The 55,072-nt window shown below is 39.4% G+C and carries 53 protein-coding genes; 15 read left to right on the forward strand and 38 right to left on the reverse strand.

The features are described 5' to 3' along the window. Positions 1 to 682 precede the first annotated feature (682 nt). The 12 genes from lysS to pth all read right to left on the reverse strand — a co-directional run bounded on the left by lysS (position 683) and on the right by pth (position 16,042). Complete coding sequence (lysS, locus tag AC1Z3K_RS17205) at positions 683 to 2,179, reverse strand: lysine--tRNA ligase (RefSeq protein ID WP_461733423.1); 1,497 nt, start codon at positions 2,177 to 2,179, stop codon at positions 683 to 685. 96 nt (positions 2,180 to 2,275) lie between these two features. After that, positions 2,276 to 3,271, reverse strand: coding sequence for a tRNA dihydrouridine synthase DusB (gene dusB, locus AC1Z3K_RS17210; RefSeq protein WP_426081814.1), 996 nt, complete (start codon positions 3,269 to 3,271; stop codon positions 2,276 to 2,278). 2 nt (positions 3,272 to 3,273) lie between these two features. Further along, positions 3,274 to 4,179, reverse strand: coding sequence for an Hsp33 family molecular chaperone HslO (gene hslO / locus AC1Z3K_RS17215; RefSeq protein ID WP_426081815.1), 906 nt, complete (start codon positions 4,177 to 4,179; stop codon positions 3,274 to 3,276). A 418-nt stretch (positions 4,180 to 4,597) separates the two neighbouring features. Next, on the reverse strand, positions 4,598 to 6,733 hold the full coding sequence (ftsH, locus tag AC1Z3K_RS17220) for an ATP-dependent zinc metalloprotease FtsH (RefSeq protein WP_426081816.1): 2,136 nt from the start codon (positions 6,731 to 6,733) through the stop codon (positions 4,598 to 4,600). Between the two features lie 99 nt (positions 6,734 to 6,832). After that, complete coding sequence (gene hpt, locus AC1Z3K_RS17225; protein WP_426081817.1) at positions 6,833 to 7,378, reverse strand: hypoxanthine phosphoribosyltransferase; 546 nt, start codon at positions 7,376 to 7,378, stop codon at positions 6,833 to 6,835. Positions 7,379 to 7,395: 17 nt separating this feature from the next. Beyond that, the gene (gene tilS, locus AC1Z3K_RS17230; protein WP_461733424.1) at positions 7,396 to 8,784 is read right to left on the reverse strand and encodes a tRNA lysidine(34) synthetase TilS; all 1,389 of its coding nucleotides are present in this window, start codon (positions 8,782 to 8,784) and stop codon (positions 7,396 to 7,398) included. Positions 8,785 to 8,976: 192 nt separating this feature from the next. Further along, a complete protein-coding gene (locus tag AC1Z3K_RS17235) occupies positions 8,977 to 9,456 on the reverse strand; it encodes a S1 domain-containing RNA-binding protein (RefSeq protein WP_426081820.1) in 480 nt (159 codons plus the stop codon). A gap of 58 nt (positions 9,457 to 9,514) precedes the next feature. Beyond that, positions 9,515 to 9,979: an FtsB family cell division protein gene (locus AC1Z3K_RS17240; RefSeq protein ID WP_426081821.1), complete on the reverse strand. Its 465-nt coding sequence runs from the start codon at positions 9,977 to 9,979 to the stop codon at positions 9,515 to 9,517. 56 nt (positions 9,980 to 10,035) lie between these two features. Continuing rightward, positions 10,036 to 10,311: an RNA-binding S4 domain-containing protein gene (locus tag AC1Z3K_RS17245; protein WP_426081822.1), complete on the reverse strand. Its 276-nt coding sequence runs from the start codon at positions 10,309 to 10,311 to the stop codon at positions 10,036 to 10,038. Between the two features lies 1 nt (position 10,312). Beyond that, the gene (locus AC1Z3K_RS17250) at positions 10,313 to 11,902 is read right to left on the reverse strand and encodes a putative polysaccharide biosynthesis protein (RefSeq protein WP_426081823.1); all 1,590 of its coding nucleotides are present in this window, start codon (positions 11,900 to 11,902) and stop codon (positions 10,313 to 10,315) included. Between the two features lie 16 nt (positions 11,903 to 11,918). Then, positions 11,919 to 15,455 carry a transcription-repair coupling factor gene (mfd, locus tag AC1Z3K_RS17255; protein ID WP_461733425.1) on the reverse strand — a complete coding sequence of 1,179 codons (3,537 nt, stop codon included), beginning with the start codon at positions 15,453 to 15,455 and terminating at the stop codon, positions 11,919 to 11,921. Between the two features lie 20 nt (positions 15,456 to 15,475). After that, on the reverse strand, positions 15,476 to 16,042 hold the full coding sequence (gene pth, locus AC1Z3K_RS17260; RefSeq protein WP_426081825.1) for an aminoacyl-tRNA hydrolase: 567 nt from the start codon (positions 16,040 to 16,042) through the stop codon (positions 15,476 to 15,478). 617 nt (positions 16,043 to 16,659) lie between these two features. Between pth and AC1Z3K_RS17265 the strand changes: the two genes are divergently transcribed. Then, positions 16,660 to 17,640: an L-lactate dehydrogenase gene (locus AC1Z3K_RS17265; protein ID WP_426081826.1), complete on the forward strand. Its 981-nt coding sequence runs from the start codon at positions 16,660 to 16,662 to the stop codon at positions 17,638 to 17,640. 37 nt (positions 17,641 to 17,677) lie between these two features. Here AC1Z3K_RS17265 and AC1Z3K_RS17270 read toward each other — a convergent pair whose 3' ends face one another. The 11 genes from AC1Z3K_RS17270 to AC1Z3K_RS17320 form a co-directional block, all read right to left on the reverse strand. Continuing rightward, positions 17,678 to 18,304: a hypothetical protein gene (locus AC1Z3K_RS17270; RefSeq protein WP_461733426.1), complete on the reverse strand. Its 627-nt coding sequence runs from the start codon at positions 18,302 to 18,304 to the stop codon at positions 17,678 to 17,680. A gap of 170 nt (positions 18,305 to 18,474) precedes the next feature. Next, a complete protein-coding gene (locus tag AC1Z3K_RS17275) occupies positions 18,475 to 18,948 on the reverse strand; it encodes a GyrI-like domain-containing protein (RefSeq protein WP_461733427.1) in 474 nt (157 codons plus the stop codon). A gap of 110 nt (positions 18,949 to 19,058) precedes the next feature. Then, positions 19,059 to 20,093, reverse strand: a complete 1,035-nt coding sequence (locus AC1Z3K_RS17280) for an aldose epimerase family protein (RefSeq protein ID WP_461733428.1) — start codon at positions 20,091 to 20,093, stop codon at positions 19,059 to 19,061. A 245-nt stretch (positions 20,094 to 20,338) separates the two neighbouring features. Next, positions 20,339 to 21,835, reverse strand: a complete 1,497-nt coding sequence (locus AC1Z3K_RS17285; RefSeq protein WP_461733429.1) for an aldehyde dehydrogenase family protein — start codon at positions 21,833 to 21,835, stop codon at positions 20,339 to 20,341. A 225-nt stretch (positions 21,836 to 22,060) separates the two neighbouring features. Beyond that, positions 22,061 to 22,870 (reverse strand): hypothetical protein, encoded by an 810-nt coding sequence (locus AC1Z3K_RS17290; protein WP_461733430.1) that lies wholly within the window; start codon positions 22,868 to 22,870, stop codon positions 22,061 to 22,063. 14 nt (positions 22,871 to 22,884) lie between these two features. Beyond that, a complete protein-coding gene (locus AC1Z3K_RS17295; RefSeq protein ID WP_461733431.1) occupies positions 22,885 to 23,532 on the reverse strand; it encodes a DUF3885 domain-containing protein in 648 nt (215 codons plus the stop codon). A 279-nt stretch (positions 23,533 to 23,811) separates the two neighbouring features. After that, positions 23,812 to 24,327: a transcription repressor NadR gene (locus AC1Z3K_RS17300; RefSeq protein WP_461733432.1), complete on the reverse strand. Its 516-nt coding sequence runs from the start codon at positions 24,325 to 24,327 to the stop codon at positions 23,812 to 23,814. 17 nt (positions 24,328 to 24,344) lie between these two features. Next, on the reverse strand, positions 24,345 to 25,190 hold the full coding sequence (locus tag AC1Z3K_RS17305; RefSeq protein WP_426081834.1) for a chorismate mutase: 846 nt from the start codon (positions 25,188 to 25,190) through the stop codon (positions 24,345 to 24,347). Positions 25,191 to 25,202: 12 nt separating this feature from the next. Next, positions 25,203 to 25,913, reverse strand: coding sequence for an NAD-dependent protein deacylase (locus AC1Z3K_RS17310; protein ID WP_426081835.1), 711 nt, complete (start codon positions 25,911 to 25,913; stop codon positions 25,203 to 25,205). A gap of 171 nt (positions 25,914 to 26,084) precedes the next feature. After that, complete coding sequence (locus AC1Z3K_RS17315; RefSeq protein WP_461733433.1) at positions 26,085 to 26,543, reverse strand: hypothetical protein; 459 nt, start codon at positions 26,541 to 26,543, stop codon at positions 26,085 to 26,087. 204 nt (positions 26,544 to 26,747) lie between these two features. Next, positions 26,748 to 27,656, reverse strand: a complete 909-nt coding sequence (locus tag AC1Z3K_RS17320) for an EamA family transporter (protein ID WP_461733434.1) — start codon at positions 27,654 to 27,656, stop codon at positions 26,748 to 26,750. An 873-nt stretch (positions 27,657 to 28,529) separates the two neighbouring features. On the opposite strand from AC1Z3K_RS17320, the gene AC1Z3K_RS17325 reads away from it, so the two are divergent. From AC1Z3K_RS17325 to AC1Z3K_RS17370, 10 genes are all read left to right on the forward strand, one after another. Then, positions 28,530 to 28,838: a TIGR04197 family type VII secretion effector gene (locus AC1Z3K_RS17325; protein WP_461733435.1), complete on the forward strand. Its 309-nt coding sequence runs from the start codon at positions 28,530 to 28,532 to the stop codon at positions 28,836 to 28,838. Further along, complete coding sequence (locus AC1Z3K_RS17330; RefSeq protein ID WP_461733436.1) at positions 28,835 to 29,197, forward strand: DUF3958 family protein; 363 nt, start codon at positions 28,835 to 28,837, stop codon at positions 29,195 to 29,197. The genes AC1Z3K_RS17325 and AC1Z3K_RS17330 overlap by 4 nt, the downstream gene beginning before the upstream one ends. Continuing rightward, on the forward strand, positions 29,187 to 30,743 hold the full coding sequence (locus tag AC1Z3K_RS17335) for a hypothetical protein (RefSeq protein WP_461733437.1): 1,557 nt from the start codon (positions 29,187 to 29,189) through the stop codon (positions 30,741 to 30,743). Before AC1Z3K_RS17330 ends, AC1Z3K_RS17335 begins: the two co-directional genes overlap by 11 nt. A 15-nt stretch (positions 30,744 to 30,758) precedes the next feature. Beyond that, positions 30,759 to 31,106 (forward strand): hypothetical protein, encoded by a 348-nt coding sequence (locus AC1Z3K_RS17340; RefSeq protein WP_426081842.1) that lies wholly within the window; start codon positions 30,759 to 30,761, stop codon positions 31,104 to 31,106. A 260-nt stretch (positions 31,107 to 31,366) separates the two neighbouring features. After that, positions 31,367 to 31,993: a hypothetical protein gene (locus AC1Z3K_RS17345; protein WP_461733438.1), complete on the forward strand. Its 627-nt coding sequence runs from the start codon at positions 31,367 to 31,369 to the stop codon at positions 31,991 to 31,993. Continuing rightward, positions 31,993 to 32,322, forward strand: coding sequence for a hypothetical protein (locus AC1Z3K_RS17350; protein ID WP_426081844.1), 330 nt, complete (start codon positions 31,993 to 31,995; stop codon positions 32,320 to 32,322). Before AC1Z3K_RS17345 ends, AC1Z3K_RS17350 begins: the two co-directional genes overlap by 1 nt. A gap of 147 nt (positions 32,323 to 32,469) precedes the next feature. Further along, positions 32,470 to 32,721, forward strand: coding sequence for a hypothetical protein (locus AC1Z3K_RS17355; protein WP_426081845.1), 252 nt, complete (start codon positions 32,470 to 32,472; stop codon positions 32,719 to 32,721). Positions 32,722 to 33,074: 353 nt separating this feature from the next. After that, positions 33,075 to 33,662, forward strand: a complete 588-nt coding sequence (locus tag AC1Z3K_RS17360) for an EndoU domain-containing protein (RefSeq protein WP_461733439.1) — start codon at positions 33,075 to 33,077, stop codon at positions 33,660 to 33,662. 18 nt (positions 33,663 to 33,680) lie between these two features. Beyond that, complete coding sequence (locus AC1Z3K_RS17365; protein WP_461733440.1) at positions 33,681 to 33,992, forward strand: hypothetical protein; 312 nt, start codon at positions 33,681 to 33,683, stop codon at positions 33,990 to 33,992. A gap of 259 nt (positions 33,993 to 34,251) precedes the next feature. After that, positions 34,252 to 34,551, forward strand: a complete 300-nt coding sequence (locus AC1Z3K_RS17370) for a hypothetical protein (RefSeq protein ID WP_426081846.1) — start codon at positions 34,252 to 34,254, stop codon at positions 34,549 to 34,551. A 113-nt stretch (positions 34,552 to 34,664) separates the two neighbouring features. Here the strand turns inward: AC1Z3K_RS17370 and AC1Z3K_RS17375 are convergent, their stop codons facing one another. The 11 genes from AC1Z3K_RS17375 to AC1Z3K_RS17425 all read right to left on the reverse strand — a co-directional run bounded on the left by AC1Z3K_RS17375 (position 34,665) and on the right by AC1Z3K_RS17425 (position 45,436). After that, a complete protein-coding gene (locus tag AC1Z3K_RS17375) occupies positions 34,665 to 36,284 on the reverse strand; it encodes a M56 family metallopeptidase (RefSeq protein ID WP_461733441.1) in 1,620 nt (539 codons plus the stop codon). Then, entirely contained in the window at positions 36,281 to 36,649 is a 369-nt protein-coding gene (locus tag AC1Z3K_RS17380; RefSeq protein ID WP_426081848.1) for a BlaI/MecI/CopY family transcriptional regulator, read from the reverse strand. Before AC1Z3K_RS17380 ends, AC1Z3K_RS17375 begins: the two co-directional genes overlap by 4 nt. 266 nt (positions 36,650 to 36,915) lie before the next feature. Next, a complete protein-coding gene (locus AC1Z3K_RS17385; RefSeq protein ID WP_426081849.1) occupies positions 36,916 to 37,101 on the reverse strand; it encodes a hypothetical protein in 186 nt (61 codons plus the stop codon). A gap of 157 nt (positions 37,102 to 37,258) precedes the next feature. Further along, positions 37,259 to 37,780, reverse strand: a complete 522-nt coding sequence (locus AC1Z3K_RS17390) for a GNAT family N-acetyltransferase (RefSeq protein WP_461733442.1) — start codon at positions 37,778 to 37,780, stop codon at positions 37,259 to 37,261. Between the two features lie 193 nt (positions 37,781 to 37,973). Further along, positions 37,974 to 39,494, reverse strand: a complete 1,521-nt coding sequence (locus tag AC1Z3K_RS17395) for a PASTA domain-containing protein (RefSeq protein WP_461733443.1) — start codon at positions 39,492 to 39,494, stop codon at positions 37,974 to 37,976. Continuing rightward, positions 39,487 to 40,161, reverse strand: coding sequence for an ABC transporter ATP-binding protein (locus tag AC1Z3K_RS17400; RefSeq protein WP_461733444.1), 675 nt, complete (start codon positions 40,159 to 40,161; stop codon positions 39,487 to 39,489). Before AC1Z3K_RS17400 ends, AC1Z3K_RS17395 begins: the two co-directional genes overlap by 8 nt. 12 nt (positions 40,162 to 40,173) lie before the next feature. Further along, positions 40,174 to 41,661, reverse strand: coding sequence for an ABC transporter permease (locus tag AC1Z3K_RS17405; protein WP_461733445.1), 1,488 nt, complete (start codon positions 41,659 to 41,661; stop codon positions 40,174 to 40,176). A gap of 14 nt (positions 41,662 to 41,675) precedes the next feature. Next, on the reverse strand, positions 41,676 to 42,332 hold the full coding sequence (locus AC1Z3K_RS17410; protein WP_426081854.1) for an ATP-binding cassette domain-containing protein: 657 nt from the start codon (positions 42,330 to 42,332) through the stop codon (positions 41,676 to 41,678). Continuing rightward, on the reverse strand, positions 42,332 to 43,597 hold the full coding sequence (locus AC1Z3K_RS17415) for an ABC transporter permease family protein (RefSeq protein ID WP_426081855.1): 1,266 nt from the start codon (positions 43,595 to 43,597) through the stop codon (positions 42,332 to 42,334). The genes AC1Z3K_RS17410 and AC1Z3K_RS17415 overlap by 1 nt, the downstream gene beginning before the upstream one ends. An 85-nt stretch (positions 43,598 to 43,682) precedes the next feature. Next, entirely contained in the window at positions 43,683 to 44,777 is a 1,095-nt protein-coding gene (locus AC1Z3K_RS17420; protein WP_426081856.1) for a sensor histidine kinase, read from the reverse strand. Continuing rightward, positions 44,768 to 45,436 (reverse strand): response regulator transcription factor, encoded by a 669-nt coding sequence (locus tag AC1Z3K_RS17425; RefSeq protein WP_426081857.1) that lies wholly within the window; start codon positions 45,434 to 45,436, stop codon positions 44,768 to 44,770. The genes AC1Z3K_RS17420 and AC1Z3K_RS17425 overlap by 10 nt, the downstream gene beginning before the upstream one ends. Positions 45,437 to 45,848: 412 nt before the next feature. Here AC1Z3K_RS17425 and AC1Z3K_RS17430 point away from each other — a divergent pair, with 412 nt between their 5' ends. Continuing rightward, the gene (locus AC1Z3K_RS17430) at positions 45,849 to 47,777 is read left to right on the forward strand and encodes a heavy metal translocating P-type ATPase (RefSeq protein WP_461733446.1); all 1,929 of its coding nucleotides are present in this window, start codon (positions 45,849 to 45,851) and stop codon (positions 47,775 to 47,777) included. Positions 47,778 to 48,038: 261 nt separating this feature from the next. On the opposite strand, the gene AC1Z3K_RS17435 is transcribed toward AC1Z3K_RS17430, so the two are convergent. The 3 genes from AC1Z3K_RS17435 to AC1Z3K_RS17445 form a co-directional block, all read right to left on the reverse strand. Further along, entirely contained in the window at positions 48,039 to 48,623 is a 585-nt protein-coding gene (locus AC1Z3K_RS17435) for a hypothetical protein (RefSeq protein ID WP_461733447.1), read from the reverse strand. Positions 48,624 to 48,714: 91 nt separating this feature from the next. Then, positions 48,715 to 50,193 carry a sensor histidine kinase gene (locus AC1Z3K_RS17440; RefSeq protein ID WP_461733448.1) on the reverse strand — a complete coding sequence of 493 codons (1,479 nt, stop codon included), beginning with the start codon at positions 50,191 to 50,193 and terminating at the stop codon, positions 48,715 to 48,717. Continuing rightward, positions 50,190 to 50,873, reverse strand: a complete 684-nt coding sequence (locus AC1Z3K_RS17445) for a response regulator transcription factor (RefSeq protein WP_426081861.1) — start codon at positions 50,871 to 50,873, stop codon at positions 50,190 to 50,192. The genes AC1Z3K_RS17440 and AC1Z3K_RS17445 overlap by 4 nt, the downstream gene beginning before the upstream one ends. 191 nt (positions 50,874 to 51,064) lie before the next feature. Here AC1Z3K_RS17445 and AC1Z3K_RS17450 point away from each other — a divergent pair, with 191 nt between their 5' ends. The 3 genes from AC1Z3K_RS17450 to AC1Z3K_RS17460 all read left to right on the forward strand — a co-directional run bounded on the left by AC1Z3K_RS17450 (position 51,065) and on the right by AC1Z3K_RS17460 (position 53,701). Then, positions 51,065 to 51,688 (forward strand): TetR/AcrR family transcriptional regulator, encoded by a 624-nt coding sequence (locus AC1Z3K_RS17450; protein WP_461733449.1) that lies wholly within the window; start codon positions 51,065 to 51,067, stop codon positions 51,686 to 51,688. 23 nt (positions 51,689 to 51,711) lie between these two features. Beyond that, positions 51,712 to 52,104: a DUF4809 family protein gene (locus tag AC1Z3K_RS17455; protein ID WP_426081863.1), complete on the forward strand. Its 393-nt coding sequence runs from the start codon at positions 51,712 to 51,714 to the stop codon at positions 52,102 to 52,104. Positions 52,105 to 52,789: 685 nt separating this feature from the next. Next, positions 52,790 to 53,701 (forward strand): AraC family transcriptional regulator, encoded by a 912-nt coding sequence (locus AC1Z3K_RS17460; RefSeq protein ID WP_426081864.1) that lies wholly within the window; start codon positions 52,790 to 52,792, stop codon positions 53,699 to 53,701. A gap of 754 nt (positions 53,702 to 54,455) precedes the next feature. Here AC1Z3K_RS17460 and AC1Z3K_RS17465 read toward each other — a convergent pair. Next, positions 54,456 to 55,072 (reverse strand): SpaA isopeptide-forming pilin-related protein (locus tag AC1Z3K_RS17465; protein WP_461733450.1); only part of this gene is annotated, 617 nt, incomplete at its 5' end.

Here is a 55,072-nt window from a genome sequence, read left to right on the forward strand (position 1 = left end):
CTTGTTAAAAATGTTTGTTGTTTTGAATTAATCAAAACGCCCTACACATTTGGTTTGTCTTACTTTGTTCAGTTTTCAAAGGTCTACATCATTGCCTCGCAGCAACTTTTATATCTTATCAAATCTCCGATAAGATGTCAACTCTTTTTTTGAAAAAGTTTTAAGTTGGTGGAACTCAGCAATTCGTTGTTGTGTTTCATAACAACTGTTTCAGTTTATCAGCTTATTTGTTATTTGTCAATAACTTTTTTGCTGATTCAACAAGTTTTTTCTTCTCTCTGGATGTTATTCTATCCAGCTGTCTGAAAGTCATTGTCTCGTCTTGCGACATGTAATAATATATCAAGTTTCAACGCTTAGGTCAATCAAAATATTGCATTTTTTTCAACTTTTTTTCATTACCGATTGTTCGTCATATTTCTTTCTTTATCGTTCGCATTTTCATCTCATTTTTCAGTTTTGTTTCTATCTATAATCGACATTCTAAGGAAAATGCTTTTCACCTACTAAAGTATTTAACAGCTCTTTTTAATTTAAGATAACCAATCTATATATTTTACTATTTTGGCTTGTCCCAGTTTCGGTATAAAAATAAGGAACTGTGACAAAGTCTACTTTGACCGTCACAATTCCTAAGTTCTATTGCAGCTAATCACTTCTGAAATTAGCAGATTTTGATTTTTTAACGCATCGTCGGGAATAGAAGTACATCTCTAATTGACTGAGCATCTGTCAACAGCATTACCAAGCGGTCAATGCCGATTCCCAGTCCACCGGTTGGCGGCAGACCATACTCCAAAGCCTCAATGAAGTCTTCATCCACACCATGAGCTTCGTCGTTCCCTTGTTCCCGCTCTTTTTCCTGATCTTCAAAGCGTTCTCTTTGATCAATCGGATCATTTAGTTCTGTAAACGCATTGGCAAATTCTTTACCAACAATAAACAGCTCGAAACGGTCAGTAAAGCGAGCATCCTCAGGATTTTTCTTTGCAAGAGGTGATACTTCTACTGGATGACCGTAAATAAATGTAGGCTGCAGCAGTGTTTCTTCTACAAATGTTTCAAAGAACTCATTTAAGATATGACCAACAGTCATATTATCGTTAATTTCTACTTTGTGTTCTTTAGCAAATGCACGAGCCTCTTCCACAGTCATTTCCTGCCAGAAATCTACACCTGTTTGCGCCTTGATAGCATCTACCATGTGAACACGACGGAACTCGGAGCCTAAGTCTACTTCTTTTCCATCATAGGTAATTGTTGTAGTCTTCAAAACCTTTTCTGCGGCATTCCGAATAATACCTTCAGTTAAATTCATGATGTCTTTAAAATCAGCATAAGCAGTATAAGCTTCCAGCATTGTAAATTCAGGATTATGAGTTGTATCGATTCCTTCATTACGGAATACACGTCCAATTTCATAGACCTTTTCCATTCCCCCAACAATCAGCCGTTTTAAGTGAAGCTCCAAAGCAATACGTAAGTATAAATCTATATCTAGAGCATTATGATGCGTAATAAACGGACGGGCAGCTGCTCCGCCTGCTTCATTATGCAGGACAGGTGTTTCAACTTCTACAAATCCCTGACCGTCTAAATAACGGCGGATTTCACTGATAATTTGACTGCGCTGCATAAAGCGGTCAAAGCTCTCTTTATTGCTAATCAGATCCAAATAGCGTTGGCGGTATCTTTGTTCGATATTCGTTAAACCATGGTATTTATCTGGAAGCGGACGTAAAGATTTAGTCAACAGGACAATTGTCTTCGCCTTAACAGTTACCTCGCCAGTATCTGTTTTCATAATTTGACCTGTCACGCCGAAGAAATCCCCTAAATCAGCATGTTTGAATAGTTCGTAGGCCTCATCACCTACTTGATCTTTTCTTACATAGATTTGAATCTGACCTTCACGATCCTGCAGATGGGCAAACCCTGCCTTACCCTTTCCACGCTTTGTCATCATACGGCCAGCAACGCTTGCTGACAGTTCTTTTTCGTTTAGTTCTTCTTTCGTTTGGGCATCAAATGCTTCATGAAGTTCAGCAGAATTATGGGTACGGTCAAAACGTTTACCGAATGGATCGATTCCTTCTTCACGTAGTTTTTCCATTTTTTCGCGCCGCACAAGCATTTGATCATTCAAATCTGCGACTTGAGATTGTTGTTCTTCAGCCACTTTGTTTCCTCCATTCTTAAATAAACATATACTTATAATGCCACAGCAATTCCAAAAAAAGCAAGCCGAATTTTATATTCGGCTTGAATTAATCGGTTAGACAACTTCTTCAGTTTTTTCTTTATCGATTTTTCCAATAAATGCATCCATCAGATCTACGATTTCTTTTTGTGTATCCGCCTGATTAATGGCTACTTTCACTTTAGCTGCTCTCGGAATCCCTTTTAGGTAATAGGAGGCATGCTGCCTAAATTCTCTGGCCGCTACAAACTCGCCTTTCAAATCAACTAGTCTTTGCAAATGAACCTTGGCGGTTTCTACTTTATCAAACGGCGTTGGTTCTGGAATCAGCTCACCAGTTTCCAAATAATGCTGCGTCCGATGAATCATCCACGGATTGCCTAAAGCAGCTCTGCCTATCATTACCCCATCTGCACCAACGTATTCCAGCATTTTTTTTGCATCTTCCGGCGTACGGACATCCCCATTCCCCATAAAAGGAATCGTCAACTGACTTTTAACTTCCTTAAGAACATCCCAATCTGCTTTTCCTTCGTACATCTGAACACGGGTTCTGCCGTGCATCGCAATAGCCGAAGCACCGCCTTTTTCAGCTGCCAATGCATTATCTACAGCAAAAAGATGCTGCTCATCCCAGCCGGTTCTCATCTTAACAGTTACCGGTAAATCAACAGCTGAAGAAACGGCATGAACCATTTCATAAACCTTATCCGGATCCAGCAGCCAGCGGGCACCTGCTTCGGCTTTAATCACTTTATTCACGGGACAGCCCATATTAATATCAATAATGTCAGCTTCCGTATTCTCTTGGACAAACTGAGCCGCTTCCACCAACGTCTCTTTATCTCCGCCGAATATTTGTAGGCTTAACGGATGCTCTCTTTCATCTATATACAGCATTTCCAATGTTTTTTTATTTCTAAAATGAATTCCTTTATCACTAATCATCTCACAAACGACTAGTCCTGCACCAAATTCCTTCACAGTAACCCTAAAGGCAGCATTACTGATACCAGCCATTGGTGCAACGACCACTCGGTTAGGAATTTCTACATTTCCGATTTTCCACATCGCTATTCCCCCTGATTGTTCTGTGTATTCCTAATTGCTTCTTCTTTAAGCTCAATTAAATCCTCTTCACTATAATGGTACTTATTTCCACAAAATTGACAAACTGCTTCTGCTCCATGATCTTCTTCAATCATTGCATTAATTTCTTCAAGCCCTACTGCAATAATTGCTGTTCCAAACTTCTCTTTTGAACAATCACATTTGAATTGGACCGGCATTTTTTCGAGAATATCAACCTCGCCTTCTCCTAGTAAGCGTTCAAGAATCTGCTCTGGTGCTTCTCCTTCTTCAAGAAGACGGGAAATCATCGGAACCTCCGTTAAACGCTGTTCAATGAGGTCAATAGTTTTCTCATCAGCTCCAGGCATTACCTGAATCATAAAACCGCCGGCTGCTTTCACCTGTTCATCGGTATCTACTAGTACACTTAATCCGATAGCTGAGGGTATTTGCTCTGACACAGCCATAAAGTATGTAAAATCCTCACCAATTTCTCCAGATACAATCGGTGTTTGTCCAGAAAAAGTCTCCTTCAAGCCTAAATCCTTAATGACAGTAAAAATCCCTTCAGTTCCGACAGCTCCACGCACATCAATTTTGCCATTGTTATTTAGAGGCAGACTAATATGAGGATTCTTGATATACCCCTTAACATCGCCGCTGCCATTACTATCTACAATAATAGATCCTGCTGGTCCATTCCCCTGAACCTTAACAGTCAATTTATCTTCACCTTTGAGTGTTGCACCTAATAAAAGCGCACCAACCATTGTTCTACCAAGCGCCGCCGTTGAAGCACTCCATGAATCATGTCTTTTCTGTGCCTCTGCAATTGTGTTTGTTGCACAAAGTGCATAGGCTCTAATTGAACCTTTATAGCACAGGGCTTTAACTAAATAATCTTCCATTGTTTTACTTCCTCATCTCTTGTGCGTTTTCATTCATTAACAGATAATACTAGGATTTATTCTTTTTTTCAACTAAAGAATTCTGACATTGTAATTATTGAATGCTGGTTTGGAGCACAAACGAAGGCTTAAACGCTTTTTTCACGAGTACTCGATTGCGCAGCAAGGTCAAAATAGTTTTTTCTATTAGAAAAACTAAATGTCCTCTTTTAGCTCTTCTGTAATAAGCGGGAACCAGACATGTGAAGCTTTTTATCACAAGGCTGCTAGCTTACCGTTGAAGTACGGCATTAAGAATTTACTTCCTTTGCTATTGTTGCATTGATATTTTCTAATCTCTTTGCCAACAAAAAGACAGCTGCAGAGGAGCACCTCCGCAGCCGTCTTCCTTCAATCTATTACAATCTCATTTAATCATTTACTGATTATCATCCGTATCATCAGAAGATTGATTTTCATCTTTTTTATCAAGCTGAACTTTCTTTTCTGCTTCATCGGCTGCAGTTTTCACTTCTTTCGATTCAGCATCCAGTTCTTGTTTATCTTCATTCACTGCCAGCTTCTCTTCTGCTTGTTTTTGTGCATCTTTTTCTTCCAATGCACGTTTTGCTTCTTCAAAAGTTTGAGCTTTTTCGCTTGGAAACTCAGAAGGTGTTCCAGCAGGCATTTCCCCTGTTTCAAACAATGATTTAATTGCCTTAGCATCCAGAGTTTCATACTCAAGCAGCATTTCAGCAATTAGTTTATGTTTGTCACGATGCGTCTCGATGATTTCGCGCGCTTTTTCGTGGGCTTCAAACAAGATCTTGCGTACTTCCTGATCAATTTCAAAGGCAACTTGTTCAGAGTAAGCTTTTGTCTGACCATAATCACGACCAACAAAGACCTGATGGTTTCCTTCGTATTGAACTGGACCAAGCTTGTCGCTCATTCCATATTCAGTAACCATGCTGCGGGCTAAGCCTGTTGCTTGCTCAAAGTCATTAGATGCGCCTGTTGACTGAACATTAAAGACGATTTCTTCTGCTGTACGTCCGCCAAGCAAACCAACTAACTGCTCAAACATATCTTCTTTTGTCATTAGGAATTGATCTTCTTTTGGAAGAGCAATCATGTATCCGCCCGCACGACCGCGAGGGATAATCGTTACCTTATGCACAACACGGGCACGGCTTAGAACTAAACCAACGATTGTATGTCCAGCTTCGTGGTAAGCCACCATTTCCCGTTCTCTCTTGCTGATAACACGGTCCTTTTTAGCAGGTCCGGCGATTACACGATCTTCTGCTTCATCGATATCGGAAGCATCAATCTTCTTCTTGTTTCTACGTGCAGCAACTAGGGCTGCTTCATTCAATACGTTTTCTAAATCTGCACCGGCAAAGCCTGGTGTTTGTTGTGCAACGACTTTCAAATCTACATCATCTGCCAAAGGCTTATTACGAGCATGTACCCGTAAAATAGCTTCACGTCCTTTAACATCCGGACGGCCAACTAAAATCTGGCGGTCAAAACGACCTGGACGAAGCAGTGCCGAATCCAGTACATCTGAACGGTTCGTTGCTGCAATGACGATAACTCCTTCATTGCCGTCAAAACCATCCATTTCTACTAGCAACTGGTTCAGCGTTTGTTCACGTTCATCGTGTCCGCCGCCCATACCAGCTCCACGCTGACGACCAACAGCATCAATTTCATCAATGAAGATAATTGCAGGTGCATTTTTCTTCGCAGTTTCAAATAAATCACGTACACGGCTGGCACCGACCCCTACAAACATCTCTACAAATTCAGAACCAGAGATAGAGTAGAACGGTACACCTGCTTCACCAGCTACGGCCTTAGCAAGCAAGGTTTTACCAGTTCCGGGAGGTCCTTCCAGCAGAACGCCTGCCGGAATACGAGCACCTAGTTCAACAAATCGGCGCGGATCTTTAAGAAATTCGACAACTTCTACAAGCTCTTGTTTTTCTTCTTCTGCACCAGCTACATCAGTAAAGCGTACACGGCTGGCTGTTTTATCCGCTTCTTTGGCTTTTGACTTACCGAAGTTCATTACTCGGCCGCCGCCACCTCCGCCGCCGCCTTGTTGTCCCATCATCATATAGAACATAAAGAACAATAGAATGATTGGCAGGAAGCTAAAGATTAGAGAAATCCATGTTCCGCTTGTTGACTGTTCCTTAACAGTCAGTTTTACTTCTTTTTGCTGCGCAGCATTTTGAATCTCCGTTAAAGTTGTATCTGTCGGCAATACGATGGTTGAGAATCTCTTGGTTGTCACACCAGAAGAGCCCCACAACGATAAACCGCCTTCGTTTTCAACTTTCTGTTCTTTTTTGTATTCTCCGACTACTTTAAACACACCATTTGTCGGCTGAATTGTCATTGTTTTAATGTCTCCGTCGTTTAACTGCTGATTAAAAGTGGAGTATTCGATATCAGGGGATTGAGAGCCGTTGTTTCCAAAAATAAAGCTTCCAACCATGATCATCGCTAAAATGACTAATACATAATATAGGCCGTTTTTCATGCCGCCACCTTTTTTATTCATGCCTGTCCTCCTAGCATCATTTGTTAACAATTATTAACATGTCTTAGTTTTATCAATTCTGACCTTTATATTGTAACATACCCGTTTCAAAGAGAGATATTAATTTGATTCATAAATTTCCGGTTTAAGAACACCAACGTATGGCAGGTTCCGATATGCCTCAGCATAATCAAGTCCGTAACCGACAACAAACTCATTAGGAATGTTAAAACCGACATAATCTGCGTCGATATCAACAACGCGTCCTTCAGGTTTATCCAAGAACGTAACAATTTTTACAGAAGCCGCTTTTCTATATTTGAATAAATCAACTAGATACGCTAACGTACGTCCGCTGTCAATGATATCTTCCACGATTAAAATGTGGCGACCTTCAACGTTTGTATCCAAATCCTTAACAATTTTCACTTCGCCGGATGAAACAGTTGCATTTCCATAGCTGGAAACATCCATGAAATCCATTTCTAGATTAATATCCATTTCACGAACGACATCAGCAAGGAATGGTACTGCGCCTTTCAGAATACCTACAACTAAGGGTGTTTTTTCTTTGTAGTCCTCTGTCAGCTTTTTCCCAAGCTCAGCTGTTTTTTCAGTGATTTGTTCTTTTGTAATCAAAATATTCTTAATATCCTTCTCTAGCATGATGCTCTCCTCTCAATTTACTCCTTTGTTATGTAAAGGAGCCTGTAGTGTATTTTATCAGTTTCTTGTGGAATACTCAAATAGGAATTTGCAAAACCAGGCACCCAAATCAGCTCCTGATGATTGTTAAAAATCAGCCATGCTTTTTCTCTGAGACTATCGGGAACCTTACGATCGATAAACAAACGGTTTACACGTTTTGTCAGCTTCTCGGTCAATGCAATCCGGTCGCCATTTTTTCTACGGCGGATGGTCAGCGGGCCCGTTAGCTGACTTGAGACAGCCAGCTCCTTCGTCTGCCATTCTTTGACCTTTTTCGGAAACTCCAACAGCTCATCCGGTGTCTCAAATCCCAGCCATTCAGTTTCAGAAAGGAAGATGCCTTGTCCTTTTTCAAGAAAATAAACCTCTTCTGCAGCTTTCACCTGTGTTCTTTTCCGTAGATAGCCTTGACTATACTCTTTAATAAACAGCCAGTCATTTTCAAACGACAGTTGTTTTTGCGGCGCCTGCCCTGAAACTAAATCAACTAACCTCTCCAGCTGCTCATGCTTTATCTCAACTTTTTCTGGAATTAACGTTTGCTGCAGCAGATTTTGAAAAAAGAAATACTTAAAAACGCGGCTTTTGTTTTCGAGCATCTTCAGGTCGAACCGCCAGCCATCTTGAATTTCTTGGACACCCTGAGCGTAAACTACTTTTACAACTTCCTCAATCAGTTCAGCTGCATACTGCACCTGACAGCTGAAATCAGCCGTATGCTTAAGAAATCCGGCATTTTCTTCTTTTAACTTGGGTATTACCTGATGGCGAATCCTATTTCTAAAATACCAGTCAGAAAAATTTGTACTATCTTCAAAATACACAATTCTCTGTTCTTTTGCGATCAGTTTCAGCTCATCTTTAGAAAAAATCAATAAAGGTCGAACTAAACGCCCTTTACCAAAAGACCGGCTGGATTTAATACCAGACATATTCAGTAAGCTGCTTCCCCGTGTTAATTTCATAATAATCGTCTCGGCCAAATCATCTCCATGATGAGCCGTCATTAGCGTGGAGTACTTGTCACTTTCCATAACCTCTTCAAAAAAATTATATCTGAATGCTCTCGCCTCAGCTTCCATTCCTTGAACATGCGTTTTGATACCCCACCTTTTACTATAGAAAGGAATCTTTTTTTCTTCACAAAACCGGTTCAGCCATTCTTCTTCGTCAAAGGATTCTGGTCGAAGCTGATGATTGACATGAGCTACACCGATTACACAGCCGCTTTTTTCAGCTGCTGCCAGCATCAGATGCAGCAATACCATTGAGTCAACGCCTCCTGAAACAGCCAGCAGAATCCGTTCGCCGGAATGCCAGAAGCCTTGTTTCAGACCCTCCTGATAAAATCCATCTAGCATCATCCTTCCTCCTCCTGTAATTGGTTCTCTATTTTCCAACATAAAACAAAAGAGCCGGGAAAAATTCCAGACTCTTCTGTCTCAAACAACATAATCGAAATCAGGCAAGTGGGTATGAACACTGCTTTTTTTCGAATGATTGCTGTTTTTTCTTCAAAACAGCTGTTTCACAAATTTTTTTTGCTCATTGTCAGATTAATTGCGGCGTCCGCCTCGTCCGCCTCGTTTTCCTTCAGTGTTTCTACGCAAGGAAGACAAACGATCATCACTATCCTTTAAAAAGGAGCTCATCAGCGTGTCAAAATCCTGTTTGCTGTTGTTATTGAAATTATTATTATTCATCGGCTTGTTAAATTGTTTTTTAGGTGCAGAATGATGCCCTCTGTCCTGATTTTCCTGATGATTGCGACGTTGAAAATTACTCTTAGGTGCTTCAGCGTTTTCCTGCGCTTTACGAATAGACAAGCCAATCTTGCCATCGTCTCCTACAGAAGTAACCTTTACTGTCACTTCATCTCCAACAGTTAATATATCATTGATATCTTTAACGAATCCGTTTGATACCTCACTGATATGGACTAAACCAGTCTTCCCTTCACCTAAATCGATAAAGGCCCCAAAATTAGTAATTCCTGACACTTTTCCCGGCAGCTTTGCTCCTACTTCGATTGACATAAAAAATGTGTTCCTCCTATTTTCACCCTATATAATTATATATTCAGCCGTCATCTGATTATTCTTCAGATGATTGAGGCTGTGATTGACTGCTTTCTGCAGTAGACTGCGTTGTCTCTTTGTCTTTATCTCCGCTGAGTGCTGAATTAAATTCCAGACCAGGGTAGATTTGTTCACCTTCTTTAGATAGAAGATAACGGTTTCTGGCTAGCTTAGCAACATAATTTGGATCCTTCAGTAAGGCAACATCCTGATCCAGGCGTCCCAGCTTTTTATCCATTTCTGCTGACTCTGCTGCAACTTCAGATTTTTGCTCTTTAAAAGCATTCAACTCATGATAATCCTTAAGCAGCTCAAAACCGGAAATCGAGAACACTACGACGGCTAATAGAAAAATAACCGCAAGTCGGCGACGTTTAAAAATCAGCTGTTTCTGCTGTTTTTGGAATTCAGCAAACTGTTCTTTGGTATAATCATTGTCCAGCGCAGCAATTTTATTGACGTTTTTATCCTTTTTCTTCATGTTTTCCGCTCACTTTCGTATGTCCGCTTTATTATACCAACATCTTCAAAGGTTGTCTAATCTAAATCGCTGGAATTATCAACTCTTGTTTCAGAAACGATTGTGTACATTTTATCAGCATCTTCTTTTTTCGTTGAATCATGGAGTTCTTTGACTGCAACCTCAAGAATTTTGTTGCCAAAACGAATTTTCACCTGATCGCCTATCTTAACACTACTGGAGGATTTTGCCAAAATCCCATTAATTTGGATTCGGCCTTTATCTGCAACTTCTTTTGCAACTGACCTTCTTTTAATGATACGTGATACTTTCAGAAATTTATCTAAACGCATATTACTCCCTCTTCTTCGTTCTTAAAATTTTCTTGCCAAATGGCAGCATCAGCCATTCACGAACGGTGAACAGCCGCAGCTGAATGACAGCAAACACAAATACTGCCGCGCCCAGCCCAACGCCAATTAGCGCATATAGTAACGCTTGTCCCCGATGATCTGCTACACCAAAGAACAAATTAAGCAGTCCTTGATAACTAATCAGAACTATACTCATTATACCTAAGCTTGCCAATAATTTCTTCAAAAAGTTTCGTTCTGTCCAAAATTGATTCAAGCTGTTGTCAGCTAAAAGAAACAAACAGAACAATGTTCCAGCTAAAGAAAGAATTGTAGAAAGACTAGCTCCCGCCGTTCCCAGCCGTTCTGTCAGACTGGCAGTCGTCAGAAATTTAATCAAAATTCCCAATCCAGCCGCCAGAAACGAGGATTTGAAGCTATTCCGACTTTGCATAATGCTTTGATATGCTTGAATAACCGCCATAAAAACTAATGAAAAAATGTAAATGCCTAATACACCATTTCCTTGATAGTCTTTAAATAGAGCAAAATTGATATACGGCAGCAGTAATACCAGCCCTATGGCTGCAGCCGCAGCAACCGTTGTCGTCAGACGCAAAAACATCTTCGCTGCCTCGACAAACTGCTGCTCTTTTTTAGCAACAAAATATTTAGTTAGCGCTGGTAAAAAAGTTGAGCTTAAAGCCAGTGCCACGACAAGACCAAGTTGTACGAGAGGCTGCCCACGATCATAAACGCCTTTATCAACCTTGGCCGCATGATTAGACAGCCCAGACAGCACTAATGCATTCTTTACAAAAAAGGAATCTGCCAGTTGAAAAATGATTAACAGCGCACTATAAATGGAAACTAGACCACCTTCAATAAATAGACGCTCAAGTAGTTTTTTTCCTTTTGAATCAAGCCGCCAGCGATAGAAATAGTCTGAGCTGCCCGGCTGAATTTTCCGGTCGTAATACCATAGAATAGCTGCCGCTGCAGCACCACCTAAAATTGCACCACCCATTGCGGCTGTTCCTGTTTTATAAATATCCCATGCCAGCATTTTGTAGCAGGCCGCTGCAGCTAAAATGACACCGACGCGAATCAGCTGTTCCAGCACCTGAGAAACAGCACTGGGCGTCATAAGCAGATGCCCCTGAAAGTTTCCCCGATAAAAAGAAAGCACTGGAACCAGCACAAAGGTTACCGACACCACTCGGATAAGTGAACCCAGCTGCTTGTCACCCATTAGTCCCGCCAGCCAATCACTGCCGAAGAAAAAGAAGGCAAATGCCAAGAGGCTAAGGACCAGGACATACGGGAACAGTCGCTGAAGTACAGAGCGTTTTTCACTAACGTCCTCCTGCTCTGCAACCACTTTGGAAATAAACTGCGGCAATCCAGTTAAAGCTAACGTCATCGCTATTCCATAAATTGGATAGACCTGCTGATAGACGTAAAAGCCTTCATCTCCAACTAGATTTTGGAAAGGTACTCGGTAAACCGCACTTAGCAGCTTAGCAATAAAAGACGCAACTGTAAGCATAAGCGCTCCTTGAAGCATCGTACGAATCTCTTTATGAGCCATTCGTTTCCCTCCCTGCTCAATCCTCTTCCAGCATATTTCTCTTTTTATATTTTTCCTGACGCAGCGCTGCAACAAATGCTGATACTTCCTGCAGCCACGCTGCTGATTTCATTCCTTTGTAAAGCTTCAAACGAATACTCATCTTTTCATTGTCAACAGCTAAATCCGCCTTCAGAGAGGTTGCTGACAGAGCTTCAAAAATTTGTTCCACTGTATATGCTTTTGTCCCCGCTTTACTAAGGGTAAAGGTGATATCCTGCTGATGTTTGCGAATCGTTTCCAGCAGTGCCCGGTCGCCGTCCATTTTAATTAGTCCTGTCGTTAGCAGGTAGGCTACTTCATCTGGATACTCGCCAAAGCGATCTAGTAAATCCCCTTCCAGCTCTTCGTACATTTCCATATTTTCCAGTTGTCGAATCCGTTTATAGATTTCAATTTTCTGACGTTCATCCGAAATATACTCATTTGGAAGATACGCATCAATTCCTAAATCAATTTCTACAGATGTTCTCTGATCCACTACTTTCTTTCCTTGCTTTCTGGCCACGGCTTCTTCCAACATTTGTGAATACATGTCAAACCCAACTGAATCGATAAATCCATGCTGTTGTGCTCCAAGCAAATTCCCGGCTCCTCGAATTGATAAATCCCGCATAGCGATTTTAAACCCTGAGCCCAGCTCAGTAAAGTCCTTAATTGCTTCCAACCGCTTCTCACTGACTTCGTTTAGAATTTTTTGAGGCTCGTACATGAAGTAAGCATAGGCTACCCGATTGCTTCGTCCGACCCGTCCGCGCAGCTGGTATAAGGTAGAAAGTCCCATATAATCCGCGTTTTCTACAAAAAGTGTGTTTGCATTAGGAATGTCTACGCCTGTCTCTATAATCGTCGTAGTGACTAAAATATCATATTGTCTCTCGATAAAATCAAACAAGGTGTTTTCCAGTTGAATTTCTGTCATTTGCCCATGAGCATACGCGATTCTGGCCTGCGGCACTAATGCCTGCAGCTCCTCCACCTTCTTTTCAATAGTGTCTACCCTGTTATAGAGATAAAATACCTGTCCGCCGCGTGCCAGCTCCCGCTCTATCCCCTCTCGAATAGCACCTGGATTGCTTTCCATTACATAGGTTTGAATCGGGTAGCGGTTTTCCGGCGGTGTTTCGATAACAGATAAATCCCGGACACCCAGCATAGACATATGGAGTGTTCGGGGAATAGGCGTGGCCGTCAATGTCAATACGTCCACCTGAGCACGAAGCTGCTTCAGCCGTTCCTTATGCTTAACACCAAACCGCTGCTCTTCGTCAATAATCAGTAGTCCTAAATCACTAAAAGCAACATCCTTGGACAAAATCCGATGGGTTCCTACTAAAATATCTACCTGTCCTTTTCTCGCCTGTTCTATCGTTTCATTCTGCTGCTTTTTCGTTCGAAAACGGCTGAGCAGGCCCACTTCTACAGGAAAGCCTTCAAAACGATCTTGAATTGTCTCATAATGCTGCTGTGCCAGAATAGTTGTCGGAACTAGAAATGCAACCTGTTTTCCTGCTGTTATTGCTTTAAACGCTGCCCGCAGTGCTACCTCGGTTTTTCCAAAGCCCACATCCCCTACTAGCAGACGGTCCATCGGCCGACTTTTTTCCATGTCATGCTTGATTTCTGCAGTACTGCGCAGCTGATCTTCTGTTTCAGAGTATGGAAAAGCATCTTCAAATTCCTTTTGATAGCCGTCATCCGGTGGAAAAGCAAATCCTTTTTCTGATTCTCTCACTGCATACAGCTGAATTAAATCGTCTGCAATATCTTCAATTTTAGCAGATACCTTACGTTTCGTTTTCGTCCATTCACTACCGCCAAGCTTGTTGATTTTCGGCGTTTTAGATTCTGCTGCCACAAACTTCTGGATTAGATTCAGCTGTGTAACAGGAATAAACAGCTTGTCATCATTTTGGTATAAAATTGTGATGTAGTCCTGATGAACACCATCGACTTCCAACGTCTCCATACCGATATATTTCCCGATTCCGTGATTCACATGAACAACGTAGTCGCCTTTTTTCAAATCACTGTAGCTCTTTAAGCGTTCTGCATTAGAAATTGTCTGACGGCGAGCCCGCTTTTTAGTAACCGTATGGAAGATTTCCTTTTCCGTGATAACTACCAGCTTTTCCGAAGGCAGTTCAAAGCCGGACTGCAGCTCTCCCAAGACCAGCTGAATACGTCCATCCAGCAGCTGATCTCCGCCAACTGCAGTACTGGAAATATCAAAATCCCGAAACAGACTTTCTACTTTCTGAGCCCGCTCCTTTGTTGGTACAAATACTAACACTGTCTGCTCCTGCTTTTGCCAGCGGTCCATCTCCGCTTTTAGCAAGGGCATTTGCCCGAAAAACTGTTGCATGGACCGATATTGAAAGTTGTGAATCGCCTGAAACCGGAGATTCCCCATTCCTTTTTGGAACAACGAAAAAAAGGTCGCTGCAAACCGCTGCTTACGCAGCTGATCATGGGCGTTGATTCCAAAAGTTTGTTCTGCAAATACCCGATTTTCTTCCAGTTTCAGTGTGTGCCACTCTGCTTCTTCACGACTAATCTCTCTTTCTGTTTCCAGAATCCGAGCATAGTCATCAACTACCAGCAAGCTGTCTTCCGGCAGGTAGTCAAGGATTGTAACTGGCTCCTGATAGAGCATATCTACGTAGTAACGCGCCTGCTCAGTCGGTATTCCAGCTTCCCAGGATGAAATTATTTGACCAAAATACTCTTCTATAAATGTCTTGTCCGTTTGCTCTTTGGTCACAGATAAGCGTTTTTCCAATGCTTCCTGCAGCCGGACAATTCCAGCTTCCAAATCTTCTGCTGAAAAGATAGTATCGGTAACAGGAGATAAAACCACTGATTCTATTGTCTCTACCGAGCGCTGCGTATCTGCTTCAAAATATCTTAAAGAATCAATCTCTACATCAAAAAGCTCAGCCCTTACAGGATACTGAGTATTTAGCGGATATACATCGACAATACTGCCCCGAATACTAAATTCTCCTGGCTTTCCAACTAGAGACTGACGTTCGTAGCCCATTAGCACTAATTCCTGAGCCAGCTTTTCCAGTTCTATTTCTGTTCCTATCTCCCAATGAAGCTGAGCTTCTCTCCATGTCTTCTTGGAGGGTAAATATTTTCTTAGACCAGCAACCGGCACTACCACTATTCCTATTTCATCAGAGGATAAAAAATTCAAGCTTTCGATTCGATCTGCTCTTGCTTCCGGTGATGAAAAAGCCATCTCTGCAGACAGCACTTCATCAACTGGGAATAAATGGACCTCTTCATCTACAAGGAAATTTCTTAAATCTTCTACTAATTGATTCGCATAATATAAATTGGGAACAGCAACGAGCATTTTCTTTTTCTTCTCTTGATATCCACTGACCATCAGCAGCGTTTTAGCTGAACCAGCCAATCCGGTAATCAGCTGCCGCTGATTGCCATCCAGCTTTTCAAACCATTCCTTCACAAGACTGCTTCCGCTTATTCGCTTGATAATATTCATCTCGTTGACCACCTCATTGTTTACTTTCCATTAAATTGGTTCATTGTGTCGACAAAGGTATGTCCTTCGCTAGCATAAATTGCTGCATCTGCCGCTTTTTTGACAGCAATCAAAATATCTTCATGAACAGCTTTGGGGAATTTACTCAGTACATGCTGAACCACCGTTTCATTTCCCTGAGGACGCCCGATTCCGATTTTGATTCGGGAAAATTCATTCGTACCTAAATGAGCAATCAGACTTTTCATCCCGTTATGTCCGCCTGGACCGCCTTTTTCCCGCAAACGAATCTTGCCTATTTCCAAATCAAGGTCATCATAAATTACAATTAATTCCTGATTTTCAATACCAAAATAGGTCATCAAAGGTCCTACTGAACGTCCGGATTCATTCATAAACGTCAATGGCTTAACCAGCATGATCTTCTCCGTTCCTATAAAAAATTCTGCAATATCTGCTTCAAATTGATTTTTTTTAAAGACCGCGTTGTAGCGGCTGGCAATTTCATCTACCGTAATAAAACCTACATTATGCTTGGTTTCCTGATATTTACTGCCTGGATTGCCCAATCCTACAATCATTTTCATTCTCTCTATCTCCTTTATCGCTATAAGTGAAGCTGCATGCCAAAAGACGCAGCTGCAAACAACGCATGGTTAATTTTTACTTTTTAGTCGTTCAAGAAACGGAGTCTGGGATATAACTAAATTCCCAGACTTTTAGTATGCTTAAAACCGAATAAACAGTGAGAATAGAAACAACTTCTTCGGCAATAAGCAGGAATTTAACAACAATTTGTGGAGCACCAGGTAGGAATCAGTCAACATCGAATGATTTACCTTCGTGTTTCCTGTCATTTTCATAAATCCCTGCTTATTGCTTGAAGCTAACCGTTTCTGTCTCAACCTCAACACAAAATAGCCGAGCAGCATATTTGCGGCTCAGGTTCTGTCTCAATAGTATAACACAGATTTTACTGTTCCAATATATATGAAAGTTTAAAAAAACAATAAACCTATCCTTCAAGAGACCAAACCTTTGAAAAAACTTAAAAAAACAAGAATAGTGAAATACCGAGCATGTAAGAGCTTGCAATTATAACAGCGATAAAAACTGTACTATTTTAAAGTTAAAATGCGTGACAAAGTTCTTAGACGGTGGTACTATCATTGTAATAAACAAACCTACGAAAGGAATGGTACACATGACTGCAGCTGCAGATAGAAAAGATCACCAAAAAGTTATTTTAGTAGGGGACGGTGCTGTCGGTTCCAGCTATGCTTTTGCTCTTGTTACTCAAAACATCGCTCAGGAAGTTGGTATCATCGATATCAATACGAAAAAGACTGAAGGAGATGCAATGGATCTTTCTCATGCTTTAGCTTTTACTTCTCCTAAAAAGATCTACGCTGCTACGTATGACGACTGTCATGATGCAGATCTTGTTGTACTAACAGCGGGTGCTCCACAAAAACCAGGAGAAACAAGAATTGATTTGGTTCATAAAAACCTGAAAATCAATAAAGAGATTGTAACCCAAATTGTTGACTCTGGTTTTAATGGTATTTTCCTAGTCGCTGCAAATCCAGTAGATATTTTAACTTATTCTACATGGAAGTTCTCAGGTTTTCCAAAAGAACGCGTTATCGGTTCAGGAACTTCACTAGATTCAGCCCGTTTCCGTCAGGCTATCGCTGAACTAGTTGATGTTGATGCACGTAATGTGCATGCCTACATCTTAGGGGAACATGGCGATACAGAATTTCCTGTTTGGTCTCATGCCAATGTTGCCGGTTTGCAAATTTACGAATGGGTGAAAAACAATCCCGATGTCGACGAAGAAGCAATGGTTAATCTGTTTTTCAGTGTTCGTGATGCTGCCTATTCTATTATTGATAAAAAAGGAGCAACCTTCTATGGGATTGCCGTTGCACTAGCACGTATTACTAAAGCAATTTTGGATGACGAAAACTCTGTCTTCCCATTATCCGTGTATTTGGATGGTGAATACGGACAAAATGATATTTTCATCGGTGCTCCAGCAGTTATTAATCGTCAAGGAATTAAACAAGTCATTGAAATTCCGTTGACAGATTCTGAAAAAGATCGGATGAACGCTTCTGCATCAGCACTAAAAGAAGTTATTCAGTCCGCTTTTGAAAAGTTTGAAGCTGAAGAAAAATAAACAAAAAAAGTACGCCGGCTGGCGTACTTTTTTCTATTTATTTCACTAAGTATTCCAACATAACATCCATATCTTCTACTGCTACATTTCCTGCATAATTTGGCGTAACTAGAGAAATCCCCCCATTGTTATTATAAAAAACATACATATTCCCTTCAAGATTGATACCATTTCCATCTTCTACCTTTGTTCCCATCACTAGTTCTGTATTCACACTTACCGTACGAATTCCATTTGCACCTTCACTAAAAATTCTAATTGTCTTTGTAGGTATTTGTTGATAGGCTGCTGAATAGACTGTAGTGAACATTGCATCTGGGTTGGCCTGCTCAAAAGTGATTTTCCCATTAGATTCATTGGTAAAATTTACGCCTATCGTTTGCGGAACATTCATTCCTCCATTTGCAAACACAATATTTTGAATAGCTGTAACGGGAACAGTATAAGGATAATCAGCATCAACACTTGAAGCGTCACTTGTAACAGATTCACTTCCTGAAATTGTCTCATCTGTAGCTTTACTAGCTGTTTCTTTCGTAGTAGACCTACTAACAGAGCTGCTATTACTACTTTCTGTTTTTGTCGATTCAGTTTCTTTACTCTTTCCTGAACATCCAGCTAGCAAAACTACAGCAATGCCTATTAATACAAATTTCTTTTTCATTCTTTTGCACCTCCTAATTTTAACCCTTCATCTTTCGTAATGACATTGTAACACAAAAGAAACTAAACAGCAATGTTTTTGTAACATTTTTATTGTATTTTACCACAAAAAAAGAAGGAAGGTGTTTCCTTCCTTCTTCATTTCATAAATAATATGAGTTATAGCTATTTTTAACTTCTTACTTTCAAAGGAATATACATCTCAGTCAAATACTCATTTGGCGGCTGACTTTCATCATTTAAATAATGATAATAAATACCACCTGTTGTTATAAAGTCTTTTTCCGTTATCCAGCTCATCAGCGCTTCCAATGTTGGATCCTGCGCTTCATAGGGACCTCGGTCAATGGTCACTGCCACTGTCTGAACTGGTAAAACAGCAAACACAGCTTCTCCTTTTGCGGAAATAGGGGCAGAAATCTCAAAGCCTATTTCTAAATCGAGTGCACTCAAATCGACATTATGAAAACAGACAATCGGACCGCTGGCAGGCAGTAAACCAGCTTGTTGAATCTGCTTCATCAATTCTTTGATTGTTTCCCCCATAAATTCCGCATATTCTCCAAAAAAGTCAATCGTGCGGCGAATCGCCAGCATCTTTCTTTCCGGCAGCTGTTTCAATGTAATTTCAGCAATTTGCGTCATAGTCATGTACCTCCAAGTATTCTTAATAGCTATACTTTAGCACATGTCCAGCTGCACTATTTGACCGGGAATGCTCTTTTTTAGAATGCTCTGAATGATTCCTTAACGTACTACTCTGTAATTTTATAAATCGTTGTTGAACGAAACGGGACATTCGGCTGAATTTCAATGGTCCCAAAATCTTCAAAGCGTTCTGCACCAGGTGCGGTCTGAGTTTCAAAGGTAATTCCGCCGTGATCTGTTAATTTCTTTCCACGAATCACAGGACCTGCACCATTGAAATTCGCAGTAAATACAACAACTGCTGGGCAATCCGTCAATACCTCTACCTGAACCGCTTCATCTGGACTTGTCAATACTGCGCTAACATGTTCAATCAAAGGTTTATTCAAGAAAAATGGATGGTCAAATCCACCTACAGCCTTTACTTGATCATCTTGACTATTGAAACTTGTTTCCAACTTTCTAGCCTTTCTAAAATCAAATGCTGTATCTGTGACTGAGCGCTTTTCTCCCGTTGTAATCACTGCCTCATCAATGCAGGCAAATTGATCAGAATCAATAAACAGCTTATGGTCGTCAATTGCTTGCTCTACATCCCCTGAAAGATTGAAATATACATGATTCGTTGGATTAAACAACGTTAGCTGGTCACTATGTGCTTCATAGTCCACACACCATTCATTGTCTTCTGTTAACGTATAAGCAACTGAAACCATCAAATCACCTGAAAAACCATGCTCTCCAGCGTTACTTTTTAGAGAAAAAATCACAGAACTTTTCTTTTCCGACTCTTCCAGCTTTGCATCCCAGAGCTTTGCCTCAAAAGAAGGTGCTCCTCCGTGAAGCGTATGCAGCCCATGATCATTTTTATCCGTCTGATAAGTATGACCACCCAGTGTAAAAGTTCCATCTTTAATCCGTCCAGCTACTCTGCCGATTGTTGCTCCAATATACATATCCTGTGCCAAGTATTCCTCAACAGAATCAAACCCTAAGACAATATTTCGTTTTTCTTTTTTTGTAGGTACAAACAAATTAACGATTCTAGCACCAAAATTGGTTACTTCCAGTTGAACACCATTTTCATTTTTTAATGAATACAGAGTTGCTCCCTGTCCAAAGTCTCTTTGTGTAATTTTCATATATTTTCCTCCTTAATCTGATTCTTTCAAGCCCCTTATTCTCTTTTGGCCAACAGAGAAAACAGCTCTATATAGCATTCTGATAGCTTCTCTTAGTCAATCACAAGAGATGTAAGCAGTTACACTTTCGATAAATATTTTACTAAATTTTTTACTCAAGAGCAAGGATTGTTCTGTTTTCCTTAAATTGTTTGCTCTACAAAAAGTATGCAGACTGCGCAATTGGCAGCCTGCATACTTTTTATTTAACTATACAGTCCATCTGTCTCATCTTTTGTGACAATATAGATATTCTTCATTTGAGTATAGGCATCCAGCATCGATTTATGCGTCTCCCTGCCGATACCAGATTTCTTATACCCGCCAAATGGTGCACCAGCAGGAAGCTGATTGTATGTGTTGACCCACATCCGGCCTGTCCGTACGCCCCGGGCAACTCTTAGTGCGGTATTAATGTTTTGAGAGAATACTGCGCCGCCTAGACCATAATCAGATTGATTGGCCAGATTGATGACTTCCTCTTCCGTTTTAAATTTGATGACTGTTGCAACAGGACCAAAGATTTCTTCCTGAGCAATACACATAGAGTTAACCGCATCTGCCAATAAAGTTGGCTCTAAAAAGGCGCCCTTATCCAGACCGTCACGTGTTACACGTTTCCCTCCAGTAAGAAGTGTCGCACCTTCCTTTACACCTATATCTACATATTTTAAAATACCTTCCAGCTGATGCTCATTAACCTGAGCACCCATCTGCGTATCTGCTTCCCAAGGAAAACCAACTTTGATTTTTTCAAACTTTGCTTTTAGCTCAGCAACAAAACGGTCATAGATTCCTTCCTGTACAAATACCCGGGAACCTGCACAGCAAACCTGCCCCTGATTAAATAGAATTCCCAGCTGCACACCCTCTAGCGCTCGTTCCCAATTTGCGTCATCAAAGATAATATTGGCCGATTTTCCACCTAGCTCTAATGTCGCAGGAATCAAGCGGTTAGCTGCAGCTTTAGCTACTGTATAGCCCACCTCTGTAGATCCTGTAAAGGCTAGCTTGTCAAAGCCCTCATGATTCAGCATGTAATTGCCTGAATCAGAGCCTTTACCTGTAATCAAATTGACTACCCCTTTAGGCAGCACCTGATCGAATAATTTAAATAGTTCCAACAGACTTAATGATGTGGTAGATGATGGATGGATAACTACTGTATTTCCTGCTGCCAAAGCAGGCGCCAGCTTCCACGCGCCCATCAGCAATGGGAAATTCCATGGAATAATTTGACCGACCACACCAATTGGCTCCTTAATAACCAAGGATAACGTATCCTTATCAAACTCTTTAAGGGTTCCTTCTTCTGCACGAATCACACCTGCAAAATAACGGAAGTGATCTGCACTTAGAGGAACATCAATGTTTCTCGTTTCATTGATTGGCTTGCCGTTATCCAATGTTTCAGCCAATGCCAGCCGCTCACTGTTGGCATCAATCAAATCAGCAATTTTCAACAAAAGGCTACTTCTAGTCGCTACATCAACATCCTTCCACGTGGTGAAGGCTTCTTGCGCTGCTGCTACGGCCTGATCTACATCCTCATGTGTTGCATCAACGAATTCTGCCAATGCCTCCCCGTTACTTGGGTTATAACTGGTGAGCTTTCTATCTCCCGAACCAGCTGTCCACACACCATTAATGTATAACTGATAATTAGCATCTACTGCTTCCCGAATGTCTATTGTCTTACCCAAAAAAATCCCACCTTTCTTTTTTGTTTACGCTTTCAATTATAAAGGACTAAATAAAAAAGTAAAGAAAATCTCTAAAAACAGTACATTTCTATCTGTTCTACACATAATTGGTATAGTCTGATTAAACATGAATCCGCAAACAAAAAAATGGGAGAGGTAATTAAATATCCAGACTCTGCCTTCTTTAAAATCTGAATAAATGAGAGGTCAGAAGCAACTTTCTCATCATTTCCTATTTTTTTGTTTTTGTAATTGTCTATGACTTTTAATCGCTGCCTGCTGCTCTTTAAATTCTATAAAATAGAAAAATAGCCCGCCTCCTCCAAAAAATAAAACTGCTAGAAAGCTGAGTACTTTATTTCCTGTAAAAATTAACATCAGTGCAGAAGCAGCTGCTAAAATCAGACAAATGACTAAAACAAAGATATCTGAAACTAATTTTCTATAAAGAGAAAAGGCTGTTGGTTCTTTGATACCTTTAGCAGCTTCACTCGTTACCATCGGTGTATCTAAGCTATCAACCAGCGATTCATATTTTGCCGATAAGCTTTCCGAAGAATGATGTGACCACCGATCTCCTACAATAGTCGTTCCTAGAGGATCATTTTTATCTATCCAGGTAGTTTTTTCACATGAAGAAATTGAATCGAATAGTACTTGAATCTCATTATAGACCTCTGATGCAGAGGTAAAAAAGTTAAGATATTCTATATAGGAAATTTCAATCATTTCATGCTTTTGTGCTTCTTTTTTTATTATCAGTTTAAAATCTTCATATAGCGGCAGCAGTTCAGGATAAAGCTTAGATACGTAGACGGTATGATGGTCAAGATTTTTTTGATACTCATTAAATGACATTCGGATTACTGCTTGAAACTCCCCGTCTGTCTGCTGCTTTTGGAAAATACTTTCCAACTGCTGATGAATAAGCGGCAACTGGGCATTGCTTAAGCCCATCAGCCAGAATACAGGAAAGGAATTATTTGATTCAAAAATTTGTGTTGCTTCCGAGTTCAAATAACAGCGATTTCCCATACAAATCACCCCACTCACTTTTTGGTAAAGGAAACACCATACGTACTTTCCTGCACCTGATAGTTCAACTCCTCCATCTGCGCAGTATAGCTGTCTATATATTTTTTAAAGAGCTGCTTCAGCTCTAAATAATCCTGCTCTTCCTTGCAAAAAACATCACAGCCTCGGTCATCGTATACATGTAAAAGAATTTTCTTTGTTTCATTCACTAGAATAATTTGATTGTCCAGTATAGTAAACGTATCACTATAGGGTTTGAAGTCCTGATAGATTCTTCCCATAACCAGCTTATGGAGCAGCCCAATATTCTCTATCTTACAGGTTAATACTCTCAAAAAACGCTCCTCAACAGGCAAATTTACATAATAGTCGTCGCTTATAGCTGTTTTTTTTATGAATTTCATTAGCTGACCTGGCTGATTGATATATTGAATGATTCCTGCTCTGCTCTCATTTTTGAAGACTTCATCAACTAAGCGATTCGCTACATTTATTGTTTTCTTTAGCGTTTGCTTATTAATTCTTTTGTAAAAATAGGATAAATTCATTCTAAAATGATAACACTGCTCACCGTTTAATTTTAAGTAAGGCTTTCCATTTGCATACTGAGAGATGTAATGTTCCTGCAGCTGCGTGACTACCTCTTGATAAAGTTCTTTCATACTTATCCGTCCTATCTACGCTTCAATCCATAAGCTTTCTATTGATTTTTCAAAAATAAGGAGATGTGACAACCCTATGTCTCCATCTCCCAAAACCGATTAAACGATCTGCCAACGAGCCTGAACGCTTCCGACACAATCCCTCATTCTCAATTGTGAATCACGTATACTGTATGAAAAATACTCAATACTTGTCTAGCAACGTTTCTAAAAACATCTGATTGATAAACAGCCCCGCCGTCCGCTAGATTCAGCTGCTTAGAATCAGTTTTTGCCTGATTAATTCTGATAGAGAATTCCTTTACGTGCCAGCTCTTCCTTAACAGCCTCCACCATTTGCTGGTTTTCACAGCGAATAGTGTGCAGATGAATCCCCCCAGTCAGCTCCGACAATAGGGAGGCACGGCTTTTTTTATAGGCTTTAATAAAATCCCCAACATCTTTCTGCGATTTAATCCGCAGATTGCCCGTCAGTTCCCCGTATATCGGATGCTCCACAATTACATCCAGTACCTCGCCGCCTAATTCAACAATGGCAGTCAACTCTTCCTCTGTCTGTTCCGGCTGATGCTGACAGGCAATCTTTACTACTAGCCCATTATCATCCTGCTGCTCCAAAAGATAGCCTCTTGCTGTCGCAGTTACCTCCAAACCAGCCGCTCTTAATAAAGCGACATCTCCGACTATAATTTGGCGGCTGACCGAAAAACGCTTCGCCAATCGACTAGCACTGACTGGCTTCTCCGCTGTTTTCAGCACTTCCAGAATTTCTGAACGTCTTGTCCCACCATCCATAGCTTTCACCTCATTTACTACTTGTTAATTTTCCCAGTCTGATACTCTTTGGAAACCGCCATAATTTGCTGATAGGTCTTCAACAAAGCCTCTTTGTACTCTTCCTTTTTCACATAAGAACCGATTTTTTTCAGCACTTCCTGCTCTCTTTTTTCATCCAAAACTGCAGTCCCTTGTTCTTTCTTGATTTCAGCAATTTTCTCTACTGCCTGCATTCGTTTTTCCAGCAGCTCCACCATTTCTCTATCAATAGAATCAATCGCTTTACGCTGTTCTTCCAGACTATTCTGCTTTGTTTCCTCTTCATCAATCCGCTTAATGATTTTAGCAGGATTTCCTCCTACGACACAGTTGTCCGGAACCGATTTAGTAACAACCGCTCCCGCTGCCACAACGACATTATTTCCTAATTCAACACCGGGAACAATCACCACGCCTCCGCCCAGCCAGACATTATCGCCAATGGTAATTGGTTTGCCAAATTCCAACCCGCTGTTCCGTTTGCCTGGATTTAACGGATGAGAAGCTGTGTACAATTGCACATTGGGTCCAAACATACAGTTATCACCAATACGAATTGGACAAATATCGAGGAAAATACTGTTAAAATTCACATAGAAGTTTTTACCAACATGAATATTGAACCCATAATCAAAACTGATTGACGGCTCTACATAAACACTTGTACCCGCTGAACCGAAGGTTTCTTCCACCAGCTGTCTCCTAACTTGACGATCTGTCTCGTTATTAATCAGCTTCATTTGATCTCGTGCATGTCTACGGGCAGCACTTAATTCAGGATCTGCTGCAAAATACAATTCCCCATCAATCATTTTCTGTTTTTCTGATTTAAATGTTTCCATGCTATCCATCCTTTACTTTCCTTCAATTTTATTAAACACATTCATCGCATCGGTTTCTATATAAAAATATTCTCCTCTTAGTCTTACCGGTGTTTGGTTAATCACCAGCAACTTGGCATCGGGGCGAGCATACGCAGCCAAATCACAAAATGGATGTACCTGAAAGCTGGTACCTACAACTACAAGCAGCTCTGCAGCAACTACAGCCTTCACAGCTGCAGAAATCGTCTGATCATCGAAGCCTTCTTCATAAAGGACAATCCCCGGCCTCAGTTGGCCTCCACATCCTTCATGCCTGTCGTTGACTAAATATTGTTCAGCCGATACATGCTGCTTACAACGTTCGCACCAGCAGTCATATAAATTGCCATGGAAATCAATCCGATTCCTGCTGCCGGCTTTTTGGTGCAGCCCATCGATATTTTGCGAGACCACCCAAACTTCTTTTTGTTTCTCCATATCAGCCATCGCCAAATGAATCCGATTAGGCTCTGCATTAGGATGATACAGCCGCTTTACAAAGTCATAAAACTTTTCCGGTTCACGCAGCAGGCAGCTTCGGCTTAATAAATACTCTGGCGCTTCTATTCCTTGATATACGCCTGATAAAGAACGATAATCCGGGATGCCTGAGGCAGTTGAGACCCCTGCACCAGTTAAAAAGGTGATTGCCTTTGATTCTTTCATTATTTGAATGCCGTCTTCCGGGCTAATAATCTTCATAGTTTCCAACTCCTATGCTTTCTATTATAGACGATAATGTCTATTCAATACCAGACTGCAGAGTCATTTGCTCAGTCATTAATAGCTAAAATGACTTGAATATAGTACCTGATAATTCTAACGATCCTAAGCAGCTCACAACTGATTTCCCAGCTGAAAATAGATGACAGCTCACGTTAGCAGTATCCACTCCCACCAGGGGAAGTGGGACTGGCGCTCAAAGACTTGATAGCCAGCATTACACTTTTTGCATTGAACCCGATAATAATCGACATAGGAACTATCAGGGTAAGCCACTGTTTCCAGCAGAAAGACATTGCTGTTTTTTTGCTCATCAACAGGGTTGGACATCTCATCAAATAAGCAGCAGGAACAGCTCTTGTTTTCCTGATAAAAGCTGATTGTTTTAATCGCTTTATCAACGAAGCGCTGGTTTGGTGCCAGATATCCGCCTAGAGCAACACCCCTTGTTCCTTTTTTTATTTTATCTAAAAAGGGAAGCAACTTGTTGATTACCTCTTCATCCTGCCCCAAAGAAATGATGGCACAGCTGGCCGCCCAAACCTTTTGAGGATCTTTTGACAGTATATCTTCTAAAATTTCCTGAACCGTTTTTGTACTTTTAATCATTAGTAGATTCCCTCCCTTTTTAGCTTGTATCGAATCGCTCAAAATGAACAGCTTCAATTTCTATTTTAGAAATTTCATTCTCCTGTCTTTAAATCATACCATTTTTCAGTAACATTAGACGCTCTTTTTTAAGCTAGCCCCGCTAAAAAAACGGGAAAAATAAAAAAGAGCAGCAGGATTTTTTTCCTTCTGCTCCTGATATCGTTAGCCATCATAAAAGCCAAGGACGGCAATGCCAATCATAATCACCAAAATTACAGTGTACTGTTTAACACTAAGCTTTTCCTTTAGAAAAATCCGGCCAAGCAGCACCGAAACAATGCTGTAGGAAGCGATCATCGGTGCTACTATAATTGCATTAGAAGCAATTGCTCCAACATAGAAAAACTGACCTAGCGTTTCAAACAATGCTGCGAGTCCCTTATCTTTTTCTTTAAAGACTAAGACATGTTCTTTTTTTATCAGCTCCAGATAGCTCCACAAGACTAAAGCGACTATCAAGAAGGTTAACTCATAGCTCATGTTGGCCTGATCTTCAGGCATAATTTGCTTATACTCCAAATAATAACCATCAAGAAAGGTACCCAATCCGTCAATCACGCAATATAAAATGGGAAAGATAATAGCAGCCGCTCCGATTCGATACTTCTTTTCCACTATGGTTCCCTCTTCTTTGAGTTCTTCATCAAACTCCTGCTTTTCAAAAATAGAGAGAAGTAGGATTCCTAGTGAAATTGCTGCAATTGCTCCAAACTGTACCCCATCCATTCTGCCTCCCAACAAAAAATAAGTCAGCAGAGCAGAAACCGCACCAGAAGAATTGCTCACGGGCGAGGATATCGATAATTCAATATAGCGCAGCCCAAAATAGCCGACTGCCATTGACAGGATATACATAAAAGAAACAGGCAGATACAAAAACAGATTTCGCCAATCGTAAGCAATGCCAGCATAAATCACATAATAAAACAAAACGTGAAGCCCCATCACTAAACCAACAATAATCGTTGTCTTGGTTGCACTAAAACGGTCCTTGACGTTGTTTCCTTTTTTATAAAATAAATCCGCCGATCCCCATGCCAACACAGTAATCAACGCTGGTAAAAACCACATAAAAATCCTCTCCAATCAAACAAACTATCTGAACTCTGCCGCCTTTTTCATTCCCTGACAGCATACTGAGCATAACACCATTACTTTTACAAAATTGACATACCTTAATAAACGTACAGGAAAGAAGTTAAAAGGTCAACGGTGAACCCATTCTTCACATAATAAATAACAACTATTGGAGCTTCAACGGATTGGTTACTGTTGAAAATGACTAGATACGATTTTTCCAAAATAATGCTACCATCTTCTTTCGTACATATTATCCATTAAAGACAAGTCCTATTCAGTGATTCAAAAATTTATCAGCAGACTTTGGATCAGATTCCTCCTTCGTTTAAAAATATTTGAAAAATACCATGATAAAATACGAGCTATCTTATAGATTGAGAAGGTATTTGACACTTTTTACGATTCATAGAGAAATCATATTGAGCTTTTTCAGGACTTTGACAAGTAATATAACTATTGAGAATCTATATAAACTTGACGAAAATGCTACTTAACAGCATAAGCAGCTTCAGATAAAAAACTATAAAATCAATACATTCACTACTTCCCTTAAATATTTGGACGGTATTATTGTTGAGAAAAATTCCAAGCAAAAGAAAAAGCTCAGCAGATTTACGTAATGAGTCATTGATAAATTAGTTTTTTACAAAGGAAATAGTACCTATAACTTTTATTCATCTAGCGTTTCAAAGATTCTACCGACAGATGAACATTCAAAAAAATCATAGACTTGCTAATGATTGACCTATAGCAAAGACCATAATTAAAGTATTTATAAAAACAACATTTTATTCATTCTTATTGTCCTTCTATTCATTCTTATGGTAAAATTTATAAAAATAAAAAAAGGAGGTCAGTATTATAATGAATGGAGTATCAAGTGATTCAATTGTTGCTAGACAACTAGCAACAGCAATTGCCAGCTCGTTGGATGGTGCCAATAGTGGGGGTGCGATTCTCACAGACACAAAAACAACAGTTGCTGGGAATACAAATGCGCAAGACGCAATTCAATCCATGCTAAGTGCTCAAAATAAAATTATCCAAGCAATCGGACAAGCTTCAACCAATCTTCAAACAGTTGCCAGTGAGTTTGAGGCAGCCGATCGAGCAACAAGGCAGTTAATGGCTGCCCACTCTCTCCCATCTCCAATGGGAGGTGGAAAAAAATGACGAATACACTAGAAAAGATCCAACAAGAAGAGTTACAATTAGAACGTGACTTGGAGCAGCTTGAAGATGAAGAAAAACGGTTAAAACAGCTTGAAGAAGAGTATCATAATTTTTTCCATCACACGTCTTCAATCTATGCTGAAATGGAAGAACAATTTCTTACGAATGACTTTGGTTGGCAGTTAAGATACCAGTCGGAGACTTTACGACAACATAATTTCACTATCTTTTCTGAGTTAGAAGAGGAGCAACAGCAAAAAAGCAGCGAAAAAGCTTCATTGGAAGATAGACAAAATGATCTTTTCTATCAACGTAAGACTTTGCTTGCTAACGAGGAGGACCAAGCAGATGGGCATTGATATGTTTGTTGGTTCGTCTCAAAGCCAAGCAAGTAGCACCTTAGCAAAAAGTCAATCTGATCAACAGGCTTACCAAACAATGATTCAAGCTTTGCAGCAGTTTGTTGGTGAAATTCGTCTTAATTCTACTGCTTACAACAATGGAAAGGCGTTCTACAACACTGTCTTAATTCCACTAGTAAAAGCTGGAATTTTGTTATCAGAAGCAGTTGGAGAAGCCTGCCAAAAGTTTGTAAAGGATTATCAATCAACTGTAGATAGCGGCGATTTAAAGTCCGATGAGCTTGAGGAAAGAATTCGGCAGCTTGAGTCCCAAATCAACAACTTAGACGTCATTCGTTCTACGATTGAGAGTAAAGATATCGCCGATAATTTTAAAATAAGACAACTAAATCAGAATAGTCGTGCTAGAGAACTACTGGTCGATTCAAAAAAAGTTTTACAAGATAAATTGGAAAAACTAAAAACATTTCATGCTAATTCTCCTGAAATTTTTTCTTCTATTTCAGAATTGGAATCTATCGTAAATCAAGGAGCAAGCCAAGCGGGAGCTGCCTGGACAGGCAGCAGCTTTTCGATTCCCAAAGACCTCAGATGGACAACCACCGTTTCAGAAAAATGGCAAATTAGAGCGGATAATATCAAGCAAAAAGAAAAAGAATTTCATGAGAAAAAAATCAAAGAACTTGAGAAATACACTATCTATGCTTGGCCATATGAAGACCCTGTCACAAAAGAAATAAAAGTGAATTGGTTCATTGATAAAGATGGTGTCCGTGTTTTTGATGATGAACTTCAGAATTATGTTGAAAAATACGGCAAAAAATTAGAAGGTATGTATGAAGTTGTAGGCTGGGAAAAAATTTATGAATTAGATTTAGCTGCTCGGCGAAAAGGTAACGGCAAAAACTACTTAACAAAACATCAAGTACCCAAAGGCTGGGAATGGTACAGTCAAGCTGGTGCTCACGTAGAATCTGCTTATTGGATGGCGAATAAGACTGGATTATTAGATTTAGCCTTGCTTGCTGGACTAACCTATGCGGCAAGTAAATCACAAACCAAAGTAACGACCTCCACTAATGTGGCAAATGTTATGGATGACTTAGATGATTTAGCCATTAAGAAAGCCAATAGAGGTAATGTTCCAAAACTTTCTACTTTAACTGAGGCAGAGCAGTTGAAGCTAGCCAATCAATATAAGAAAAAATCTCCAATAAATATTCCAGAAAATGCAAATATAAAAGCTCAATCTAAAAATGGGTATGAACAAATATCTTATAAGTGGAAAGAAAATGGAGAGACAATTGAAGTGCGTTGGCATACTAGAACACCAGGAGCACCAGAAGGACAAGGAAATACATTTGTTGTTGAGAAAAAAATCCATGGAACTCCAGATGGTAAACAAAAGGTACAACAGATAATGGTTGGCAAAGATAAGTGGGTTAGCAAAAATGAGTGGCAAAAAGCAATAACTGATAGAAAAAATGGTGTCAGTACACCTGAACAAGATAAAATGTTAACAGATGGTCACTGGAAAGAATAGAAAGGAATACGATATATGGATAATTATTATGAAGGATTTGAGGGAAACCCTGAAATTGATATTTATACTTTTTCAGAAAATGAAAAAGTGGGTATCGAAATGTGGGATGGATATTTTGATGAAATAATGAGAGCGATACAACCTGTGGATGGTAAATGGCAGTCTTTAGCATATTATTATAATTTAGATGAGGGTTGGTATGATGAAAGTCCTTGGGAAATCCCAAACAATCAAGAAGCATTAAAACAATTTGAATCAATTGATAAATCAACGTTAGGCAAAGTTTCCCAAGATATATTGACAAAAATAATAGAATTATTAAAAAACAATTCAAGTAACAGTATTTTTATAGAATACACATAAAATAAAAAAGGCACTTTACTATCTGATTGACGTCAGTTAGTAAAGCCTAGACTAGTAAGCTAGAACTCACTAATCAAGTTGCCAGTAGCTAACAAAAAACTATCTATAATATATGATACAAAAATCCAAAGAAGTCTCCTACTAAAATGTATAATTTAGATCTCTAAATATGAATTAAAAAACGGTATTAGTGAATGTTCAATCATTGATACCGTTTTTTTGTCTATCATGATAAAATTTAGTGAGGAAACATATACCTATTGAAAGAATGGCTTAGCTACACAGGCTGGGAATGGTACAGTCAAGCTGGTGCTCATGTAGAATCTGCTTATTGGATGGCGAATAAGACTGGATTATTAGATTTAGCCTTGCTTGCTGGACTAACTTATACGGCAAGGAAATCTCAAACCAAAGTAACGACCTCCACTAATGTGGCAAATGTTATGGACGACTTAGATGATTTAGCCATTAAGAAAGCCAATGGGGCTAAATCTAATCCTAAAGAAATTAATATCCATGGAAAACTTAATACAGAGTTAGATGAAGTGGATTTAGTTAACAAAGTTATTTATGAAGATAAGTCTGCTGCTAAACTATACATGGAAAATCCTGATTTTCCTCAAACTGAAAAACAGTGGACTCAGAAGCATATATTTAAGAAGGGTTCTAACAGATTAGATGCTTTAAACCAAAAAGATATTAGTATATCCGGAGGCGATAGTGGATTGGTTTCTTCCGTTGATGAAATAAAGAATATAAAGGATTATACATTTAGAATTGACGCGGATACTCCAGCACTACGTGAAGCTGTTCAAGAGCAAATTAGCATTTTACAAAAGAAATATCCTGATTATAATTTTAGTGCAATATATGGAGGTAAGAAATAATGTCAGTAGGGCTATTTAAATACGATGGTGATATTTACAACGAAAATTCCAAAGTGATATTGAGTGAGAATATCTCTTCTGAATCTTTTTATGAAAAGTTTTGGGAGAAAGCTATAGCAGAATTAAATATTAAGTATATACAAGACGGAGCAGAATTTAATAAAACTAGTCTAGATATTGTTTTAAAAGAATTGGGTTTATTAAAAGAATGGGCTATAGCGAATCTTCATGGGGAAGACAGAGAATATATGAGAAGTAGGATAGAGAATCTAGAAAAAGTAATTCCAACTGCATTTACTTCAGAACAAGATATATTATATATTTTTTAGAAAATAAAAAGGCACTCAATCACAAGACTGGTAATAAAGTGATCGAGTCTTGATAGTAAGGATTAATCTCACTAATCAAGTTGCCAGTAGCTAACAAAAGCTATAGTTGATAGAATTACATTTATAAAATAGAAGAGTGATTTAATCGTGAAAATAAAATGTTTATGTGGAAATGTGCTTAATGATGAGAATTTGGAAACAACGAATCCTTTAATTATTTTTCCAGAGAACGAGTATTATGATGTGTTAGAGTCAAATCCGAAAACCGTAGAAGAACTTGTGGATAATATGCCTTTAGGGTCAATGTGGGAGTGCAGAGTTTGTGAAAGACTTTTCTATTTTAAAGAAGGAAAATTTAATATTTATAGTTTAGAAAAAGAAGCGTTTGACAGTAATTAAAGATTACTAGATAAATTAAAAAGGCACTCTATCATTCAACGGGAATCGAAAAGATAGAGCCTTGACTAGTAAGCTCGAACTCACTAATCAAGTTGCCAGTAGCTAACAAAAAACTATCTATATTATATGATACAAAAATCCAAAGAAGTCTCCTACTAAAATGTATAATTTAGGTCTCTAAATATGAATTAAAAAATGGTATTAGTGAATGTTCAATCATTGATACCGTTTTTTTGTCTATCATGATAAAATTTAGTGAGGAAACATACGAATACCTATTGAAAGAATAGCTTAGCTAAACAGGCTGGGAATGGTACAGTCAAGCTGGTGCTCACGTAGAATCTGCTTATTGGATGGCGAATAAGACTGGATTATTAGATTTAGCCTTGCTTGCTGGACTAACCTATGCGGCAAGTAAATCACAAACCAAAGTAACGACCTCCACTAATGTGGCAAATGTTATGGATGACTTAGATGATTTAGCCATTAAGAAAGCCAATGGGGCTAAAGTACCTAAAGTTGAAATTCCAGAACAAAGTTTGAAACATGCAAATGTCGGAGATTTCACCGTCAATCCTTCTACAGGAAAAGTATCCAAAATGAAAGGTGGCGGACATGGACAATCTAACATTGATTTCTTAAAAGCAAATGGATTTGAAGTAAATATTGAAAAAACTTATCCTAATGGTGTGAGAACTGGAAATGTACCCGACCATAAAGTTAAGGCTAAAAGAACAGGAAATAATCAATCTTGGTTTCCTGAAAATTGGACGAATAAAGATATAGAAAGTGCAGGACAACATGTTGCTAGTCAACCAAACTTTGCTAGTGCTAAAGATGGAGAAGTTATTTTTGGTGAGTTTAATGGAGTACGAGTTGGAGTAATAAAAACTGATGGAAAACCTGCAACTATATTCCCAGATGCAACAAAACAGCCATAAAGTATTAGGAGGAGAATCATGGAATTAAAAAAAGAAATGGATGCTATTTTAAAAAAAAGAAAAAGCTTAAATATAAATGATGATTTTGGAATAGAAAAGTGTTGGAATGAAATGACGGTACTTTTAACTCAAAATGAAGATGAAACAATAGATTATCTTAATGAGTGCAATGAAGATGATCTATATTATATCAGTGAAATTTTTGAAGATATATCTGAACAACTTCAAAGCGAAAGATTTATTACTTGTTTAAGAAACCTTGATAAAAAATTTCCTAAGTTAGATATGACCAAAGATATTGATATTGCTGAAAATTATATTGAAAACTAAATAAAAAAGGCACTCAATCACAAGACTGATAATTAAGTGATTGAGCCTTGATAGTAAGGAGTAATTTCACTAATCAAGTTGCCAGTAGCTAACAAAAGCTGTCGCTACAGATTGAGAACAAAAATACTTGTGCTGGACATATCTTTTTGTAATCCTGACGAATAGAAGCTACAGATATTCAAACTTTTTTTCATTACCTTTTCATGACAAAGAATAAAGAACGTGATAGAATACTACTGAACAAAGTGAGGTGAAAATTGTGGTCGCATTTATTATTTATTGGGCAGCAATCCTAGTATGTATTGCATGGGGTGTGTTGAGTCTTGGTTTTTCTGTTTTTTATCTATCGCGCAAGGAAAACGGAAATCTTTGGGCTTTTGCTCTATTCAACGTATTAGCAGGTATCGTATTAGCTATTGTATTAGTTATTTATAAAACTTGGGATTTCGATATCACAACGTATTCAAGTCTGATTTATGCTGTTCTAGCATCATATGGTGTGTTAACAGTCCTGCAGGCTATCTTAGGTCGTGAACCGAAAGCACCTGCAAAAGCTTAATAGCAACAAAGAGATTGAGAGGGGTCACTGAAATTGAGTGCCCCCTCTCATTTTTTACTTAGCAAGACTGCTAAACTCCTTTTTCTAATCTATATATTCGTCTTTTTTCCCTTTTATTGTCCATATCTGGTGCGTTCGATTTCATAGATGAATTCCAGATTGTCGTTAACAGCTGCTTTTAACTCAATACCGTGTCCTTGACCATAGGTGTAATCCTCGTTTGTAATCATTACGATACTATCTAAATTCAAATCATAAACAAAGCTTGTTTTCAGAGTTGTTCCATCAGAGTAGATAACCCGGTGCTGCTCCAATTTATTGGTATAATCAGGATGCTCAACCAGCAGCCATTCTTCCGACTCTAGATAAGCTGCCCCGCCCTTCATTTGCTCAAAAAGGGTTATTTCTTCCAAACTAAGCTCAGCCTTTCTTCTGTTGACATAGTAAGGCCCCGGTTCAAAGAGCAGGCCATAGCTGTCAGCCTCAGCTTGAACCTCATCGTGACTGCTATTATGATTTTCTACCATAGTTGTTGTCGGTGCTTCATAGTATAACCCCGGCGGCAGACCTTCTTCTTCAGATGCTTTATCCTGCATCTCCTGATATTTTTCCAGATAGCTAAAGTTATAATCTCCTATTTTTTCAACTGAATTATTAGGTTGTCCTTCTTGTCTCTGTTCCTCTTTACTTGGTTCCGTCGCATTATTTCCCGCTGAGCTAACAGTACTACTTTGTGTCGTGTCATTTTTTTGATTAGCTAAGGAACTTGCAGATGCATACTTGGTAATAAGCATCACACCTGTTCCCCCAACAACAATAATTGAAGCGATATTCAGCAATATACTTCTTTTATTTTTCTTCAATAGGATTTCGATCCTTTCTTTTATAGGATTTTTGGAAAAATGAGGGTGAACCCGCATCATTTTTGCTTCTGAACGATTCCACTTAATGAGTGTATGCGCATACTTCTTTTTAAAATTGTTTCCTAATTTAGCTAGTGTAACTTTGTCACACACGATTTCTAAATCACAGCTATAAAAATAATACATCAGCCAAACCAGCGGATTGAACCAATGCAGCCACAAAACAAACAGCAGACAAATCTTCCTTAAGTTATCCCAGCGCTGAATGTGCACCATTTCATGTGTTAGAACAAGCAGTATGCTCTCTTCATCTGAATACTCAAAGTCAGAAGGAAGCAATATTTTGGGTGAAAGTATTCCTGATGTCATAGGAGAATAAATTCGATCCGATTGCTGAATTTTTAGCGAACGAAACAGTTGCTTCTTATATTTTTTTTCTAAATTACCAATCCTAAGTCCTCCTATAGGAAGAGCTTGCTTAGCAATCTTTTGGCTTCTATAGTAGCCAATGAGAATCAGTAACCCCAAAATTATCAGACCGAGTAAATATAGGCCAAGCAATAGATGATTCGATGTGATTGCGGTCTTTAATACTGGTTGAGAAACCGCTGCCTGTGTGTGCGTTTTAACTAGCTGAATCGGCTGATTAATTACCTGTCGGATAAGTACAGTCTCCTTGATTGGATTAGCAACGGACTGGGGAATGCTTACTGTTATAGGAAAAATCAACACAAGGCAGGCTCCTTCCCACAGCATCAAAATGATTTCTCTCGTCATTCGATTGGCAAGAAATTTTCTGAAGAGCAGGATTAAAAGAATCAGGACTGAGCCGTTAATCGTCATAGATAATATTTTATCCAAAATAATCATTGGTCTTCCTCATCTTTATACTCATTAATCAATTTTTCTAAAAAGTGAACATTCTCCTCAGATAATTTTTTTCCTGACACAAATGCTGCAAAGAAATTATCAATAGATCCATCAAACACATCTTTAATCAGCTCATCTGCTTTTTCCCGTTGAACCTCTTCCTTAGAAATTAACGGAACACAGATATAATGCGGGTCTTTTTTCATTACAATTCCTTTTGAAATGCATTTCTTTATTACTGTATAGGTTGTTGTTTTTTTCCAGCCGACCTTTTCTTCTAAAATCATGGCTATTTCTTTTGCAGTTAGCTCTCCCTCTTGCCAAAGAAGCTTTAGTATCTGCATTTCAGATTCAAATAGCTGCAAGATAACCCCTCCTTTTTATTCTATTGCAATAGAATAATTTTATTCTACTACGATAGAACAAAGTTGTCTACTGAATTTTTCAGCTAATTGCTATAACTCTAAAAATATGCTTCTATGTATCTCTCAAAGACACTCTTCTTCCCTTACTTAACTTTCTCTTAGCAAAACATCTGTCTAAATAGCAAACAAAAAAAGACAAATCCGGCTGTATCAGCGAATTTGTCTTTTTTTCCTGTTTAGTTGCTTCATTTCTTAGTTGTTTTTTATTATCTCCGAGTAGAAACTTTTCCACCTGACAACCAACGGAAAATAACGTAGATGATTGCACATGGGATAAGTAACTTAATTGCAAAGCCGATTAGATTTCCTAAAACACCTAGTAACGAGATACCAATAATAATTACCAGTGCGATAACAAAAATATTTTTAATTGTACTATTGTTTTTATTCATTTTCCTGTCCTCCGTCTATTTGAATTAATCTTACCAGTTTTTCTAATGCCTGACGTCCATCGGAGGTCTGATTATTCTTGGACTTTAGACTGATATCGCATGCTGATGTATTCTCTTTATTTATTGGAATCACATCTTCATTCACTGCAAATAAATATTAATTTAACACCTGCTGATAAGCATAACGTTCACCGTCAGGAACATCCAGTAAAATATTTCCCCGCCATTCAAAGCCCGCCTGCTGAATGACCTTCTGCATAATTTTATTTTGGGGATGGGTATCAATACGGATATCCGTAAACCCTTGAAGTCTGGCGGCTGTGATTAGAAAACGGATAAGACTGACAGCAAAACCTTTTCCCTGATGCTGGTCACTGACTGCTATTCGATGAATTGACACATAGCGGGATGCTGTAGTATCCCAGCTTCCTTCCTGAATTTGTTCATACGCCGGATCTTCAGCAGTTAAAAGTGCGCCGGTACCAACAATCTCGTCCTCCAACATCAGTACATAACTGACTGTGTCTGACATATCTTTTTTTACTATTTCGCTATTTGGTCCAGTTCCATCCTGCCATTGAGGAATTCCTTGTAACGCTAGGCCCCTTCGTGCGCCTTCAATAATCGCCATGATTTCATCTAAATCAGCGGCTGCTGCCTGTCTCATATATAATTTCATTGCCCATCTCAGCTCCTCTTGTTTATACAGTTTTATTTTACTATACATCCAATCAAAAGAAGTCCGTTTTGCTATTTTTTAGCTCCTAAAATCAATCTAAACTTTAAGGGAGACTTTTCTCTTTAAGTAAAAAAACAAGTATAAGAGAACGCTAACCTGCGTTTTCCTATACTTGCTTTTTGCAGACCAGCGATTAAACAGCTTCCGATGGTTCATCGTTGTCGCTTTCCCCTTGTCCCTGCTGGTTATTATTGTTGCCGTATTGCTGAGCTCCGCTAAGATTCCCTAGACTTACATCTAGATAAACGGTAAAGTTCAGCGGCAGGTATTGATTGCGGGCACTCATATCCACCACAGTTCCTTTGGCTTCCGCTGAATCCACATAACGGATTTGGTAATTAATGTTTGCTCCTTTTGACTGAAATTCATCATAAAAAAGTTTTTGTAGATCACCTTCCACAGTACCCCGTAAATCTTTGAGATAAGGCTGTCCGGCAGAGTAAACTACTTTGACAGCAGCTTCATCCTTACTGGTCAGCTCTGTTCCGGCAGCAACACTTTGGGAAACAAGTTGCCCGTAAGACATGTTTTCTGTATAGAGTGTTTTTACTTGAATATTCAGCCCTTCTAACGCAGTGGCTGCATCTTCAAGAGTGTATTGAGCAAAGTCCGGTACAATCATCCCTTTGCCAAGAGAGACCGTTACAGTCATTTTATCTTTTTTAGCAATTTTTTCGTCTTTGGCGATATTCTGAGAAATGACTGTATCCAGTGGAACATCATTCGAGCTGACTTCTTCAAAGGTCAAGTCAATCTCATTATTTTTTGCCCAGTTCTCTACCTCCGATTTAGTCTTTTTCGTAAAGTCCGGAACTGTAATGCTCTTTGTATATGTCTCTTTCCCTTTAGAATAATAAAGCTTCAGCTTATCCTTACGACGGTAATTTTCCTTTGTCACTTCACCATTGGTAAATTCCATCCGTAAAGCTTTCCCTGCCGCTTCGGTTTCATGATACTCTTCAATAATCGAGATGTTATCTGTTAGCTGCTCTTTGATCCATTTCTCAGCTTCAGACTTAGACATTGCCATAAAATCCGGCAGCGCCAGCTGTTCCTCCGGGTCTGCTCCTAAGCTGGTTGTTAGTTTAAGCTTAGAGCCCTTTTTCATTTTGGCATTTGGTTTAGGATTTTGACCCAGCACCTGATTGGCTGCTGTTTTATTGTCATATTTTTGCTCCAACTCTATCTTCATACCATTCTCATTAGCCCAGCTTCTGGCTTCTGCAGCTTCCTTACCTGTAAAGTCAGGCAGCTTGATATGAGTCATTTGATAGTAGAAAAAAAATCCTAAACCACAAAGGATAATACTTCCCAGAATAATCATCCGCTTTTTCTTATTTTGTTTCTTTTTATAAGTGGGATCAAATTCAGTTTCTTCCTCTTTGCGCCGGCTCCCTACATTTGGTACTGGCGGTGGCGGCGATGATCGTTCACTTGGTTGAAGCTCCTTTGTTACCCGCTCCCGCAAGGTTGACTGATCAGACGACTGATTTTTTTGCTGACTTCCCGGCTGCTGCTTCCTGTTTGTCTCGGCCCCGTTTCTATTTGCTTCTGGTTTTCTTTCAGAAGCGGTTGACTGCGGTGCTTCTGCAGATCTTTTTTTCTTTTCCGGATCATAATTATCCTTATTGAAGCTTGACAGAAAATCACTCATGCAGCATCAACTCGCCTTGCTTTAAATATAAGGTTTGGTCTGAATGTTTGGCGATTTCATTGGAGTGAGTGACTACTATTACACATTTATTATGAACCTTAGCCAAATCTTTGAAAATATCGATAATTTCCCGTTCCATCCCCTCATCAAGATTTCCCGTAGGCTCATCGGCTAGAATAATATCTACATTAGTCGCTAATGCTCTAGCAATTGCTACACGCTGCTGTTCCCCACCGGAAAGCTGGTTAACCAAACGGTCAGCTTTGGATTTTGTAATGCCAATATAATCCAACAAATTATAGGCAACATCCTTTGGAGAATCCGGCAGCTGATTATCAGTCACTGACATCGCCACCATCACATTTTCCAGAGCAGTCAGATAAGGAACCAAATTGTAGCTTTGGAAAATAATACTGATATCGTCTCTGCGGTAATTTTCGTAGCCAATGTCCTTGATGTTTTTGCCCTTATAAAGAATTTCTCCTGATTTTGGTTCGTCCAATGCACTAATCAGTGATAAAAAAGTCGTTTTTCCTGAACCTGATTGTCCTAAAATTGTATAGAAACGCCCTTGTTCAAATGATGTTGAGGTTTCTTCTAAAATTTTTCTTCTGCGGTCGCCGTCCTGATAAAAATAAGTTACTGCTTTCGTTTCTAAAATTGCCATCGTCATTTCCTCCTACATCATGATTTTCTTGGGATTCAAGCGTAAAATATACATCAGCGGAAGAACTGCAGATGCTAATATGGTTGCTAGTCCTGCTACCAGGAAAGTCACGATATAGCTTAGAGAGAACTTCACTGCATAAGCTTCTGTAATATCTTCCAGACTGATTGACGGTGTGCTGCCCATTCCCGCAATGTAGGCCATGCCGCCATTCGCTGATGAGTTAGCCGTATCGCCCAGCATGTCGCTGCTCAATAATGAATTGGATACCATATCGCCAAGCAGATTTCCCGTGATCAATGAAATGCCCATGGCCAGTATACTGATTGCCAATAATTCGATGACTACTTGGGAAAGAACCCGGTTTCTTCTTTCGCCAAGCGAAAGATAAATACCAAATTCATGTCTCCGGTCTCTAAGGAATAAGACCACAATTAGAGAAATGATGACTAATGTAGCCACAATTGCAATAATAACAACATAGCTTGAAATTTCAGAAAGCTTTTTCATACTTCCGCCAACTTGCTCATATTCATCGGTAGAGGCACTTAGTTTAAAGAATTCAGGAATCAGCGGTTCTGTTTCCTCTTTAAACGCATCTACATCATCTGGATTTTTTAAGATGTAGGTTGGTGTAGCGGCATTCATTGTTTCTTCTGTGTAATCCTCCGTGTAATTGTCCGGAACCAAACGTTTTCCAGAAGCATATTCTAGTGAATTAATCGCTTTAACTGCATTGTTCGGCATATAAATAGTGTTGAACTGATCGGTTGCCATAATTTCACTGTTAATATCCTTTTTCGAGCCGTCATCATTAGCTTTTTTCTCAACCGTTTCAGGCTTAAACAGACCGATAATCTCTACAGGATGATCGTCGCCTTTCATCGCTTCCGACATTCCGCCGTCATCTGTATAGGAATAGTGGTTACCGTCCAACACCATTTGATCGCCCACGCCTACACCATTTTTCTCAGCCAGCTCTTCAGAAATAATAGCAACCGGTTTGTCCCCTTCAATCTCTTCTTTTGTAAAAGTCCGTCCTTCTGTTAGCTTCAGCTTTTTACTGGAGAAATCCGGTGGCGTCTCTAAGTTTGTCCCTTTTAAAAGCACGGCTTTCGGAGCGTTGATTGAAAAAGAGCCGCCCTCCATCTCTAACTCATAGGTCTTTAGATTTTTCACCTGAATATAACCGCCTGTACTATAGTCATATTCCTTAACATATGGAGAGCTGCCGATTTTTTTTATCTCTTCTTCAGACAGTCCTGTTGGGGCCTGAAAAGAATTACCGGGGTTCTCAGCCATAATTTTTTCGTAATCCAAATCGACAGTTGCGGTTGCCCCTAATTCGCTCTTAATTTTCTTTTCCACATTCTGAGTAGACTGCTGAATCGCAATCGCTCCTGCAATTACATTTCCTAATATGAAAATAACTGCAAATAAAATAATTGATTTTCCTTTTCTTCTGGTGACACTTCGAATGGCACGCTGGAAATAATTCATACGGATTCTCCTTTTTATCTTGACTTGATAAAAGAAAGTCTCCCACGATTTAATCCCCAAACCTCATCTGCATATTTTCCTAAAAACTGTTCCTCTGTCAAAATAACGATACACACATCTTCTTCATCCGCCTGTGTTCTTAAATAGTCCATTAGGCATTCTTGTCTAGGAAAGCCTACTCCTGAAAATAAATGATCCAATACTAAAAGCTTGGGTCTGCAAGCCATTGCTTTTGCAAGGCAATACTTTTTCTGAATAAACAGACTACTTTTTACGAGAGGAATTCCCGCTGACTTTTTGTCAATTCCAAAAGCGGCAAGATAGCTTAGGCACTCTTTTTTTCTTTTTGGCTGCTTGATTATCTGCTGATAGTAGTAAATATTTTCCAGCGGTGAAAATTCAGGAATAAAGTTATCCTGTTGAAACACCGTACCAATCTGATCTACAGCTAGTTCGCCATCGTTCAACAACAGAGAATGATAGCGAAGTTCGCCAGAGGTTGGCTTTTCTAAACCAGCCAATACAGCAGCAAATCCACTTTTTTCTATACCTGAGTCGCTTAAGATTAAATAGACACTGCCGCTTTCCAGCTGAATTGTGATCCTTTCAAATAACGCTTCTGCTTTCTCTGCTAATTGATAGCTCACTTCGGTCATTTTTACAATTTCCATCACTTCAGCTCCCCTTTCAACAGTCGATTCCGCAGTTGAAAACGGCCGATTGTATATAGTCCATAGCCACAGGAAAGCATCAAAGCTGCTAAAAAGAACCAGATTTTTTCTGCTGCAATGGAAACTAGGATCACAGCTTCACTGATTGGTTCATCAACATCTGTGTAAACAACCATCTCTGTACTTAGTGAGAAGCTGCTGCTTCCAGATGCAGCTTTTCCAGCAGCGCTGGTTAACAACAGGTCGCCTATAACAGGTGCTAAAAATAGAGAAAGGACTGTACTGATTAATGCAGCTGCAAGTACCAGTAAAAAATTTTCAACTACGCAAGCAATCAATTGCTTTGCTTTTTTCACTCTCAAGGTAGTCAAGTAGCCAACGGCTGACTGCCGTTTATTTTTCTCCAGCAGTGTCAGCCAATAAAGGCTGATTCCGCCAAATATCGATAAGGTCAATAGATAGCTCTTTGCTTGCTGCAGTCCCTGTTTCAGCCAAACTACTTCGTTGTTGTAGGCTTCTGCGTTGCTTTCTACCAAATATTGATCAGACAAACCTTTTTTCTTCAGTTCAGCTGTAAAATCGGAGAGCTGATTCTTATCCTTCAATAGGTAGACCGCACTCCACTGAACCTCTTTTGAGAGCTGCTGGCTAATTTGAGTCAAAGCCTCTGTTGTTGTGTAGATTTCCTCAATTGCGTAGAGGTTTTCTAATTGTTCATAAATCCCCTTAACAGTCAGTAAAATCTCATGGCCATTGGATTGAAAAACAGCCGTATCGCCTATAGACAGCTTGTTCATCTTACTATAATTGCTGCTGATTAAACACTCATTGTTGCTTAATAAATATGTACCTGCTGTCAGCTTGTTTTTCAATTCCTGTTCCAGCTGTTTTGATTCAAAGCCTAAAAGATTTACTGAATTATACTCGGAAACTACTGTTTCTGCTGGAGTTGTTTCGTTCTCTATGTCTTGTGTAGGTCCAAAGAAAATATTGCCTTCAACCGCAACAGAGGATAAGTAATTCGATTCACCAAACCTTTTCAGCTCTTTAATTGTCAGCTGATTAGCTGCTTCTTTTGTTTTTGGAATGATTAATACCTGTTTGCTATAAGAGCTTCTGCTAACTTCAATTTCTCTATCGAAGCTTTTAAGACTGTCGATAAGACTAAATGCTGCTGTTAAAAGAAAAACCAAAAATAAAAATTTGCCAAGTGTGTGTATTTTATTTAGTTTTAGGTTGAAGTATGCATGTTTAAGACTTTGCATAATCGAGGGGTACTCCTTTCTGACTCTTACTTTATCAAATTGATTGTTAACTGAATGTTAACTGTAGAAAAATAGTTCCGGTGAATCACAAGGACTCACCGGTAACGGATGGAAAACTCAAATAGAATGTTGACCCCTGATCTCTTAGGCTCTCAACATAGACTGAACCTCTGCACAAGCTGCAAACATGTTTTACAACAGACAAGCCGATACCGTAACCATCCTGCTTCAGACCGTTCACTCTATACTTATGCTCAAAAATCTGCTGCCTTTTTTCTTCATCTAAGCCATAACCATGATCTTCGATAGCAACAACTATACTATTTTTTTCAGCAGAAACTGAAACATTAACGGCTTGGTTGCAGCCATATTTCACCGCATTATCCAGCAGGTTGGACAGCGCTCGATACAACCAGCGTTCTTTACCGAGAATCTCAAGGGGCTGATCCTCTGCAAATGTAAAATGTAAATCTGGATAAAATTTACGATAGGTGTCGCAAACCTCCGCACAAATCAACGAAACATCCACGATTCCGACTGCTTCATCTTCACTTCCGGCCAAGGTCAGAATATCATCCACCCCATCCGTCAGTCGTGAAAGAAGACGCAAATCATCTTCTGTATCCTCCTGTTGTTCCAGATTTGTTTTTAATACTGCAATTGTATTTTTTTGATCATGGGTCATGTAGCTGCTCAATCGTTTGTAGTCCTCCAGACTAGCTGCATAGTTTTCCCGCAGCGTATCTAGAGCTTTTTGGATGCCATTGTCCAAGTTTTTCAATTGAGAATCTCCATCAATCATCCTCAGCTCTTCAATAATCGAAATGGTCTGTTTGGTTTGAATTCGCTTCAAAATCATCCATAAAATCATTGTGGACAGAATCAATATACCGCAGATAACCCCAACAATTATCGGCAGATTCTGAGAAAAAGACTGAATATAAAAATCATTTAACTCAGCAGTACTGATAATAGATGCCGCATTGACATCAATTACTTCATTTTCTAGTGCACTCACCTGTTCCTGATTACTCATCACATACACGCTGCTCCCTAAAGCCGTTCCTGTGTCTACTGAATTTAAGGATTCCCGCCACATATAAAAGCCGCCGACAATCGCCCCTGTGATAACTAGTGAAAATATACCAATGACTATTCCTATTTTCATGTTCATTCGCATAATTGATACCCCTTCGCTCGAATTGTTTTCAATAATTCCTTCCCGGCAGATGCTGCCAGTTGTTTCTTTAGCCTGGCCATATGAACCCGTAGAACAGAGGAAAAGGGATCGAAACTCTCATCATAGATATGCTCGGCAATTTCCTCCATCGAAACAACTGCTGGTGATTTCTGTGCAATATATAATAGAATATCAAACTCCTTTGGCTTCAGTACGACTGTATTGCCCTTAAAGGAAACCTCCCGTTTTACTGTATTGACCAAGAGACCGCCAATTGAAATATTTGGTGACGTTCGGCCGTGAAAACGCCGAACAACTGCCCGGATACGCGCCATCAGCTCTACGAGTTCAAACGGCTTTACTAAATAATCATCTGCTCCGTTATCCAGTCCCTTTGCCCGTTCTTCAATCTCATGACGGGCAGTGACGATAATAACAGGCGTCTCAACGCCAGCTTCACGTAGAAAAGACAGAACAGACAGTCCATCTTTTCCAGGTAAATTCAAGTCCAGTAAAATGGCATCATATTCTGTAATATAAGCTTTCTCTTCTCCTTCTTCACCTGTAAATGCTAAATCTACTGAAATATTTTCCTTCACCAGACTTTTTTTTACTGATAGTGCCAGTTCTCGATTATCCTCAACAATTAGAACCCTCATTATAGATTCCTCCCCTAGTTTACTCACATTCATTTAACCAAAAATTAAAAGAGTTTTGTGCCTTTTTACACAAAATCTCTTGATTATTCACAAAAAAATTACAATTACATACCATAGCCAACAATCTATAAAATAGTTATTAAAGTATTTCATTTTTTGACAGTAAGGTCAATGCCCCCTTCTGTTCAAACCTCGAATCAGAAGGCTTACTCTTTTACTTAATCTAAATAAGAGAATCAGGAATACAGCGGTTTCAACAGTCTAAAATATTAATAAACCTGCTATTTTTATTTTTCTTTAGTTTTCAGCTTGACACATGAACATGCATTCATATATAATAAACATGAAGATATGAACGGTTATTCATGCAAGTGTAATCATTACTATTTATTAACTGAGAGGATGAGGAATCATGGAACACACACATACAAAAGAACATACACATGAACAAGGCGGCTGCGATCACGAACATAATCATGACAATATGCCTGTTGTATTATTTTTTGCAGGATTAGCTGCCTACCTGGCTGCCTTCTTCGTTCCTGAAGAAAACCTGCTGCGGACTCTTTTATATATTTTCTCTATGTTGTCAGCTGGTCAGCATGTCATCATCGAAGGCTTTGGCGATACTGTGAAAGACAGCTTGAAGCAGAAGAAGTTTCTGCCTAATGTGCATATCCTTATGACACTTGCTGCGCTAGGGGCATCAATCATTGGAGACTTTGATGAAGGAGCTCTATTAATTTTGATTTTTGCCGGCGCTCATTTCCTTGAAGATTATGCCGAAGGAAAAAGCAAACGGGAAATTACTAACCTTTTGAAGATGAATCCTACTGAAGCACGCCTGATTCAAAAGGATGGGACAACCATTTCCGTTGCTGTGGATACATTAAAAATCGGTGACACGCTTCAGGTCTTGAACGGCGATCAGATTCCAACTGATGGCGTAATTGTTTCAGGAACTTCAGTTGTTGACGAGTCATCCATCAACGGAGAGAGTATACCAAAAGAAAAATCGGCTGGAGACTTTGTATTCGGCAGCACGATAAACGGCAACGGCTCTTTTACAATGGAAGTTACTAAAGATAGTCAAGACACTGTTTTTGCAAAAATTATTCAATTGGTGAAGCAATCTCAAAATAATATGTCTAAAACAGCTACTAAAATCAAGCTATTGGAGCCTAAATATGTCACTGCTGTTTTGATTATTGTTCCTTTATTCATTCTGTTAGCACCTCTTCTTTTAGGCTGGAGCTGGGAATTAAGCTTTTATCGCGGCATGGTGCTTCTCATTTCAGCTTCTCCCTGTGCACTAGCTGCTAGTGCTGTACCAGCAACACTTTCTGGTATTTCCAATTTAGCAAAGCGCGGGGTACTTTTTAAAGGCGGTTCCTACTTGGCTAATTTAGCAGATATCAAAGCTGTGGCTTTTGATAAAACCGGTACGTTAACTGAAGGAAAACCAGTGGTTACAGATTATTATTTCCATACGGAAAATGCTCAGGTAGAAAAGGACTGGATCCAATTACTCTCTTCTATGGAAAAAACAGCGAACCATCCCTTGGCCGCTGCGATATTGGCTAAATTCCCAGCTGGGAATGATTTATCATTGGAGGTCTCTAATGAAATCGGTAAAGGCTTAACTGCTGAGTATGCTGGTCAAACCTTTAGCGTTGGTAAACCTGAATTATTCGAAAATACTCCTGTGATTATCGAAAGAAAAAAAGAACAGTATGCGTTGGAAGGAAAAACCGTTGTCTACTTTGCTGAAAATGCAGAGGTCGTCGGACTGATTGCTATGATGGACGTGCCAAATCAGCAGGCTGAAGAAGTCATTAACTATCTGAAGACACAAAATATCCATACTACAATGATTACTGGTGATGCGGAAAAAACAGGACAAGCTGTAGGCAAACTTATCGGTATTGATGAAGTTGTCGGCAATGTACTTCCAGAAAACAAATCACAGATTATTAAAGAACAGCAACAGCAATATGGTATGACTGCCATGCTGGGAGACGGCGTCAATGATGCTCCCGCCCTAGTTGCCGCTGATATCGGCTTTGCGATGGGAGACGGCACTGATATTGCAATTGACGTGGCTGATGCAGTATTAATGAAAAATGATTTGAAAAAGTTCAGCTATGCGCACAAAGTAGCAAAGCGTCTAAATAGAATTGTCTGGCAAAATATCATCTTTTCAATGTTGATTGTTGCCATGCTGGTCATTTTGAATCTTCTAGGAAAGATGGATATCGCTATTGGTGTTATTGCCCATGAAGGCAGTACCTTGCTAGTCATCCTAAATGGTCTGCGCTTGTTGCTTCCAGTAAAAGAATAGAAAAAACGAAAGAGCCAAACAAAACGGATGATTCGTTTTGTTTGGCTCTTTTCATTCAAATAAACACTACAGAGAAAGTACTGCTTATTGGGTCTCACCTCAACTTAGCTTTTCAGTATAGTATGCTTATTTCCAAGAATATCAACTCTTCGTACTTTATTACCTAACCATTGCAGATAGCTAAACATCACGTAAAGGGCTGCGGTTTGGACAGCTACCGACTTAGAAGCTATTCAATACTTTCAGTATTTCATAACAGTTTTATCTTCGATGACCACCGGTTCTATGACCGCCGCCATGGTTCATTCCATGACCATAGCCTTGTCCCTGAGTAGCTGTTGCCCCTGCTTCAGTGTTGCTGTTTGACTGATCCGTCGTGTTCGGCTGGTTCTGTCCCCAGTTAATACAGGTTCCGTCACAACGGTTGTTATGGTGACCGGTTCCATCACACAAGCCTGCGCCTTGAACGCTATTAGCCCAGCCATTCGTTTGCGCTCCTCCGTCATTGACACATGAACCGTCACAAATGCCAGTTTGATGCAGGCCGCCATTACAAATTCCTACAGAATTTACGGTTGCTTCAACTGGAATAGTCGCTGTTTGCTCTTCGTCAACTGCACGGCTACGGGTAAGCGTAACACCTACCTGTTCTCTACAATAAGAAGCTTTTCCAGCCTGAGGTCCTTGCTTCGTTACTCTCCGGATTGTTCCACAGTGCCATTCAGAAATCCCTGCTTCAACGACATTGGAAACAGCTTCTGTTTTTGTGGGGATACCACCGACAACCCCAATTATCAGCATACCCAATATGCCTGAAATCAAGACTTTTCTCCAAAGCTTTTTCATTTTTTTCACCTCGTTTCTTTCTCTTTTATTAAGTATAAAAAGAAAGTATGGCAAAAATGTGACAAAGTCCCTTTTTCTGACAAATCCGCTGCTACTCTTTTATCGGCAGCCAAATAGTTACCGTCACCTTATTTCCCCCATGAGGGTTCAACTCAATTTGTCCATGATGCCTGCGGACAATTTGTTGACAAATGGCTAAACCTAAGCCAGTCCCCTCTTCCGGCTTTCTATTGCCTCTGTGAAAAGCTTGGAACAGCTCCTCTTTCTTTAAAGCAATATCTGAATTACTTGTTTGATTTTCAAACCTAAAACAAAGCATGTTTTCTTCAGCGCTAATTGATACTTCTATGCTAGAATCTTTTTTTCCGTATTTATGTGCATTGTCCAATAAATTCTTAAACAGCTGGACTAAGCGGACGTGATCTCCTTCAAGATAAACTGGCGTTTTCAATTGATTATCTACTACCAGCTGCTGATTTTTCTCTGCCATTTTTCTGCGGTAGCCTCGAATACTATCTTCAATAACTTCAAGAGGATCAACTGTTTCAAAGATCAAGGAGAATTCGACAGACTGCAAACGGCTCAACTCCAGCAAATCATTAACTAAATGCTCTAGATAGCCAGCTTCCTTCAACAGCTGGCTGTGATACATTTGTTGTTCCTCTGGAGAAGTTATCAGTTCGTCTGCCAATGCTTCTAAAGAGCTTTTCATCACAGTAACCGGTGTCCGCAATTCATGAGAGATTTGTGAAAGAAACTCTTTTTCACTTTGTTCTTTGTCCTTACGTTCCTGTTCGGCTTTCTCTAACCTTTGACTTAAAATAGACAGCTTATCTGCCAACTCATTTAATTCATCCCCAGTATTGATTGTCAGCGGCGCGGGATACTCCTCTGCAATTAGTTGCCCTGTGTAATGCTCCATTTCTTTTATGGGAGAAACGAAGCGTTTTGCGAGCTGAACGGATAACAGAATACTTGCTGCAAGAGCAATCAACAAGCTAAACAATAAAATTAAATAGCCATTTATTTGATTTTGATGAATATTGGCAACATCTGAGACAATAACCACTACACCAGCAAGCTGGTTATTTACAAGAATTGGGAACGCACTAGCTACAGATTTCAACTGGAAAAAACCGCCGCTTTTGACTACCTGCTGCTGCTTATCTTGAAGAACCTTTTCGGCCAACGCCCTACTTTCCGGCGACAACTCTTTCTCAGCAGCTGCACTATTATGATGACCACTACTGGTCAAGCTGTTAAGCTCTGCATCCAAAACCCAGACACTATCACCAGCAATCTGATTGATAAAATTAAGGTAGGCACCATATCCCATCATGGCACCATGCTGATTCCTTCGATTGCCTGTAGATTCGTTGCTCTGATTCTCAGAGAAATAGTCCGTCATTGTTTGCTGAATGATTTCGCCCCTGTGGGTGACCTCTTCTACATGAAGATCTTCTGTCTGCTTTGAAAAAATGACGCTGAATAAAATACCAATAATCACAGTCATCATAATCAGTAGAAAAGAAAACAAGAGCACTAGACGCTTGAAAATTTTCTTTTTCATTGCTCCACCTCTAATGCATAGCCTGCACCCCAAATTGTCTTTATCCGACAAGAGGATGTCCCCTCATTCAGCTTAACCCGCAATCGTTTGATATGACTGTCAACTGTTCGGGGATCACCGAAATAATCCAACCCCCAAACGCTGTCCAATAGATTTTCTCTTGAAAAGACCTTCTTGGGAAATTTAACAAATAACACAAGCAGCTCAAATTCCTTTTTCGTTAATCTCAACCTCTGTTGGCCTATGAAAACTGTCTTTGTATCCAAATCTATCGTAATATTGCCGTAGCAGATTTGTACTTCCTTACTCCCTTTTTCAAAATCAATTCTGCGCAGCAGTGCGTTAATCCGGGCGATGACTTCCTTTGGTGAAAACGGCTTAACAATATAATCATCTGCCCCAATTTCCAGACCTAAAATCCGATCAGCATCTTCTGTTTTTGCGGTAATCATAATAATCGGAGTAATAGATGTCTCCCTTATTTTTTTACAGATACTGTAGCCGTCAACATTAGGCAGCATAATATCCAAAAGGACCAGCTCAAACGTATCCGAATGAAATGCCGCTAGCGCCTCAGCGCCATCATATACATGAACACAGCCGTACCCGGCCTGTGTCAGATACTTTTCCAGTACATCAACAATTTGACGATTGTCCTCAATGATTAATACTTTCTGCATAAATTCTCCTTTAATTGCAAACTTCTCATGCTTTAATTTTTTTTCATCTTATCTAAGTATATAAGAAAGTTCAGCAACTATCAGCACTTTCCCACAAGAAATAGTTTTCATCTCAATTTTTGTACCTTGACTTTCTTATCAAAATAAGGTAACCTTCTACCGACAGACAGTCTATGAAGGAGGCACTCATTATGCGAGTTGTTAAGGATCCAGAAATACGAAAAAATGAAATTTTAGATGCTGCCGAAGAACTTTTTGAAACCCAGGGATTTGATGGAACCAGCACAAATCAGATATTAGAAAAAGTAGGAATTGCCCGCGGTACCCTTTATTATCACTTTAAATCAAAAGAAGATATTATGGATGGGCTGATTCAGCGTTACAACAACCGAATTATGGATAAAGCAAAAAAAGCTGCCGGCGATAAGAAACAGCCTGTTTTTCAGCGAATCCTTCAAGTTATTTTAGCATTAAACGTGAATCAGGATGGTGTCAGGGAACACCTTCACAAACCTCAAAATGCTCTGATGCATCAGAAAATCCAGAAAATGCTGATTAGCAGTGTCACACCAATTCTCGCTGAATTGGCTGAGGAAGGAATTAGCCAGAAGGTGATGGAGAATCCTTACCCATACGAAACGATGGAAATGGTTTTGGTCTACGCCAGCGCTGCCTTTGACGACGATGATACAGTAGCTATGACTGAGGAAGAACGGCTAGTTCGTGCCCATGCGATGGTCTTTAATATCGAACGCCTTTTTGCTGTAAAAGATGAACAGCTCAGTAAGCTTTTAATGCAGATTTTCACTAAATAAACAAGCATAAAGGATGGGATAAGATGAAAACAGCAGTAATTACCAGTAGTGTAGACTTGACAGAGGGCGGCTGTAACGCCTGCGGTATCGTAGAATGTGTTTCCTACACACTTACAATTGATGGCCGGGAAATTCCTTTAGATGAGCTTTCTGTCAGTTCCTTAGTTATGACCGTCGTTTTAAAAAACGGCTTTAAGCAGGAAATGAAAATGGATGTGCTGGATGACTACCTTTCGTTTACTAAAGAAGGTTTTGAAGTGAGTCTATTTGAGGAATACGATGAGTTAACTTATAAAGGACCAGAAAAAGAAATTCGCACACCTGATAGAATCGAAGATACTAAAAAGCTGACGGAAAGAGTCAACGAAATTCTCAAAACTATTTTCCAATTAGATGAGTTAAGCTTTGAGTATTAATCTCACTGACTGAATAAATGAAAAAAGAGCGCACATGTTTTTGTCGGTATACGGGAAAAGCCGGCGGTGACAACTAGGAAAAGGTTTAAAAAATTATTTTTGTTTTTATCCTTATTTCGAAAAGCACTGCTTCTATCCTCTATCGTCCATTCACCTATAAAAAAATAGATGTTCGGAATTTTAATCATGAGGATGGGACAGAAGTGTTTAGTCCCCAGAAATAAGGAAAAATTTACGGAATTGACAGGAAACACGAATGTGAGCCAGTCGATATTGACTGATTCTACCTGGTGTTCTTCAAATTTTGTGACTTTCGGCTTATTTCCGAAGGTCTTGCTCCTGCGGTTACTCGTCGCAGTTAAGTGCTTGGTGCGTGCTACTGCGGTTACTGTATGTGCTACTGCTCCCACCGCTTATCCTACTCACTATACAACTCTTATTAAAAATTTTATTCCTCACCTGTTCCACTGCTTCGAATTTCTAATTTTATTTTCCCGTTCAGCTGGTGCAAAAGCATATAGCTACATATTGATCCTTATTTCAATGCGATTTTTTGAAAGATTTGCTCACGCTTTTCAGTAAGATGACTGACAGACCAAATTCTTATGATTTTTTGAAAATGAGCAGAAGCCGTCAAACCAGCGGTGCCGCATCATGGTAAGCTTGTTTTAAGGAGGTGCTGATTATGCACGCATGGGAAGCCATACAAAAAACTGTTGACTACATTGAGAAGAATTTGACAACCTCACTGCCTATTGAAGAACTGTCTGAAATAGCTAATCTCTCGCCCTTTTACTATCAGCGGCTTTTTTCCAGACTTGTAAGAAAACCAGTAAAAGAATATATCAAATACCGGCGTTTAGCTGGTGCGGAAAAAATGCTCAAAAACAAACAACTGAGAATCATTGACGTTGCTTTAGAGCTAGGATTTAACAATCATGAAACCTTTACCAGAGCATTTAAAGAAGCTTATAATATGACTCCTGAAGCATACAGAGAGAATCCTGTAATGCTAAACCAGTTTGATAAACCGGATCTTGTCTTGAACTATGTGATGGTTGATGAAGGTGTCCCTCTAATCAGCGATGGTCTAATTTTAGAATTCAACAGAAAAACGCTTGAAAAACCTATTCATTTTCTAGGTTTTGAAGGATATGTACCCATCCAAGGACAAATGCCGAACGGCGAAGCTACAGGAGTGGATATTCCCGGAGAAGTTTGGGGAACCTTCCATAAAAATAAACAAGATATTCCTCGAATTACTAACGGACGGGAGATTGGTGTTGCTTACGCAGGAAATGCTCCTGAAGGACATTTTACTTATTATGCCGGCGCTGAGGTTGGAGAAGATGTCACAGACAGCCGCTTTCAGAGCTGGCAGCTGCCTGCCAGAGACTATATTGTCTGCGGCTTTGAAGCTGAAAACTTTGAGGAGCTTGTCACGGTTGCTATTAATAAAGCCGTTAAATATTGCGGATTTTGGCTGGAGAAACATCATTTGACCATGGAGACCTATTCTCCAGAGCTTTATTATGACAGCTCTCCAGAAGCCTCTTATATGGAATTTTGGCTGCCGGTTATTACACTGGACAAATAATCAACAGCTCTTGCTAAAAACTCCCAGTTCAACTTTATTCTCCAAAGAATGTTTCATTAAGCTTTCTTAATGTAGTGAACTATTTATTCTCACAGCCTATGAGTCAGGAAGCAAGAGATGGGAGAATACAACAAATAGAAGAAACCACCCTTCTAACAAATTATAGTTGGGGTGGTTTCTTTTTTTATCTATTATCGTATTGGTTCTAGCTCTATGTTAGATCGTTCAATAGGTTGTGACAGAAATGGTCAGCTTCAAGCACCAGGTAGGTACTTTTCAGCATCTGTTCTGCTTAAAAGAGCAATCACAGTGATTCTAAGCAATACGGCAGAAATTCTGAAAATGACAGAAAACACGAAGGTAAGCCATTCGGTGTTGACTGATTCCTACCTGGTGTTCCACAAATGTTTGAAAAATACCGGCTTATTGCCGAAGAAATTGCTTCTGCGATTACTCGTCGCAGTTAAGTGTCCGTATGTGTTACTGCCATACCCTTTATTTGATTTCAAGAATACTAAAAGTCTGGGAATTTACTTAGGTCACAGACCATTTCAGTATACTATAGTCTATTTTTAAAGACATACCTTTGAATTACTTTTATTAGCGGGTTAGAAGTAGAAAGAGCACAAGAATGATTATATCTAGCCTCTTTCTACTCATCAGTTCAACATGATAATGAATTGCTTACTTATACATTTCGATTGTTTAGTACTAAATCTTTTGATATTGGTCGGTTAATTATAGGGAAATTACACTACACTCTTTTTTTACCAAAATATATAAGGAAAGCCACTACCAAGAAACAAATTCCCCAAATGATAAAGCTGCTGTTTGATATAATCCCTGTCCTTGGAAGTGTGTTTCTCGTCTGCTGCTTGGTATTGTTTGTCCAATTAGTATTTGAATTTGTTGTGCCAATCGGTGTATTTTTCTTCGCTATTTCTTTCTTGTTTGATTGACTATTTTTTACTTCAAATTTGATTGGTGTTGCATCTAATTGATAGCCAGTTGGTGCTTTCGTCTCAATCAATTCATAGATTCCATCACTAAGACCTTGAATTAAAACTGTTCCAGTTTCATCTGTAACGATTCTCTCTTTGATAACCTCTCCACGTTCATCAACTAGTTTAAATTCAGCATTGGACAATGTCTTACCTGTCTTACTATCAACTTTTTTTAGTAGTATTTCTCCTGTTTCTGCTTTTGTTTTAGGCTGATAGCTATTCTTAAAGACTGGTACTTCTCCTGCTGGTACATTTTTGTATGTGACTTTCGCTTCCAGCTGTCCGCCTTTATCCGCTACTGTTACAGTCGCTTCATAGATTGCTTGGTCATAGCTCATTCCGGTTTCCTTCGTATCCGGAATCACTT

This window comes from Enterococcus sp. LJL128 (genome assembly GCF_056924295.1).

What these genes read in the sequence shown, in the direction of transcription:
- dusB (WP_426081814.1), bottom strand. Translation starts at nt 3,271, where the DNA reads ATGTGGAAAATCGGAAATGTAGAAATTCCTAACCGAGTGGTCGTTGCA.
- hslO (WP_426081815.1), bottom strand. Translation starts at nt 4,179, where the DNA reads ATGGAAGATTATTTAGTTAAAGCCCTGTGCTATAAAGGTTCAATTAGA.
- ftsH (WP_426081816.1), bottom strand. Translation starts at nt 6,733, where the DNA reads ATGAATAAAAAAGGTGGCGGCATGAAAAACGGCCTATATTATGTATTA.
- hpt (WP_426081817.1), bottom strand. Translation starts at nt 7,378, where the DNA reads ATGCTAGAGAAGGATATTAAGAATATTTTGATTACAAAAGAACAAATC.
- tilS (WP_461733424.1), bottom strand. Translation starts at nt 8,784, where the DNA reads ATGATGCTAGATGGATTTTATCAGGAGGGTCTGAAACAAGGCTTCTGG.
- AC1Z3K_RS17235 (WP_426081820.1), bottom strand. Translation starts at nt 9,456, where the DNA reads ATGTCAATCGAAGTAGGAGCAAAGCTGCCGGGAAAAGTGTCAGGAATT.
- AC1Z3K_RS17240 (WP_426081821.1), bottom strand. Translation starts at nt 9,979, where the DNA reads ATGAAGAAAAAGGATAAAAACGTCAATAAAATTGCTGCGCTGGACAAT.
- AC1Z3K_RS17245 (WP_426081822.1), bottom strand. Translation starts at nt 10,311, where the DNA reads ATGCGTTTAGATAAATTTCTGAAAGTATCACGTATCATTAAAAGAAGG.
- AC1Z3K_RS17250 (WP_426081823.1), bottom strand. Translation starts at nt 11,902, where the DNA reads ATGGCTCATAAAGAGATTCGTACGATGCTTCAAGGAGCGCTTATGCTT.
- mfd (WP_461733425.1), bottom strand. Translation starts at nt 15,455, where the DNA reads ATGAATATTATCAAGCGAATAAGCGGAAGCAGTCTTGTGAAGGAATGG.
- pth (WP_426081825.1), bottom strand. Translation starts at nt 16,042, where the DNA reads ATGAAAATGATTGTAGGATTGGGCAATCCAGGCAGTAAATATCAGGAA.
- AC1Z3K_RS17265 (WP_426081826.1), top strand. Translation starts at nt 16,660, where the DNA reads ATGACTGCAGCTGCAGATAGAAAAGATCACCAAAAAGTTATTTTAGTA.
- AC1Z3K_RS17270 (WP_461733426.1), bottom strand. Translation starts at nt 18,304, where the DNA reads ATGAAAAAGAAATTTGTATTAATAGGCATTGCTGTAGTTTTGCTAGCT.
- AC1Z3K_RS17275 (WP_461733427.1), bottom strand. Translation starts at nt 18,948, where the DNA reads ATGACGCAAATTGCTGAAATTACATTGAAACAGCTGCCGGAAAGAAAG.
- AC1Z3K_RS17280 (WP_461733428.1), bottom strand. Translation starts at nt 20,093, where the DNA reads ATGAAAATTACACAAAGAGACTTTGGACAGGGAGCAACTCTGTATTCA.
- AC1Z3K_RS17290 (WP_461733430.1), bottom strand. Translation starts at nt 22,870, where the DNA reads ATGGGAAATCGCTGTTATTTGAACTCGGAAGCAACACAAATTTTTGAA.
- AC1Z3K_RS17295 (WP_461733431.1), bottom strand. Translation starts at nt 23,532, where the DNA reads ATGAAAGAACTTTATCAAGAGGTAGTCACGCAGCTGCAGGAACATTAC.
- AC1Z3K_RS17300 (WP_461733432.1), bottom strand. Translation starts at nt 24,327, where the DNA reads ATGGATGGTGGGACAAGACGTTCAGAAATTCTGGAAGTGCTGAAAACA.
- AC1Z3K_RS17305 (WP_426081834.1), bottom strand. Translation starts at nt 25,190, where the DNA reads ATGGAAACATTTAAATCAGAAAAACAGAAAATGATTGATGGGGAATTG.
- AC1Z3K_RS17310 (WP_426081835.1), bottom strand. Translation starts at nt 25,913, where the DNA reads ATGAAGATTATTAGCCCGGAAGACGGCATTCAAATAATGAAAGAATCA.
- AC1Z3K_RS17315 (WP_461733433.1), bottom strand. Translation starts at nt 26,543, where the DNA reads ATGATTAAAAGTACAAAAACGGTTCAGGAAATTTTAGAAGATATACTG.
- AC1Z3K_RS17320 (WP_461733434.1), bottom strand. Translation starts at nt 27,656, where the DNA reads ATGTGGTTTTTACCAGCGTTGATTACTGTGTTGGCATGGGGATCGGCG.
- AC1Z3K_RS17325 (WP_461733435.1), top strand. Translation starts at nt 28,530, where the DNA reads ATGAATGGAGTATCAAGTGATTCAATTGTTGCTAGACAACTAGCAACA.
- AC1Z3K_RS17330 (WP_461733436.1), top strand. Translation starts at nt 28,835, where the DNA reads ATGACGAATACACTAGAAAAGATCCAACAAGAAGAGTTACAATTAGAA.
- AC1Z3K_RS17335 (WP_461733437.1), top strand. Translation starts at nt 29,187, where the DNA reads ATGGGCATTGATATGTTTGTTGGTTCGTCTCAAAGCCAAGCAAGTAGC.
- AC1Z3K_RS17340 (WP_426081842.1), top strand. Translation starts at nt 30,759, where the DNA reads ATGGATAATTATTATGAAGGATTTGAGGGAAACCCTGAAATTGATATT.
- AC1Z3K_RS17350 (WP_426081844.1), top strand. Translation starts at nt 31,993, where the DNA reads ATGTCAGTAGGGCTATTTAAATACGATGGTGATATTTACAACGAAAAT.
- AC1Z3K_RS17360 (WP_461733439.1), top strand. Translation starts at nt 33,075, where the DNA reads ATGGCGAATAAGACTGGATTATTAGATTTAGCCTTGCTTGCTGGACTA.
- AC1Z3K_RS17365 (WP_461733440.1), top strand. Translation starts at nt 33,681, where the DNA reads ATGGAATTAAAAAAAGAAATGGATGCTATTTTAAAAAAAAGAAAAAGC.
- AC1Z3K_RS17375 (WP_461733441.1), bottom strand. Translation starts at nt 36,284, where the DNA reads ATGATTATTTTGGATAAAATATTATCTATGACGATTAACGGCTCAGTC.
- AC1Z3K_RS17385 (WP_426081849.1), bottom strand. Translation starts at nt 37,101, where the DNA reads ATGAATAAAAACAATAGTACAATTAAAAATATTTTTGTTATCGCACTG.
- AC1Z3K_RS17390 (WP_461733442.1), bottom strand. Translation starts at nt 37,780, where the DNA reads ATGAAATTATATATGAGACAGGCAGCAGCCGCTGATTTAGATGAAATC.
- AC1Z3K_RS17395 (WP_461733443.1), bottom strand. Translation starts at nt 39,494, where the DNA reads ATGAGTGATTTTCTGTCAAGCTTCAATAAGGATAATTATGATCCGGAA.
- AC1Z3K_RS17400 (WP_461733444.1), bottom strand. Translation starts at nt 40,161, where the DNA reads ATGGCAATTTTAGAAACGAAAGCAGTAACTTATTTTTATCAGGACGGC.
- AC1Z3K_RS17405 (WP_461733445.1), bottom strand. Translation starts at nt 41,661, where the DNA reads ATGAATTATTTCCAGCGTGCCATTCGAAGTGTCACCAGAAGAAAAGGA.
- AC1Z3K_RS17410 (WP_426081854.1), bottom strand. Translation starts at nt 42,332, where the DNA reads ATGGAAATTGTAAAAATGACCGAAGTGAGCTATCAATTAGCAGAGAAA.
- AC1Z3K_RS17415 (WP_426081855.1), bottom strand. Translation starts at nt 43,597, where the DNA reads ATGCAAAGTCTTAAACATGCATACTTCAACCTAAAACTAAATAAAATA.
- AC1Z3K_RS17420 (WP_426081856.1), bottom strand. Translation starts at nt 44,777, where the DNA reads ATGCGAATGAACATGAAAATAGGAATAGTCATTGGTATATTTTCACTA.
- AC1Z3K_RS17425 (WP_426081857.1), bottom strand. Translation starts at nt 45,436, where the DNA reads ATGAGGGTTCTAATTGTTGAGGATAATCGAGAACTGGCACTATCAGTA.
- AC1Z3K_RS17430 (WP_461733446.1), top strand. Translation starts at nt 45,849, where the DNA reads ATGGAACACACACATACAAAAGAACATACACATGAACAAGGCGGCTGC.
- AC1Z3K_RS17435 (WP_461733447.1), bottom strand. Translation starts at nt 48,623, where the DNA reads ATGAAAAAGCTTTGGAGAAAAGTCTTGATTTCAGGCATATTGGGTATG.
- AC1Z3K_RS17440 (WP_461733448.1), bottom strand. Translation starts at nt 50,193, where the DNA reads ATGAAAAAGAAAATTTTCAAGCGTCTAGTGCTCTTGTTTTCTTTTCTA.
- AC1Z3K_RS17445 (WP_426081861.1), bottom strand. Translation starts at nt 50,873, where the DNA reads ATGCAGAAAGTATTAATCATTGAGGACAATCGTCAAATTGTTGATGTA.
- AC1Z3K_RS17450 (WP_461733449.1), top strand. Translation starts at nt 51,065, where the DNA reads ATGCGAGTTGTTAAGGATCCAGAAATACGAAAAAATGAAATTTTAGAT.
- AC1Z3K_RS17455 (WP_426081863.1), top strand. Translation starts at nt 51,712, where the DNA reads ATGAAAACAGCAGTAATTACCAGTAGTGTAGACTTGACAGAGGGCGGC.
- AC1Z3K_RS17460 (WP_426081864.1), top strand. Translation starts at nt 52,790, where the DNA reads ATGCACGCATGGGAAGCCATACAAAAAACTGTTGACTACATTGAGAAG.